Annotated in this window: 52 protein-coding genes (2 of these 52 running past the window's edge); 21 read left to right on the top strand and 31 right to left on the bottom strand. The window is 54.9% G+C overall.

Going from position 1 to position 57,214, the window contains the following annotated elements; all coding sequences use genetic code 11:
- Positions 1-529, bottom strand: partial view of a PLP-dependent aminotransferase family protein gene (locus Q0835_RS00785; protein WP_298957833.1) — the beginning only. The gene continues 866 nt to the left of window position 1, outside the view; the window shows 529 of its 1,395 coding nt (coding positions 1-529); it begins with the start codon at positions 527-529; its stop codon lies off the left edge, out of view.
- Between the two features lie 204 nt (positions 530-733).
- On the opposite strand from Q0835_RS00785, the gene Q0835_RS00780 reads away from it, so the two are divergent.
- Positions 734-1,342 carry a nucleoside deaminase gene (locus tag Q0835_RS00780; protein ID WP_298957831.1) on the top strand — a complete coding sequence of 203 codons (609 nt, stop codon included), beginning with the start codon at positions 734-736 and terminating at the stop codon, positions 1,340-1,342.
- A gap of 39 nt (positions 1,343-1,381) precedes the next feature.
- Here Q0835_RS00780 and Q0835_RS00775 read toward each other — a convergent pair whose 3' ends face one another.
- Complete coding sequence (locus tag Q0835_RS00775) at positions 1,382-2,542, bottom strand: sialidase family protein (RefSeq protein WP_298957829.1); 1,161 nt, start codon at positions 2,540-2,542, stop codon at positions 1,382-1,384.
- A gap of 205 nt (positions 2,543-2,747) precedes the next feature.
- Here Q0835_RS00775 and hdcA point away from each other — a divergent pair, with 205 nt between their 5' ends.
- Entirely contained in the window at positions 2,748-3,617 is an 870-nt protein-coding gene (gene hdcA, locus Q0835_RS00770) for a histidine decarboxylase, pyruvoyl type (RefSeq protein ID WP_298814368.1), read from the top strand.
- Positions 3,618-3,636: 19 nt separating this feature from the next.
- Here the strand turns inward: hdcA and Q0835_RS00765 are convergent, their stop codons facing one another.
- From Q0835_RS00765 to Q0835_RS00745, 5 genes are all read right to left on the bottom strand, one after another.
- Positions 3,637-4,308 carry an aspartate/glutamate racemase family protein gene (locus tag Q0835_RS00765; protein ID WP_298814364.1) on the bottom strand — a complete coding sequence of 224 codons (672 nt, stop codon included), beginning with the start codon at positions 4,306-4,308 and terminating at the stop codon, positions 3,637-3,639.
- Positions 4,309-4,315: 7 nt separating this feature from the next.
- The gene (locus Q0835_RS00760; protein ID WP_298957827.1) at positions 4,316-5,155 is read right to left on the bottom strand and encodes an ABC transporter permease; all 840 of its coding nucleotides are present in this window, start codon (positions 5,153-5,155) and stop codon (positions 4,316-4,318) included.
- Positions 5,156-5,159: 4 nt separating this feature from the next.
- On the bottom strand, positions 5,160-6,089 hold the full coding sequence (locus tag Q0835_RS00755) for an ABC transporter permease (RefSeq protein ID WP_298957825.1): 930 nt from the start codon (positions 6,087-6,089) through the stop codon (positions 5,160-5,162).
- Positions 6,090-6,157: 68 nt separating this feature from the next.
- Positions 6,158-7,450, bottom strand: a complete 1,293-nt coding sequence (locus tag Q0835_RS00750) for a substrate-binding domain-containing protein (RefSeq protein WP_298814356.1) — start codon at positions 7,448-7,450, stop codon at positions 6,158-6,160.
- Between the two features lie 67 nt (positions 7,451-7,517).
- Entirely contained in the window at positions 7,518-8,510 is a 993-nt protein-coding gene (locus tag Q0835_RS00745; RefSeq protein WP_298957823.1) for an ABC transporter ATP-binding protein, read from the bottom strand.
- A 267-nt stretch (positions 8,511-8,777) separates the two neighbouring features.
- Here Q0835_RS00745 and Q0835_RS00740 point away from each other — a divergent pair, with 267 nt between their 5' ends.
- Positions 8,778-9,503: a GntR family transcriptional regulator gene (locus Q0835_RS00740; RefSeq protein ID WP_298957821.1), complete on the top strand. Its 726-nt coding sequence runs from the start codon at positions 8,778-8,780 to the stop codon at positions 9,501-9,503.
- A gap of 154 nt (positions 9,504-9,657) precedes the next feature.
- On the opposite strand, the gene Q0835_RS00735 is transcribed toward Q0835_RS00740, so the two are convergent.
- On the bottom strand, positions 9,658-10,623 hold the full coding sequence (locus Q0835_RS00735; RefSeq protein ID WP_298957819.1) for a DUF808 domain-containing protein: 966 nt from the start codon (positions 10,621-10,623) through the stop codon (positions 9,658-9,660).
- 236 nt (positions 10,624-10,859) lie between these two features.
- On the opposite strand from Q0835_RS00735, the gene Q0835_RS00730 reads away from it, so the two are divergent.
- Positions 10,860-11,756: an amidohydrolase family protein gene (locus Q0835_RS00730; protein WP_298957817.1), complete on the top strand. Its 897-nt coding sequence runs from the start codon at positions 10,860-10,862 to the stop codon at positions 11,754-11,756.
- Between the two features lie 71 nt (positions 11,757-11,827).
- Here Q0835_RS00730 and Q0835_RS00725 read toward each other — a convergent pair whose 3' ends face one another.
- The 3 genes from Q0835_RS00725 to purM all read right to left on the bottom strand — a co-directional run bounded on the left by Q0835_RS00725 (position 11,828) and on the right by purM (position 14,694).
- Entirely contained in the window at positions 11,828-12,724 is an 897-nt protein-coding gene (locus tag Q0835_RS00725) for an SIR2 family protein (RefSeq protein WP_298957815.1), read from the bottom strand.
- A gap of 246 nt (positions 12,725-12,970) precedes the next feature.
- Positions 12,971-13,621, bottom strand: coding sequence for a phosphoribosylglycinamide formyltransferase (gene purN / locus Q0835_RS00720; RefSeq protein WP_298957813.1), 651 nt, complete (start codon positions 13,619-13,621; stop codon positions 12,971-12,973).
- Positions 13,618-14,694, bottom strand: a complete 1,077-nt coding sequence (gene purM, locus Q0835_RS00715; protein ID WP_298957812.1) for a phosphoribosylformylglycinamidine cyclo-ligase — start codon at positions 14,692-14,694, stop codon at positions 13,618-13,620. Before purM ends, purN begins: the two co-directional genes overlap by 4 nt.
- A gap of 231 nt (positions 14,695-14,925) precedes the next feature.
- Between purM and Q0835_RS00710 the strand changes: the two genes are divergently transcribed.
- The 4 genes from Q0835_RS00710 (at position 14,926) to Q0835_RS00695 (ending at position 20,585) form a co-directional block, all read left to right on the top strand.
- Complete coding sequence (locus Q0835_RS00710) at positions 14,926-16,023, top strand: AI-2E family transporter (RefSeq protein ID WP_298814332.1); 1,098 nt, start codon at positions 14,926-14,928, stop codon at positions 16,021-16,023.
- A 6-nt stretch (positions 16,024-16,029) separates the two neighbouring features.
- Positions 16,030-16,710, top strand: a complete 681-nt coding sequence (locus Q0835_RS00705; RefSeq protein ID WP_298814330.1) for a DnaA/Hda family protein — start codon at positions 16,030-16,032, stop codon at positions 16,708-16,710.
- Positions 16,711-16,831: 121 nt separating this feature from the next.
- Positions 16,832-19,054, top strand: coding sequence for an RNA degradosome polyphosphate kinase (locus tag Q0835_RS00700; RefSeq protein WP_298814328.1), 2,223 nt, complete (start codon positions 16,832-16,834; stop codon positions 19,052-19,054).
- Position 19,055: 1 nt separating this feature from the next.
- The gene (locus Q0835_RS00695) at positions 19,056-20,585 is read left to right on the top strand and encodes a Ppx/GppA phosphatase family protein (RefSeq protein ID WP_298957810.1); all 1,530 of its coding nucleotides are present in this window, start codon (positions 19,056-19,058) and stop codon (positions 20,583-20,585) included.
- Positions 20,586-20,789: 204 nt separating this feature from the next.
- On the opposite strand, the gene rnd is transcribed toward Q0835_RS00695, so the two are convergent.
- The gene (gene rnd, locus Q0835_RS00690; RefSeq protein WP_298814323.1) at positions 20,790-21,974 is read right to left on the bottom strand and encodes a ribonuclease D; all 1,185 of its coding nucleotides are present in this window, start codon (positions 21,972-21,974) and stop codon (positions 20,790-20,792) included.
- A gap of 143 nt (positions 21,975-22,117) precedes the next feature.
- On the opposite strand from rnd, the gene Q0835_RS00685 reads away from it, so the two are divergent.
- Complete coding sequence (locus Q0835_RS00685) at positions 22,118-22,744, top strand: ParA family protein (RefSeq protein ID WP_298814322.1); 627 nt, start codon at positions 22,118-22,120, stop codon at positions 22,742-22,744.
- A gap of 299 nt (positions 22,745-23,043) precedes the next feature.
- Here the strand turns inward: Q0835_RS00685 and Q0835_RS00680 are convergent, their stop codons facing one another.
- A complete protein-coding gene (locus Q0835_RS00680) occupies positions 23,044-24,156 on the bottom strand; it encodes an NADH:flavin oxidoreductase (RefSeq protein WP_298957808.1) in 1,113 nt (370 codons plus the stop codon).
- Between the two features lie 112 nt (positions 24,157-24,268).
- Here Q0835_RS00680 and Q0835_RS00675 point away from each other — a divergent pair, with 112 nt between their 5' ends.
- The 3 genes from Q0835_RS00675 to Q0835_RS00665 all read left to right on the top strand — a co-directional run bounded on the left by Q0835_RS00675 (position 24,269) and on the right by Q0835_RS00665 (position 28,476).
- Complete coding sequence (locus tag Q0835_RS00675) at positions 24,269-24,601, top strand: helix-turn-helix domain-containing protein (RefSeq protein ID WP_298814320.1); 333 nt, start codon at positions 24,269-24,271, stop codon at positions 24,599-24,601.
- 180 nt (positions 24,602-24,781) lie between these two features.
- Positions 24,782-26,563 (top strand): aspartate--tRNA ligase, encoded by a 1,782-nt coding sequence (gene aspS, locus Q0835_RS00670; RefSeq protein ID WP_298957806.1) that lies wholly within the window; start codon positions 24,782-24,784, stop codon positions 26,561-26,563.
- 107 nt (positions 26,564-26,670) lie between these two features.
- The gene (locus Q0835_RS00665; RefSeq protein WP_298957804.1) at positions 26,671-28,476 is read left to right on the top strand and encodes an ABC transporter ATP-binding protein; all 1,806 of its coding nucleotides are present in this window, start codon (positions 26,671-26,673) and stop codon (positions 28,474-28,476) included.
- Positions 28,477-28,552: 76 nt separating this feature from the next.
- Here the strand turns inward: Q0835_RS00665 and Q0835_RS00660 are convergent, their stop codons facing one another.
- Together Q0835_RS00660 and Q0835_RS00655 are read right to left on the bottom strand one after the other, a co-directional pair.
- Complete coding sequence (locus Q0835_RS00660) at positions 28,553-29,725, bottom strand: hypothetical protein (RefSeq protein WP_298957802.1); 1,173 nt, start codon at positions 29,723-29,725, stop codon at positions 28,553-28,555.
- Between the two features lie 115 nt (positions 29,726-29,840).
- Positions 29,841-30,740, bottom strand: coding sequence for a sugar kinase (locus Q0835_RS00655; RefSeq protein WP_298814312.1), 900 nt, complete (start codon positions 30,738-30,740; stop codon positions 29,841-29,843).
- Between the two features lie 75 nt (positions 30,741-30,815).
- Between Q0835_RS00655 and Q0835_RS00650 the strand changes: the two genes are divergently transcribed.
- From Q0835_RS00650 to Q0835_RS00635, 4 genes are all read left to right on the top strand, one after another.
- Entirely contained in the window at positions 30,816-32,540 is a 1,725-nt protein-coding gene (locus tag Q0835_RS00650; RefSeq protein ID WP_298814310.1) for an EAL domain-containing protein, read from the top strand.
- A gap of 149 nt (positions 32,541-32,689) precedes the next feature.
- On the top strand, positions 32,690-33,247 hold the full coding sequence (locus Q0835_RS00645) for a TetR/AcrR family transcriptional regulator (RefSeq protein WP_298957800.1): 558 nt from the start codon (positions 32,690-32,692) through the stop codon (positions 33,245-33,247).
- A 19-nt stretch (positions 33,248-33,266) separates the two neighbouring features.
- A complete protein-coding gene (locus Q0835_RS00640; protein WP_298957798.1) occupies positions 33,267-34,361 on the top strand; it encodes an efflux RND transporter periplasmic adaptor subunit in 1,095 nt (364 codons plus the stop codon).
- A gap of 31 nt (positions 34,362-34,392) precedes the next feature.
- On the top strand, positions 34,393-37,512 hold the full coding sequence (locus tag Q0835_RS00635; protein ID WP_298957796.1) for an efflux RND transporter permease subunit: 3,120 nt from the start codon (positions 34,393-34,395) through the stop codon (positions 37,510-37,512).
- Between the two features lie 526 nt (positions 37,513-38,038).
- Here Q0835_RS00635 and Q0835_RS00630 read toward each other — a convergent pair.
- Entirely contained in the window at positions 38,039-38,224 is a 186-nt protein-coding gene (locus Q0835_RS00630; protein WP_298957794.1) for a YdcH family protein, read from the bottom strand.
- A 125-nt stretch (positions 38,225-38,349) separates the two neighbouring features.
- Between Q0835_RS00630 and Q0835_RS00625 the strand changes: the two genes are divergently transcribed.
- The 3 genes from Q0835_RS00625 to Q0835_RS00615 all read left to right on the top strand — a co-directional run bounded on the left by Q0835_RS00625 (position 38,350) and on the right by Q0835_RS00615 (position 40,775).
- A complete protein-coding gene (locus tag Q0835_RS00625) occupies positions 38,350-39,285 on the top strand; it encodes a LysR substrate-binding domain-containing protein (protein WP_298814301.1) in 936 nt (311 codons plus the stop codon).
- Between the two features lie 70 nt (positions 39,286-39,355).
- Positions 39,356-39,676 carry an antibiotic biosynthesis monooxygenase gene (locus Q0835_RS00620; RefSeq protein ID WP_152502201.1) on the top strand — a complete coding sequence of 107 codons (321 nt, stop codon included), beginning with the start codon at positions 39,356-39,358 and terminating at the stop codon, positions 39,674-39,676.
- A gap of 247 nt (positions 39,677-39,923) precedes the next feature.
- The gene (locus Q0835_RS00615) at positions 39,924-40,775 is read left to right on the top strand and encodes a GNAT family N-acetyltransferase (protein WP_298957792.1); all 852 of its coding nucleotides are present in this window, start codon (positions 39,924-39,926) and stop codon (positions 40,773-40,775) included.
- A gap of 48 nt (positions 40,776-40,823) precedes the next feature.
- Here the strand turns inward: Q0835_RS00615 and Q0835_RS00610 are convergent, their stop codons facing one another.
- The 3 genes from Q0835_RS00610 to Q0835_RS00600 all read right to left on the bottom strand — a co-directional run bounded on the left by Q0835_RS00610 (position 40,824) and on the right by Q0835_RS00600 (position 43,504).
- Positions 40,824-42,137: a GNAT family N-acetyltransferase gene (locus Q0835_RS00610; protein WP_298957791.1), complete on the bottom strand. Its 1,314-nt coding sequence runs from the start codon at positions 42,135-42,137 to the stop codon at positions 40,824-40,826.
- A gap of 84 nt (positions 42,138-42,221) precedes the next feature.
- The gene (locus Q0835_RS00605; protein ID WP_298957789.1) at positions 42,222-42,995 is read right to left on the bottom strand and encodes a glycerophosphodiester phosphodiesterase family protein; all 774 of its coding nucleotides are present in this window, start codon (positions 42,993-42,995) and stop codon (positions 42,222-42,224) included.
- Positions 42,996-43,036: 41 nt separating this feature from the next.
- Positions 43,037-43,504, bottom strand: a complete 468-nt coding sequence (locus Q0835_RS00600; protein ID WP_298957787.1) for a RidA family protein — start codon at positions 43,502-43,504, stop codon at positions 43,037-43,039.
- Positions 43,505-43,789: 285 nt separating this feature from the next.
- On the opposite strand from Q0835_RS00600, the gene Q0835_RS00595 reads away from it, so the two are divergent.
- On the top strand, positions 43,790-44,650 hold the full coding sequence (locus tag Q0835_RS00595) for a cell envelope integrity EipB family protein (RefSeq protein WP_298814287.1): 861 nt from the start codon (positions 43,790-43,792) through the stop codon (positions 44,648-44,650).
- Between the two features lie 24 nt (positions 44,651-44,674).
- On the opposite strand, the gene Q0835_RS00590 is transcribed toward Q0835_RS00595, so the two are convergent.
- Genes Q0835_RS00590 through Q0835_RS00580 form a run of 3 tightly spaced genes read right to left on the bottom strand, consistent with a single transcriptional unit; the run spans position 44,675 to position 46,990 of the window.
- Positions 44,675-45,985, bottom strand: coding sequence for a DNA polymerase IV (locus Q0835_RS00590; protein WP_298957785.1), 1,311 nt, complete (start codon positions 45,983-45,985; stop codon positions 44,675-44,677).
- A 50-nt stretch (positions 45,986-46,035) separates the two neighbouring features.
- Positions 46,036-46,698, bottom strand: a complete 663-nt coding sequence (locus tag Q0835_RS00585; RefSeq protein WP_298957782.1) for a hypothetical protein — start codon at positions 46,696-46,698, stop codon at positions 46,036-46,038.
- A complete protein-coding gene (locus Q0835_RS00580) occupies positions 46,691-46,990 on the bottom strand; it encodes a DUF3572 domain-containing protein (protein WP_298814281.1) in 300 nt (99 codons plus the stop codon). The genes Q0835_RS00585 and Q0835_RS00580 overlap by 8 nt, the downstream gene beginning before the upstream one ends.
- A 137-nt stretch (positions 46,991-47,127) precedes the next feature.
- On the opposite strand from Q0835_RS00580, the gene Q0835_RS00575 reads away from it, so the two are divergent.
- The gene (locus tag Q0835_RS00575; RefSeq protein ID WP_298814279.1) at positions 47,128-47,499 is read left to right on the top strand and encodes a response regulator; all 372 of its coding nucleotides are present in this window, start codon (positions 47,128-47,130) and stop codon (positions 47,497-47,499) included.
- A 512-nt stretch (positions 47,500-48,011) separates the two neighbouring features.
- Here the strand turns inward: Q0835_RS00575 and rpmG are convergent.
- The 9 genes from rpmG to Q0835_RS00530 form a co-directional block, all read right to left on the bottom strand.
- Entirely contained in the window at positions 48,012-48,179 is a 168-nt protein-coding gene (rpmG, locus tag Q0835_RS00570; protein ID WP_055676652.1) for a 50S ribosomal protein L33, read from the bottom strand.
- 212 nt (positions 48,180-48,391) lie between these two features.
- The gene (locus Q0835_RS00565) at positions 48,392-48,793 is read right to left on the bottom strand and encodes a RidA family protein (protein ID WP_298814278.1); all 402 of its coding nucleotides are present in this window, start codon (positions 48,791-48,793) and stop codon (positions 48,392-48,394) included.
- Positions 48,794-48,870: 77 nt separating this feature from the next.
- Positions 48,871-49,617 (bottom strand): NUDIX hydrolase, encoded by a 747-nt coding sequence (locus Q0835_RS00560; protein ID WP_298814277.1) that lies wholly within the window; start codon positions 49,615-49,617, stop codon positions 48,871-48,873.
- Positions 49,614-50,090 carry a DUF983 domain-containing protein gene (locus Q0835_RS00555; RefSeq protein WP_298814276.1) on the bottom strand — a complete coding sequence of 159 codons (477 nt, stop codon included), beginning with the start codon at positions 50,088-50,090 and terminating at the stop codon, positions 49,614-49,616. The genes Q0835_RS00560 and Q0835_RS00555 overlap by 4 nt, the downstream gene beginning before the upstream one ends.
- Positions 50,087-52,339: a ribonuclease R gene (rnr, locus tag Q0835_RS00550; RefSeq protein ID WP_298958581.1), complete on the bottom strand. Its 2,253-nt coding sequence runs from the start codon at positions 52,337-52,339 to the stop codon at positions 50,087-50,089. The genes Q0835_RS00555 and rnr overlap by 4 nt, the downstream gene beginning before the upstream one ends.
- A 62-nt stretch (positions 52,340-52,401) precedes the next feature.
- The gene (gene topA, locus Q0835_RS00545) at positions 52,402-55,068 is read right to left on the bottom strand and encodes a type I DNA topoisomerase (protein WP_298957780.1); all 2,667 of its coding nucleotides are present in this window, start codon (positions 55,066-55,068) and stop codon (positions 52,402-52,404) included.
- A 188-nt stretch (positions 55,069-55,256) separates the two neighbouring features.
- Positions 55,257-56,390 carry a DNA-processing protein DprA gene (gene dprA / locus Q0835_RS00540; RefSeq protein ID WP_298957778.1) on the bottom strand — a complete coding sequence of 378 codons (1,134 nt, stop codon included), beginning with the start codon at positions 56,388-56,390 and terminating at the stop codon, positions 55,257-55,259.
- Entirely contained in the window at positions 56,387-57,052 is a 666-nt protein-coding gene (gene plsY, locus Q0835_RS00535) for a glycerol-3-phosphate 1-O-acyltransferase PlsY (protein ID WP_298957775.1), read from the bottom strand. Before plsY ends, dprA begins: the two co-directional genes overlap by 4 nt.
- 141 nt (positions 57,053-57,193) lie before the next feature.
- On the bottom strand, positions 57,194-57,214 hold the end of the coding sequence (locus tag Q0835_RS00530) for a DUF3108 domain-containing protein (protein ID WP_298957773.1). Its footprint extends 759 nt past the window's final position; 21 of the gene's 780 nt are visible here — the last part of the coding sequence; the start codon falls outside the window, past its right edge; the stop codon is at positions 57,194-57,196.

Here is a 57,214-nt window from a genome sequence, read left to right as displayed (position 1 = left end):
CTGCGAGCGCCGCCTGTGCACCGGATGCGAACTGAACTCGGTCCGCTGCCGGTCTCAGTCCGACACCTTTGAGCCAGCGCAACGCCATCTCCCGATCAGGACCGTCTGTGGGAAAGGTCTGGTAGCGCAACAAGGACAAAAGATCTTGTGATAAGGCTTCAGTGCCGGCGCGCATGCGGTCCATCAGGGCCTCATCATCGGGTTCCGGCGGCAGGTTCATTGAAAAGTCAGCCGGGCCGTTACGGCGCGTGTCCGACTTTACCTGCTTTGGATGCTCTTTACTTCCGGGATCCGTGACATAGGTGCCGCTTCCGACTTGAGAAGCCAGAAGACCACGCCGCTGTGCTTCTGCATATCCCCTGGCCACGGTGGTGAAATCAAGCCCAAGTTCACCTGCGAGCCGGCGCTGCGCCGGCAACCGGTCTCCCGGTGTCAGCCGGCCCGCGGCAAGATCGGCTGCAATAGCGTCTGCAATGGCCATGTAGCGTGGTGTGTTTGTCGTCGAAAGGTCTGGAATCCAGCTTGTCACGGTCGTGTACTTTTCAAATGACTGTATATTGACTGTATATACGATCCGATAAATGTAGTCATTCGGTAAATGGACTTTCCTCAGTGTTTTGCGCCTGGGCTTCGATCGGCAATCATGAATGTATTCCGAGCGCGCTCAACTTGATCACCTCAACCGGTGCGCCTAGGCTTGTAGCGTGAGGTATCGACAGGTGAGGAACTGACCATGATCTGTGGACGTAGACATGTATTGACCGCATCGCTGGCCGCCCTGTTTCTCAGGCCAAAAGACGTGTCAGCCTCAAGCCGGGAAATTAAAGTGACGTCGGCAGGCGACCTCACGACTGAGGCAAGGGATCGCCACGAGCATTACATGCAAATGGCTATAGACGCTCTGGGCGGCGGAGCGCCTTTCGGCGCTGTCATTGTCGATGAGGAAAGCGGTGAGGTGATGTGTCAGGGCGTAAACCGGGGTAGAGTCAACCGGATATATCACGGCGAAATGGACGCCATGATCAACTGCTCGAACCAGCATCCGGACATAGACTGGTCCAAGTTGGCGCTCTATACGACCGGTGAACCTTGCCCGATGTGCATGAGCGCAATCGTGTGGAACCGCATTCCCAAAGTGGTCTATGCGACATCGATCAGGAAACTGAAAAACATCGGCCTGAACCAGATTGGTCTAGAATCCCCGACGGTTGCCGGTGCAGCGCCGTTTTACAGCGGTGAAATCATCAGCGGTGTTCTGGAAGACCGCACCAACGCGATGTTCGAAAAATGGTGGGCAGCACGACAGGCGCGTTTTCAAAGTGAGCAGAAAACGGCCAATTGAAGAATTAAGGTTCGACACTTTCGATCCTTGGCGAAAGGATCAGGTACGGTCCATCACTTCGACGGACAAAACCGTCGGCAAATGCCTTGCGATTTCCTGCCAGCTCTCACCTTCATCAAGGCTAGCAAAGATCGAGCCTGTATTCGTGCCAAAATAGAGACCGGCCGGATCTCTGTCGTCAACTGCCATGGCTTGTCTGAGAACGGTGAAGAAGCATGCCTCTTGAGGCAATCCCTGACGCTTTGCTTGCCAGCTCTTGCCACCATCCATGGACTTCCAGACGGCAGCAGCCGCATCGGGTGGATAGCGGCCACCGGCGTCGCTATTGAGCGGCAATGTCCAGATTGTGTCGGGATCGCGTGGATGAACGCGGATCGGAAAGCCAAAGGTGGAGGGCAGACCTTCGTTGATATCGTCCCAGCTGCGCCCACCGTCGGATGTCCGCCACACGCCGTGGTGGTTTTGCTGATAAAGCACATCGCCGCTGCCAGGGGCCAGCATCATGTTATGCACGCAGTGTCCAGTTTCCCCGTCGCGCGGCGCGGCCGGGTGAGGGTGGTCCTCACAGTTGGCTGCGTTCGACAACCTGTTTCTGCGCTCCCAGGTCCTGCCGCCATTTTCGCTGGCAAAGACACCAGCAGCGGAAATCCCGATCCAGAGCTTTCGCGGATCCGCTGGATCGGAAACGATCGTGTGCAGTACAAGTCCAGCGGCACCGGGCGACCAGTCCTTCGCGGACGGGTGGTTCGATAGACCCTCGAGATGCTCAAAACTGTCGCCATCATCCGTACTTCTGAGGAGCCTTGCGGGCTTGGTTCCTGCATAGAGCACGCCATGTGCGAAACCCAGCGACCAGATCTGGGTAAAATCTTCTTCGAATGGGGCGCTTTGTGGTGTCCAGTTGAAGAACTGCGCCGTATCCGGGTCGTTTGCCGCCCACTCGTCTACCGTGCCCTTCGTCAGCTTGGTACAGGACCACGTTTCACCCCCGTCCTGTGACTTCCAAACACCAGCTCCGGTCCAGTCTCCTCCACCGCCTGCCCAGATAGTACCGGTATCCGCCCGGCCGACCACATGGTTGATGGGCCAGCCATCGCAATAGGGGCCTTTGACCGACCAGCCGGATCTGGCCGAGCCCCCGTTCAATAGAAACGCCCCCTTTGTTGTCCCAACCAGAACAGTCAATTCGTTCGTCGTCATCGCGCGACCTCCCTGGTTTATAGGCAATCTTACCACGCAAAGGACGTGAATTGGGCGCGTGGAGCGGAGAAGAAGACAGATATCTCAAAAGTGGTGAAGTGAAAAAGATAAACAATAAATTGCAGAAGAATGACCTCAAGTGTTAAATGGCCAGGCAAAACTGATTTCACCTCAAAGGTGCATCGGTGGTTTTTTGGAGGGGCAAATGCGCAAGACAGTTTCTATGATCGACCGGACCGCCATCAGTGGCTATCCGACATATTGTGACGGGTATGCCCGCCCGGGAAACAGCGGCAATGGGTATGTCTCGGTTGTAAAGGTCGCTACAGGCGTCGTTGAAAAAACAGACGATTTTCTTCTGGACGGGATCGTCGCTTATGATCGCGCCGAGGCCAATGATGCCTATATCGGCCAGATCAACATGGAAACTGCATCCTCGTTTTGCGGCATTGCGGGCAATGTCTGGGGGTATGACCTTGCATATAATTCAGCCATCGACACGCTTCAGCCGATGTTCAATGCGCAGCAATATGACGGATCTGACCTGCCGGTCTACAATGCCGGCCCTCTGATTGACGCTGGAATTGCACTCTTCGGCACCGAGCAATCAAGGCGCTTTCCACCAGCGCCAGGTGCGCATGTGATCTGTGCCAACAAAAGCACAACCAACCTTCGTCCGAGGGCCGGTGTGCCAGACCCGGCCAAAGGCGAAGCCTACGGCGTCTGGTGTTACATCGCGTTGTCGATTACGCGAGACAGAGAGAATTCCGCTGATCTTTTCATCGAAGACGCCGGAACTTGGACAGAAAATGACAATCCTCAGGATCTTCAAGCCTTTCTTGATCAGCACCAGAGGTCGGTCGCCTGGAGCATCGTAGCCTGCGGCAAGGACCAGTCAGTGCTCTATGATCGGACCTTCATGGCCTATGCCTACACAATCATGGAGCCAGGTTTTGTCGGCACGGCTCTGACGGTTGCTCCTTATGTGACACTTGCCCAGAGAGCTGTGCCTCAGGCGGGCTTTAACGCCCTCTACGACGTGACGCTTTCCGAGTGGGAGCGCTCTGTTGGCTGAAAAAGATGCAGACGTGGCATCAGCGGTTTCTCAGTGGCAGTGCCTGTGCAAGGCGCACAGCTGACGCAACACCGTCGATGACCGGTATCTGAAACTTTCTGGAGAGATCATCCGCCAGATCAGCCATGCCTGCGCATCCCAGGGCAACGGCGCCAATGCCGTCTTCCTGCAAAGCTGTTGCAATCTCATTTTCTATTTTGTGACGCGCGTTGCTTTTCGGATCCTCAAGCTCCAACACCGCTACGTCTGATGCTCGAACCTTGGCACAGCGCGCTGCAAGGCCATTCAGGATCAAATTGTGTTCCAGTACAGGCACAGAAACAGACAATGTCGTAACCACCGAAAATTTTGGCGCTGCGACCGACGCGATATGATAAGCGGCTTCGCCTATGCCAATCACCGGTACCGGTGATCTTTCCTTCAGCTCAAACAGGCCCGTATCGTCAAAGCAGGCGATGATGACCGCGTCGATGCTCGGATCGTTTTGAATGTGCTGATCAAACACTTTGAAAAGACCGGGCAGCGCCGCTGTGCCATCTTCGGGACCCTGGATGGCGGCAGGCCCGTCTTCAGGATTTACGGCCGTTATCCGGCTTGCGGCACCACCTGCCTGTCTTGCTGCTATCGCGATCTTCTCCGTCATGGAGGCTGTCGAATTTGGATTGATGACGAGAAAATGCGCGTCTGTCATATCCGCCTCAAACGAGACCCTGTCCGGCATCCGACCCATGTTTGGAGCGTCGCCGGTTCAGCGTGATGACGATTGCCAGAAACAGACCGATAATCAGAAAGGAAAATGCGGTTGTCAGGGTTCCAAGTGCGAAGATGACCGGCGTCGTGACATTCGTGGTCATGCCGTATATCTCAAGGGGCAGGGTGTTGTAGCTGCCGGACGTCAGAAGCGTGCGCGCGAATTCGTCATAGGACAAGGTGAAGCCGAAAAGGGCAACGCCGATCAGCATGGGTGCAATAATCGGCAAGACGACATATCGGATGGTCTGCCAGGCGCTCGCTCCCTGGTCGCGCGCGGCTTCTTCATAGGATTTATCGAAGCGGTTGAAGACGGCGAACATGATCAACAGGCCGAAGGGAAGAGTCCAGGTCAGCTGCGCACCAAAGCCTAACGTCGACCAGTGTACCGCAAGGCCCGATTGCGAAAATATCAGTCCGACACCAAGCGATATCAGGATCGATGGGATCACGAGTGACGTGATGATCAGGTAAAAGATCACACTTGAGCCGGGAAACCGTTTGCGGAACGCCAGACCGCCCATCACAGAAACGATGACAGTTGTGACCATCACCATCAGACCGAGCGTGAGCGAGCGGGCAAAACTCCCCCAAATGTCGCCGACAGCCTGTTGCCGGAAAAGATCCTCAAACCAATGCACCGAAACACCGCGCATCGGAAAGGTCAGCCCGCCCTGTGGCCCCTGGAAGGAGAGGATCGCTATCGTGATAGTCGGCCCATAGAGGAATACCAGAAAAAGCGCGAAGATGGTCGCAAGCACGTAAAAGGCTCGGGAGCGTTTTTCCATCTCTTCAAAGCTCCTTCCGAATGTCGACGAACCGCAAGAGAATTGCGATCACAAGTATCACCGTGACCAGCAGGATCACGGCTGTTGCTGCGGCTGAGGGATACTGAAGCAGCGCGATATCGTTCGATATCAAGCGCCCGACATTGGCTTTCTGACTGCCGGACATGAAGCGCACAGTTATGAAGTCACCCATGACAAGGGTGACCACGAAGATCGACCCGATCATGATGCCCGGTTTGGTCAGCGGGATGATCACATTGGTGAGTGTTTGAAATCCGCTTGCGCCATTGTCATAGGCTGCTTCGATCAAGGACTTGTCGATTCGCATCATCGTGTTGAAAATCGGCACCACCATGAAAAGCGTGTAAAGGTGCACGAAAGCCAGGATTACCGAGAAATCGGAAAACAACAGCCATTCAAGGGGTTCATCGATAACACCCATTGAAATCAGCGTGGAATTCGCAATGCCATTCCGGCCCAGAAACGGGATCCAGGAGATCATGCGAATAATGTTGGATGTCCAAAAAGGGATCGTGCAGAGCAGAAACAACACAATTTGCCATGTCAAAGAACGGACATGAAAGGCCAGGAAATAGGCTACCGTGAACCCCAAAACCAGTGTTATGGCCCAGGTGATCAGAGCGTATTTCACGGTGTTCAGGAAAACCTGATAGGTGACAGGCGAGGTCAGCAGAAACTCGTAATTGTCAAACAGGAAGGCCGGGTAGATTGAAAACTCGGTGGCACCCCAAAAACTGACAACCACGATCATCGCAATAGGCAGGACAAGGAAAAACAGAAGCACCAGCGCAAGCGGCAAGGACAACAGCCAGCCGGATACCGCGTCAGGCAGGCCCTTTTGCCGGCGGGTGCCCCTGGACAACTTCTTGTCGTTTTTTTCAACGGGAATGAAGAGATGCGTCTGGTCTGTCATTAAGCCCAGGTCCGATTGAGGGAGATTGCGCCGGGGCCGTGGCCCCGAGCGCATTTGCCGGTCGAAAGTCAAGCAGCGATGAATTCGTTCCACTTGCGAACCATGTACTGGTTCTCGTCCATGACAGCATTCCAGCAGGCAACCGCCCCCATACGCTCCAGGAAGGAACCGCCGTCGCGGGTTTCGCCGGCCTTTGCCAGGACATCGCCGAACGGATTGGTGATGTCGCCAGTGGCTTCCTTGCCCTCGAACCAGTAACCCCACTCGTTTTCGTCCATGTGGTTCTTGGACGTTTCCGGGACAGCGGAATAATAGCCTTGGCGCATGAGGAAGCCGCCAACCCAGCCATCAAGGTACCAGTTGATGTATTCATAGGCGGCTTCCAGCTCGAGGCCGGACAGGCTCTTCGACAATCCGATGCCACCGCCCCAGGAACGGTAGCCTTCTTTCAGCGGTTGGTAGACACACGGAATACCGCGAGATTTCACGGCTGTGATTGCAGGCGACCACATGGATTGAATGATCACTTCGCCAGACGCCATCAGGTTGACGCTCTCATCGAATGTTTTCCAGAAAGCGCGGAACTGACCGTTTTTCTTGGCTTCGGTGAAGATCGCCATGGTCTTGTCGATCTCTTCACGCGTCATGTTGCCCTTGTCACCATACTGGATTTCGCCCATGGCTTCGCAAACCATTGCAGCGTCCATTATGCCGATGGACGAGATGTCCAGGATCGACGCTTTACCCTTAAACTCCGGGTTGAGCAGTTCTGTCCAGCTACCGATTGGGCGTCCGATCAGATCGGGACGAATGCCAAGCGTATCGGCATTGTAGATCGTTGGAATGAGGGTCATCCAACCTGTTTCTTCGGTAGCAAAAGTGTTGCCGTCCGGACCATCGACAAAGCCAACCGTATGCGGCGCGGTGCCTTGTGCAATAGTCGATTCCGGTGTCAGTTTGCCACTTTTGAAGATACCGACAATCTTGTCGTAATTCTTGATCTTGGTGGTATCCATGGCCTGAAGGTTGCCGGTCGGCCACACCTTTTTACAGATCCAATATTCGATATCGGCAATATCGAAGCTGTCCGGCTGAGTAGCTGCGCGCTGTGTGACCGCGTCAGAATCGAGCGCCGTCATTTCCAGGGTGAAGCCGAGATCTTCCTTCACCTTCTGAGCAACCTCGTTGAGGTTGGAGACCCCGGTGCCGAACTGGCGCAGTGTCACGTCTTTGATGTTTTGTGCCCAGATGGTTGGAAAGCCCGTGATGGCTCCGGATCCAAGAGCTACACCGGTCGCGGCGGCACCACCTTTCAGAATGTTGCGCCGGCTAATACCTTTTTCAGTCAGTTTCTTAGTCATCAGTCCTACTCCTGTTCCCCTCTGGAGTTTTGTTCGGCTCCGACGAAAAGAGCCGTGATTGGTGGCTTTACGCCGCCAGCTCGTGAGCATCTTCCGGCTTCCAGGTCAGAAAGACGGTTGTGCCGATTTCGATTGGATCATTGAAAAATGCGTCGTCGGTCAGAGCCGCGGTCAGCTCACCGGCACCGCCTGCATCCAGAGCCAGATTTACGCTTGAACCGAGGTACTCGACATCCTTGACAATTGCGCTGAGAAGGGTGCTCTCGCTCTCTGCCGACTTGTTTACCAGCAACCTGTCAGCGCGCAGGGCAATCGGTTTGCCCTGCTGTTTCAGAACGTTGTGACCACCGATAAAGCGCGCGACAAACTCGGTCGCCGGTGTATTGAAAACGACCTGAGGCGGTCCGGCTTGTTCAATCTTGCCGCCGTTCATCACGATGATGTCGTCGGCAAGTGCCAATGCTTCATCCTGGCTGTGTGTCACATGAATGAACGAAATATTCAGTTCACGTTGAAGCCGTTTGAGTTCAAGGCGCATCCTGATGCGCAAGAATGGATCGAGCGCGGAGAGCGGTTCATCAAGCAGCAATACCGTCGGCTCGGTTATGAGGGCGCGGGCAAGTGCGACACGCTGCTGTTGCCCGCCTGATAGTTGCGAGGGCAGACGCTCCGCATAGGCGTCCATATCCACCAGCTCAAGCAATTCACGCGCCTTTTTGAGCCGCACCGGCTTGTCGACCCCTTTCATCTTCTGGGAAAAAGCAACGTTGTCGATGACGCTGAGATGCGGAAACAGCGCGTAGTTCTGAAACATCATCGCTGTGCCGCGGCGCGCCGGCGGCAAGTCGGTGATATTGCTGCCGGCCAAAAGAATGTCACCTGACGAGACACTTTCATGCCCGGCAATCATGCGCAGTGTGGAGGATTTGCCGCAGCCGGAAGGACCAAGCAGACAGGAATATGACCCAGCTACGAACTTGTGGTCGAGGGCGTCGACTGCAACCGTTTCCCCATACTGTTTGGTTGCTGCCACAAGTTCCAGATCAAGGGGTGTTGCCATGTCCGGGCTTCTCCGCGTGAATGTCGTGTTCGGACAGGAAGTCAGCAAGCGTCGTGCCAATCTCAAAGAGCGGCGGAATTCAGCCAAAAAAGAGGGGTAAGAGACAGGCACACTCACGAGTGATGAATTTGAGTGCACAACAAATTAGCAAATCGAATACATATTGCTCAAAAATTGTATACGATATTTCGTTGTGGTGAATGTGCATGAAGAGTAGGATCGGTTCATTGCTTGATCCTTCCTGCCAATCAAACAACGACAAAGATCATGACCAACGCCGCTCTCAGCGATAGCAGCCATTTGCACGAGGTGATCGCCCTGCCACCGGGGCGCGCGCTGGAAATTTGCCGCAGCCTGCATTCGGCAATCCTGGAGCACAAGTTGGTGCCGGGTTTGAAGTTGTCGGAAGACGAGGTTGGGGAGATCTATGGCGCCAGCCGTACTGTCGTAAGGGCGGCGCTTCAGGCGTTGGCCCATTCGGGTTTGGTCAGTATCGAAAAGAACCGGGGCGCCTTTGTGGCAAAACCCTCGGTCCAGGAGGCGCACGAAGTATTTCAGGCGCGTGCCCTGATCGAACCTGCGGTTGCCCGCTTGGCCGCAGACATGATCACTGATGCACAGATCAAGCGCCTTTACGCGCATCTGGAAGCAGAGCACCAAGCGCTTCATGACGGAGACATGGGAAAGGCTTTGTCACTTTCCGGCAGCTTTCATACAGAAATCGCGGATGTCGCCGATCACAGGGTTTTTGCCGGCATGGTCAGGTCCCTGATTTCACGTTCTTCGCTTGTGATTGCGCTCTACTGGAAACGATCTGACACTGCGTGTGAAAGTCACTCCCACCATGCGCTGATGGATGCTCTGGAAAAACGGGATGCGGGAGCCGCCGAAAGTATCCAGAAAAGTCACATCATCGACCTGCATTCGGGCCTGGATCTCAGGTCAAAGTCAGACCGGGGTCTATCGCTCAGTCAGGCGCTGCAAGACGACTAGCTCTTCACAGAGCCGCATTCCTGATCGAATGGACACCGAGCGCGCATCCCTGTCCATCTTTGCATCGATTGGCTAACAGGTGCTCTGGACCCAGTCCAGAACGGTCACCGGGTCACCGACGCAGTTTGCAACAGCATGAAATTCGTCAATGAGTTTAGACCTTTGCCGGTTTTTTGAAGAGCTTGAAAACAGGCAGAATGATCTTGTCTGTGACCGGGATCAGCGCCAGACCGAGCGCAAGGCCGAAAACGCCGTCTAGTGCAGCCGTAACCGCCCAGGTCACGAATCCTTGCGCAACCTGAACTGCATGGGCTGCGCCATGGCTGATATTGTGGATGATATGGTAAAGCCCTCCGACCCCGAGGACCTCGGTGCCATGCAGCACGATAGAACCTCCGACCCACAACATGGCGGCAGTGCCAACCACCATAAGTATTTTCATGAAGCCGGGCATGGCTTTGACAATGCCGAGACCAATGGCCCGGGTAAGGGCCAGGCTGCCTTCTTTGGACATGTGAAGCCCGACATCGTCAGCCTTTACGATCAGAGCGACGGAACCATAGACGAGCACTGTGATGCCGATGGCGACGACGGCAAGTGTCGCGGCTTCCATCCAGATATTGCTGTCCGGGATTTCTGACAGTGCAATCGTCATGATCTCAGCAGAAAGGATGAAATCTGTCTTGATTGCGCCTGACACCTTCTGTTCTTCCAGATGGACGGGATCAGGTACATATCCTTCCGGCTCATCTGCATCGTGGTGCTTGGGCTGGAACAGGTGATAGACCTTTTCCGCTCCCTCAAAACACAAATACGCTCCGCCAATCATCAAAAGGGGTGTGATGATCCATGGCAGGAAAGTGTTGAGCAGCAAGCCAACGGGCAGAAGAAAAATCAATTTGTTCTTCATCGATCCCTTGGCAATGCGCCAGACGATCGGGAGTTCGCGGGCCGGAGAAAACCCTGCCACATATTTCGGCGTAACCGCTGCGTCGTCAATGACCGCGCCTGCTGCCTTTGCTCCGGCCTTGGCTGCCTGGCCGACAACGTCATCAACCGATGCTGCGGCAACTTTGGCAATTCCGGCAACGTCATCCAGAAGGGCAAGCAATCCGCTCATGACAGCTCCAAATGTGCAATTAAAAAATGTTCGTACTAGATACCGTGTTTAGCAGCATTTAACCGCCAGCTTGAATTTTTTCCACAAGACCTGCGCTTCAAACAAGAAAAAGATGAAGCGCATCGTACGCACCTACTGGTCTTCGTCACATGATAGAAACTTCTGTAACGTGACCTTGGATGGTCTTTGTGTTTACGCTGGACCTCCCGTAGCACCGATGCACGAAAGTTGAGCTGATGTGTCTGAAACTGATCCGCAATATTCTCCCGGCTTTCGGCTTTCTTGCATTCATGTTCGCCCTTGGCCCGCTCGTGTGGGCCGATGAACCCATCGGGGATGCCGTCAAGGAACTCCCGCTCTTTGACGCGCACATGCATTACAAGGAACCTGCATGGGAGCGATATCCGGTTGAAAGCGTGATCGAATTGATGGACGAAAACGGTGTCGCAATGGCTCTGGTTTCTTCAACGCCTGACGAGGGCACGATCATGCTCTGGGAACATGCGCCTAACCGCATTGTGCCGGAGTTGAGGCCCTATCACGGCAGCGCCGGGTCCGGAAATTGGACCAAAATGCAAGGCATGGATACCTATCTTCAACGCCGGCTGGAACAGTACCCGCATGAAGGGATCGGCGAGTTTCACATCCATCGGCTGGATACCTCTGATGAAGCGCTCTTTCGGAAAGTCATCGAAATGGCGCGGGAGCGGGACATTTACCTGCATGTTCACTCAGGAGCCGAACCGGTGCGGTGGCTTTATTCGCTCGATCCGGATGTGAAGATTATCTGGGCACACGCGGGCCTTAGTACAGCAGCGCCCGATGTGCACAAGTTGATGTCGGACTTTCCGACATTGCTTGCAGACACATCCTTGCGTGAATGGGAAATTGCAGGTTCAGGCAGCAGTCTTGACCCTGAATGGGCGGAAATCGTTTTTGATTTTCAAGACCGTTTGATGATTGGAAGCGACACTTGGGTCAACGCCCAATGGGACAAATATTCCGACATCATGGCATCCAATCGACGCTGGCTTGCGATGCTCCCAAGGTCAGTTGCGGAAAAGATCGCCTATAAAAATGCCGAACGCATTTTCGGGCGGGAAGTGACACCCGATCTTGTCGGAACGCGTTGAGGGTTAGACTGGTCTCGCCCTGTCTTCATAGGATTTTGTTGAGCAGGGCCGCCCAGAGCAATCCTATTCGCTCAAGTGGATGAAGTGTTCCAGAAAGACGCGTCGTAAATGTCAGAATAGGTCGGCACGGTTACAAACTGCATGCCGAGGCGCTCAAAAAATGGACGCCGGTGCTTGTTGCTTGCATTTTCAACATCAATGAACCAGGCGGGCTGACGGAGACTTTCATCCATACGATGAAACCGGGCGCGTTCCAGAAAGAGCCACCTGAAGAAATTTTCGTCCTTGCCGAAGCCGAACCCAAATATGAGCAGCGGTGAATGAAATAGAATATCGAGCCAGGTGTCTGCACCGCGCCAAGTTGATGTTTGGTCTTTGGCACTGCGCCGTAATCCGTTCCCAGAATAGACCCAATGGCGCGCACGTTGAACCGCGCCCATGTAGTGTGTCAGACCGAGGCGAATGCTTCGGCGATACCGCATCATCCCGTGAGCATGCCAAATCGCGAAACTGTTTCGGGGGGTGTCGATTGCCTGGTCCGAGAAATAGGAACTCCAGGGATAGTAGTCGGTGAAACCCGCATTCGACCGAATGAATTTGGCGTCGACCGACCTGGATAGGTTTTCATCGAAATTGACGGTAATGATGGGTGCACGTTTGGCTTTCGCCCAGGCCACAATCTTTGCATGATGCGCGCTAGGTCGCCAATCCGTCATCAGGTCACAAAACGTCTTTTGCAACGACACCTTTTCTTCAAGCGGTCTGCTAAGGTCCAGGATGTCGAAAAACTCGGTGTTTGACATCTCCCTCATCTCGTCTTCAGTCAGGGAAAGTCCCTGTTGACCGGAGAGTTTCTTCAACAGGCCTTCCCAGCTTGCGTCTTGCGATCCGCCATATCGGTTTATACCGTTGCCGATCAACAAAGCCGGTTTCAAGTCGTTCACAAGTGCGTCTTCAAGCAATGGCAATGTCCGCCTCCCGTGGTTAAAGGCCTAGCGCTCAATTCAAAGACCACCGGTCTTTCGAAACCAGTTCGCTTTCAAACGTATGTCGATCAACCGATGTCTTGAAAGACAGGAAACGCAAAACTTTAGAATGTGAAGAGCAGAAGATCAGCCGACCTTTGAACCGGACAGGGAAATCCGGCCAAAACGCTGTTGAGGTTCACCGAACCAAAGACACATAAAGGCAACGAGAAATGGCCGGGAAAGCGTTTATGGCCAGACCAGCTTGTCGGTCTGCGAACCGTTCGTGCTTCCAGTCGTGACGCGGGCGCCTGCGACCTTCGCTTTTCCGGAAGCCACGAGTTCCAGTGCTTTCGGATAAATCCGGTGCTCGACTTCCAGAACACGTGCGGCAAGCGCATCAGGAGTGTCGTCATCGAGGACTGGGACGGCGCCTTGTGCAATGATTGGCCCGTCATCCATTTCTGCCGAAACATAGTGCACCGTTGCGCCGTGAAGTTTGACGCCTTCCTCCAATGCACGTTCGTGGGTTGCAAGTCCTTTGAAGGACGGTAGAAGCGCTGGATGTATGTTGATCATGCGGTTCGACCAGGCATTGACCAGAAAGGGAGTGAGGATCCGCATGAAGCCTGCCAGAGCGACGAGCTCAATCTTGTGATCCTTCAAAACCGCATCGATGTCTCTTTCAAAGGCTTCCCGGTCTCCTGAAAAGTCCTTGTGATCGACTACCGCTGTCGCAATACCTAGTTCGCTTGCGTGCTGCAGCCCTTTGGCTTCGGGGCGATTGGACAAGACCAGTGCGATTTCCGCCGGATAGTCCGGCGCCATTGCCGCCGAAATCAAGGCGCTCATGTTGCTGCCACGACCGGAAATCAAAACGGCTGTCTTTTTGCGGGTCATGCAGAAAAGCCCAGGCTGCCTTCGAATTCGACCGGTGCGCTGCCTGCCGCTTCTATGCCGCCGATCCGCACAACCTGTTCACCTTCGCTCTGCAGAACGCGCGTAATCTCGTCCGCTTCGTTTTCGGCCACAACAACAACCATGCCTATCCCGCAATTGAACGTGCGCAGCATTTCCTTTTCGGCCACACCACCGGTGTCGGCCAACCATTTGAAAACGGCAGGGGCGTTGATGGCTGAAAGATCGATGCGCGCCGAAGAATTGTCAGGCAGTACGCGCGGAAGGTTCTCTGGCAATCCACCACCTGTAATATGAGCCAGAGCCTTTATGCCAGTCGTGGCTTTTAAGGCTGACAGCAGCGGTTTGACGTAGATCTTTGTGGGTTCCATCAGCGTTTCGCCAAGGGTATTGCCTGCAGCAAATGGGGCAGCGTCTGACCAGGTAAGACCAGCGAGTTCGATGATTTTTCGCACCATGCTGAACCCGTTGGAGTGGACACCGGAGGAGGTCAATCCAAGAAGAACATCTCCTGTGGCAACATCCTTGCGTGGGAGGATCGCGCCTCGTTCAACTGCTCCGACCGAAAAACCCGCAAGGTCATAGTCGCCTTCGACATACATGCCGGGCATTTCCGCCGTCTCACCGCCGATCAAAGCGGCACCGGCCAGCTTGCAGCCGTCCGCGATGCCGGCAACGACATCACTTGCCGTTTCAACATCAAGTGCACCTGTTGCGAAATAGTCGAGAAAGAAAAGCGGTTCGGCACCCTGCACAACAAGATCGTTGACGCACATGGCAACCAGGTCGATGCCGACTGTGCGATGTTGCCCGGTTTCAATGGCGATCTTGAGTTTCGTGCCGACACCGTCATTGGCCGCAACCAGGATCGGATCTGTAAATCCAGCGCCTTTCAGGTCAAACAGGCCGCCGAAGCCACCAATGTCGCTGTCCGCGCCTGGTCGGGAAGTCGCTTTGACCAAGGGCTTGATGCGGTTCACCAGTTCGTTTCCGGCGTCGATATCGACCCCGGCATCGGCATAGGTCAGACCGTTGGACCCAGAGGATTGGCTCATAAGGCGCTCCAAGACATTTCAGGCAGGTGGCTATGCCAACGCGGCTTACCCTCTGGCGCTGCGGAACACAAGAGGTGAGGGGGCATTGCTCCACGCTTTGCCCCAATGCTTGGGTTCGATTACGCGAACGGAGCGTCTGGTCTCGCCACTGGACTTGACCGTTGCCGGCGTATAATCCCATCTGAGTTGGCTTTGATCCGTTTCTAGTGTGCCGTTTGAGGAGCGCCATTCATGACCCTTCGCCGTCAGGTTCAGTTCTGGTTGATATCCCTCGCTGTATTCTGCCTGTTTCTCTATGTCTTTTCAGGTGTGTTGCTGCCGTTCGTGGCAGGAATGGCGGTAGCCTACTTGCTGGATCCGGTGTGCGACCGGCTTGAGAAGCTGGGCATGGCCAGGATGTGGGCCACCTTGACGATCTTGTTCGCGTTCGTCTTCCTTCTGGTGCTTTTCTTCATTTTGATCTTGCCCTTGCTCGGCAATCAGCTCGCACTTTTTCTGGAACGGTTTCCTGATCTTGTGCGCAAATTGCAGACATTGCTGTCGGAGTATTTTCCAGCTGATTTGGCAACCGTGGCCGGAATCAATCCGGAAGATTTGCAGTCTTCCATGTCGGATCTCATCGGGCAGGGCGCGAGTTTTGTCGGCAAATTGGCACAATCCCTGTGGAGCGGTGGTCAGGCTTTGCTGTCGATCCTTTCGCTTTTTGTCATCACGCCTGTGGTCGCGTTTTATCTTCTTCTCGACTGGGACCGAATGGTGGAGCGCATTGATGGGTGGATACCGCGAGATCATCTGGATGAAATCCGCGGTCTTGCGGCAGAAATGGATGGCGCGGTTGCCGGGTTCGTCAGGGGTCAGGTGTCGGTCTGCCTTATCCTCGGCGCTTTTTATGCGATCGCTCTTGCCGTTGTCGGCCTGAACTTCGGCCTCTTGATTGGCATGGCCGCAGGTCTCGTGAGCTTCATCCCTTTTGTCGGGGCGGGCCTGGGTCTTGTGCTTTCCATCGGTGTTGCGCTGGTTCAGTTCTGGCCGGACTGGCCATGGATCATCGCAGTTGCCGCAATCTTCGGGGTCGGACAGTTTCTGGAAGGCAATATCTTGCAACCGAAGTTGGTGGGCGACAGCACTGGATTGCATCCTGTCACGCTGATGTTTGCGCTTTTTGCCTTTGGATATCTCTTTGGATTTGTGGGGATGCTGGTTGCAGTTCCTGCAGCAGCAATGATCGGTGTGCTTGCGCGCTTCGGATTGAAGCAGTATCTCGCTAGCCCGGTGTACAAGGGCATCGGCCGGGCAACGCCGGTTGGTGACGACAAGGTATCAGAGTAACCGAACATGGCGGAACCTCCGCGCCAGCTGCCGCTGGACCTGCCGCATGAAGCAGCCTTGAGCCGCGACGACTATCTGGTCGGCGGCTCAAACAGAGCTGCGTTCGAGCTTTTGGAGCGCTGGCCCGACTGGCCATCGCCTGTTGTCGTTTTGGCTGGCCCGGTCGGTGCTGGCAAAACCCACCTGGTCAATGCCTTTCGGGATGAGACGGGCGCTGCTGTCATTCAGGCGCTTGATCTGAAGGAAGACGATGTGGAATGGCTTGCGTCCGCGCCTGCAGCGGTCGTTGAAGATGCACATCTGGGTGTCGACAACACCGCACTTTTTCATCTTCTCAATGCAGCCAGACAGGCGGAGAACTCTGTTCTGATCACCAGTCGGACATGGCCAGCGAGCTGGAAAATCGGGTTGCCTGATCTCCTTTCCCGTCTGCGTGCTGCAACACCCGTTGAAATTCAGGAACCTGATGATGACTTGCTTCGCAGGGTCCTCGTGAAATTGTTTGCCGACCGTCAGATCGCGGTGGAAATCAGCGTGATCGACTATCTGGTTGTCCGAATGGAGCGGTCGCTTGAAGTGGCCTTGCGCGCTGTTGAGGCTATTGATCGGGAAGCGTTGGCGGGACGGGTGAAGATCACCAAGCCGCTCGCGGGCAGGGTTTTGGAAAATGTGCATAAAGGCCATTAATCTGCGGGCAGCACAAAGAACTGTCATTTGCGAGCGGAGCAGTCCATGTTAGTCACGGCTACGAGAGGCAAGCACCCCGTGTTGGATGTGGGTGTCGCAATGCCTTACGATGGAAAGTGACATGAACGAAGCCACGGATCTTTCGGACATTTTGCCTTCGTCTCAAGTCGTTCCCGATCCGCGTATTAAGTCGGACGGTGCAGGCAGCGGACAAGATCTCGCGCTTTCTCCAAAAAGGTTTATGAACCGCGAGTTATCCTGGTTGCAGTTCAACCTGAGGGTTCTTGAAGAAGCCATGAACCCCAATCACCCGTTGCTTGAACGGGTTCGGTTTCTGTCGATTTCAGCCAATAATCTCGATGAATTTTTCATGGTTCGTGTCGCCGGTCTGCGTGGACAGCAAAGGGCGGAAGTTACCAACCTGTCCGATGACGGCCTGACACCGACCGAACAACTGGAAAAAATTAGCGAAGCCGTTCGCGAACTCCAGGCATCGCAGCAAAAGATCTGGGGTGAACTGGGCCGGGAGATTGCCGAAAAAGGGATCGAAATTATTCAGCGTGATACGCTCGGTGAAAGCGAGCGGGTTTGGCTGCAGGACTATTTCCTGAAATTTGTGTTTCCGGTTCTCACACCTCTGGCCATCGACCCGGCGCACCCGTTTCCATTCATTCCCAATCTCGGCTTCTCCATCGTCTTCGAACTGGTTCCTGTGTCCGGTGGCCGGGGCATGATCGCGCTTCTCAGAATTCCCAACCAGGTGGACAGGTTTGTCAAACTGCCAGGAGGCGAGGACGGCGCCGCCCGGTTTATCGCTATCGAAAAAGTGGTCAGCCTTTTCATTGGAAGGCTTTTTCCAGGCTATGAAATCCGCGGCAAGGGGGCCTTCCGCGTCATTCGTGACAGTGACCTTGAGATTGAGGAAGAAGCGGAAGATCTGGTGCGGCTTTTCGAAAGCGCCCTGAAGCGGCGCCGCCGTGGATCTGTGATCCGGCTTGAGATCCAGGAGACAACCCCGCCGGCTTTGCGCGAGTTTGTAGCCGATGCCCTTGATGTCGGTAAAAGCGAAATCTTTCTTGCCAATGGTTTGCTCGCACTGAACAACCTGTCACAGATCGTCGACCTGGAACGCTCTGACCTTAAATTTCAGCCTTATACGGCGCGTTTTCCTGAACGTATCCGGGAACATGGCGGTGATTGTCTTGCTGCCATTCATCAGAAGGACATCATCGTTCACCACCCCTATGAGTCCTTTGACGTGGTTGTGCAATATTTGCGTCAGGCCGCGCGGGACCCGGATGTGGTCGCCATCAAGCAGACGCTTTACCGAACTTCCAACAATTCGCCGATTGTCAAAGCTCTGGCCGAGGCGGCCGAGGCCGGAAAGTCCGTCACAGCGCTGGTGGAACTGAAGGCGCGTTTTGACGAAGCGGCCAACATCAAATGGGCGCGGGACCTGGAACGGGCAGGCGTGCAGGTCGTGTTCGGCTTTATCGAGCTGAAGACACACTCGAAGCTCTCAATGGTCATCAAGCGGGAACACGGACAGCTCAAGACCTACTGCCATATCGGGACCGGCAATTATCATCCGATCACCGCGCGGATATATGAGGATTTGTCGTTCTTCACTGACGATCCCGGCATTGCCGAGGACGCGGCAAGAGTTTTCAATTTCATTACAGGCTATGCTCAGCCGGCCGAATTGAACCATCTGATGGTATCGCCCGTGAATTTACGCCAGCGCATGCTGGAAATGACCGAGGCGGAAATTGAACACGCCAAAGCTGGTCGTCCTGCGCAGATCTGGATGAAGATGAATTCTCTGGTAGATCCGGAAATCATCGATGCCCTCTACCGGGCAAGCCAGGCGGGTGTTCAAATCGACCTGATCATCCGGGGTATCTGCTGCCTGCGGCCGGGCATTGAGGGCCTGTCTGAAAATATCCGGGTCAAGTCTATCGTCGGGCGCTTTTTGGAGCATTCGCGGATTTTCTGCTTCGGCAACGGACAGGGACTGCCTTCGCCGGAAGCACATGTCTATATCGGTTCAGCTGATCTCATGCCGCGCAATATCGACCGTCGTGTCGAAGTGCTGACGCCTTTGTTGACGGCAACCGTTCATGAACAGGTGCTTGACCAGATCATGGTCGCCAATCTGAAAGACAACCAGCAGAGCTGGCGAATTCTTTCGAACGGACGGCACGAGCGCATCGTACCGGGCGCAAATGAAGACCCGTTCAATGCCCATCAGTATTTCATGACGAATCCGTCCCTGTCTGGGCGCGGCAAGTCGTTGAAGAGCGATCGTCCAAAGCCGTTCAATGAACGGCAAAAACGAGGATAGTATGAACGCCCAGTTTCAGCCGGCACGAGGTCGGCTCAACGGGTCCGGACCGATCGCGGTTGTGGACATCGGCTCAAATTCCGTGCGTCTCGTGATTTACGAACGCAAGGCCCGCACTCCCACCATGCTTTTCAACGAAAAGCTGCTTGCCGGGTTGGGGCGAGGGGTTGCTGCAACAGGGCGCTTGGCGGACGATTCCGTGAACCTGGCCTTGAACGAACTGGCCCGCTTCAAAGCATTGATCGAGCACACTGGGTGTCAGGAGACCTACGTCGTTGCAACTGCCGCGGCGCGGGATGCGGCCAATGGCGCTGAGTTTGTGAGCGAAGTTGAAGCCTTCCTGAAATCGCCGGTCCGTATTCTTGACGGAAATGAAGAGGCCTACTACTCGGCCCTCGGCGTGATCGCCGGCTTCTGGCAGCCTCGGGGACTTGTCGGCGATATGGGTGGCGGCAGCCTGGAACTCGTTGAGATCGACAAGAACCTGCCGGGGAAAGGGTCCACTTTCCCGCTTGGCGGATTGCGTCTTTCCGAAGAAGCGGATGGCAAGATACCCAAAGCAGTGAAGATTGCCGAAGCAGCATTGAGCGATTACGACTGGCCGGATCTTGCCCCCGGTGAACGCACCTTTTACGCGGTTGGTGGAACTTGGCGATCTTTGGGGCGGCTGCATTTGATGCAGAATGACTATCCCTTGCACGTTATGCACAATTACGAAATTGCTGCGGAAGAGGCGATCGAGTTCTGCCGCAAGGTTGCAGTGCCTAATCTGGACGGCGTCGACAAAGGGGAAATCATCTCTAAACAGCGCCGACCGCTTGTGCCGATCGGTGCAGTGGTACTGGAACAGGTGTTGACGGCCATGAAGGCCGAGCGGGTGATTTTCTCGGCCACCGGAGTGCGCGAAGGTCTCCTGCACGAAACCTTGCCTGCAGACATGCAGTCCCAGGATCCTGTCATCGAGGCAGCACGTGAACTTTGTGTCTTGCGTGCCCGATCGCCAGAGCATGCAGAGGAGTTGATTGCCTGGACAGACAAGCTGTTCAAGGTTCTGGAGATCGAGGAAACCGCCAACGAGACACGCTTGCGTCACGCCGCCTGCCTTTTGTCCGACATCGGCTGGCGCGCACATCCGGACTATCGTGGCGAGCAGAGTTTGAACATTATTTCCAACGCCTCGTTTGTCGGGCTGGATCATGCGAGCCGGGCGTATCTGGCGGCGGCTGTCTTTTACCGGCACCAGGGCTTGAGAGAAGGAGCTCTGTCTTCCGTGATCCGGCAGCTGTTCACGGACCGACTGCGTATTCGAGCCAAGGTACTGGGTGCAACGCTGCGTGTTGCATCGCTCCTGAGCGCCTCCATGGCTGGCACGCTACCGCAAGTGGGTATCTCATCCATCGCGGGAGGCATTTCGCTCGACCTTGGCAAGAAACTAGCGGATCTAGAGGGCGAACGCCTGCGAAAGCGTGCAGCTCAACTTGGCAAGGCAATCAGCGCCACAGTTGAGATTGATACCGGCCTAAACAAATAGGAACGCACTCTCATGTCGCGGCCTCAGGTAGTTTTTCAGGTCCACCGGACTGCGTCACGCCGCTTGATCGGCCAACCAGGCCGATCTGCGCGCCACTCCTTGCCGGCGAACCCGAAAATCCATCGAATAGGTTCTATTTTGCTGAGGTTGGTATAGGCCGTCTAGGTCTTGTGCCGTTCGTAGGACGGCACAGCGTTCGGCGGCTTATTCCGCCGCTTGCCTTTTGGGCTCAGCCGGAGCTGGTTGATCGAGAGCGACAATCTGACGGTTCTGGAACGCAAGGGCGACTTCGCCGCGCTTAAGTTTCAAAGCGGTTTCTCCGAAGAGCTCCCGGCGCCATCCTTTCATGGCGGCAACGTCCGCAGCATCGTCCGCCGCGATCTTCTCAAGATCATCGACTGTTGCGATCACCTTGGCGGCAACGCCATTGGCCTCGCTGACAAGCTTTAAAAGGACTTTCAAAAGGTCGACCGCCGCCGCAGATCCGTCAGGCGCTTGGCGACCCTTGGGCAATGTTGGCAATTTTTCTTTTGGAAGAGCAAGCGCTTTGCGAACGGACTTCAGGATCTCGTCGGCCGATTTGGAACGCTCAAAACCTCGGGGAATGGTTCTCAAACGGCCGAGCGCTTCAGTGTCCTGTGGCTGCTGTGCAGCAAGCTCGTAGATTGCATCGTCCTTCACAACCCGGCTGCGCGGCACATTTCGGGACTGGGCTTCCCGTTCACGCCAGGCTGCAACTTCCATCATAACGGCCAATTCGATGGGCTTGCGCACCCGAAGCTTCAGCCGTTTCCATGCCTGTTCTGGAACGGTTCTGTAGGTGGTGACAGACGTCAGCACCTCCATTTCGTCCTGAACCCAGTGACTGCGGTTTTGTTCGGCCAGGTTCGCCTTCAGGAACTGATAGGCGTCCCGTAGATGGGTGACGTCGGCAAGTGCATAGTCAAGCTGCTTGTTTGTAAGAGGACGCCGGGCCCAGTCAGTGAAACGGGAGGACTTGTCAATCCGGGCACCGGTAACCTTGTAGATAAGTTGATCGTATGAAATTGAGTCGCCAAAGCCACACACCATCGCTGCGACCTGAGTGTCGAACAGAGGGGCCGGGATGAGTTCGCCCAGGTGGTAGATGATTTCAATATCTTGACGCGCTGCGTGGAACACCTTGGTCACGCTTGCATCACGCATGAGCTCGAAAAAGGGTTCCAGATCAAGCCCTTCGGAAAGCGCATCGACTATGAAGGCCATATCTGGTCCAGCCATCTGAATAACGCAGAGCTTGGGCCAGAAAGTGGTTTCACGGAGAAATTCCGTGTCTACCGTAACGTAGTCATTTGCTGCAAGGCGCTGGCAGGCAGCGGCGAGGTCTTTTGTTTTTGTAATCACATGCATGGTGACGTTCAGCTATACCTGAGTTCTGCCGCTTTGTCGCCACGAAATGGCATTTTTGGACAGCACTCTACTTGAAAAGGCGCAAAATGTGCGCCTATGTTGACATGAGCTGAAGCAAAACCTGTCGGGACTGGGAAGTGTATATGCGCAAGATACTTGTGGTGAATTCCAAAGGGGGCTGCGGGAAGACAACCGTCGCCACGAATCTCGCCGTTGCACTCGCCGCCCGCGGCGAAGATGTAGCGCTCGCCGATGCGGATCGTCAGAAATCCGCATTGGCTTGGGTGAAACGCCGTCCCAAACATCTCAACAAGATTGAAGCTTTGAATTGGACAAAAGAAAGCGCGATTGGAGAAAAGGACAAGAACCTGGATGCGATTGTGATCGACGGGCCGGGAGGCCTGAGATCTGAACTTGCCAAGAACCTGATTGCCGAAGCAACCGACATTGTGGTCCCGGTTCTGGCAAGCGCGTTTGACTGGAATGCAACACTGAAATTCCTCGACGGAATTTCGGATATCAAACGTGTTCGGAAAGGCAAAGCTGAGATTCTCGTGGTGGCCAATCGAATCAACAGGCGGTCAACACAGGTCGCCGACCTTGAACAGACCCTCTCAAAGAAGGGCTACCCGCTGTTGGCCAGAATTTCCGATCGTGTTCTTTATGCGCGTCACGCAGCCGCGGGGACAGGTGTCTTTGATGTGATGGACAACAAGTCCCATGAAATCCGTGGCCAATGGCATCCACTTCTTCAGGCGGTGGATACGTAGGGCTTTCTGGTTTTGCCGCGTAATCATCTGACCGCTGAGTCGCGGAAAGCGATTTCGATTGTATCTGAAATGCCTTGGTGCTCATCGCAATCCCGGTAGGAGCGGCGATGAATTTAACAGAGCTGCGAGCCTATCGGTCTGGAGCTTTCCAAGCTGAACGTGTCGTCTTCCTTTTGTGATAGCCGCCGTGTTTTTCGCATGGATGTAAGGCATGACAGCATTGCCCCGGAAAAATCCGGGGCAAGTGTGATCCTGGGCGACAAACCGCAAAACGTGTGTGAACAAGTTTGCGGATTGCGTCATGCGTGCTGTTCAGCCTCCCATTTGAGCTGTGCATTGACCGAGACTCCGTACTTGAACATGTCGAACGTGAAATCGCGAAGTGGCGCACCTGATGCAATCTTTTTCGGAAGGTCTGGGTTAAGCATGGCCGACTTGCCGATGGACACAAAGTCCGCGAGCTGGTCTTCAATGATTTGGTTCGCCAAACCAATGTCCTGAAGCCCGCCATTGGCAATGACAGGCAGGCCCGTCAAGCTGCGTGCAAAGGCCGTGAGGTTCTCACCTGTCTTTGCTGTACTGTGATAGGTGTATCCGCCTTTTTCGCTTGCAAGGTGAATGTAGTCCGCTCCAGCTTCAGCAACCTCGCTGAATATCACGCGGGCATCTTCGAGGCCGTTCGGCCAGAAATAGTCCTGAACGGTTGCCTTGGCCTGGGACAAGCGCACACCGACGATAAAGTCCGGTGAGGCTCTTTGTTGAGCCATCGATAAAATGTCGGTTGTCAGTCGCAGTCGATTTTCAAGCTTCCCGCCATAAGTATCGCTGCGAAGATTTGTTTCCGGTGTGAGGAACTGATCAAGGAGGTATCCGTTCGCGCAGTGGATCTCCACGCCATCGAAGCCTGCGGCTTCTGCCCGCATGGTTGCCTCAACGAAGGCGGAACCTATTGAAAGAATGTCATTCACCGACAGCTCACGGGGCACATCATAGTGTCCTTGTCGGGGCCCATACCCTTGCAGCATTTGACCCCTGGGGCGCACAGGCGAAGGCGCAAAGGTCGTCTCTACGGATTGCGACACCGCACCGGCATGAATGAGCTGCAGTATGATCTTGCCATTTTCCCGTTTGACAGCTTCGACAACGGTCTGCCAGCCAGCCTCATGACTGTTGGTTACAAGGCCGGGCTGATTGCCGTAACACTGCGAACAGATGTCGTCCACGAAAGCTCCTTCAGCGATCAGTAAACCAAACCCACCGCGCGAAAAGTCAGCGTAGTAGTTGGCCATTTCACGCGTTGGAGTACCATCCGGTTTAGCGGATGCGCGTGACATGGGAGCAAGCACCAGTCGGTTTGAAAATGATTTTGACCCGATAGTTGCCGGACTCAGGAGTGCAGATTGGTCGGACATGATTTTTCCGTCTGTTGAACGTGATGCTCAAGAGGTAGAAAGCGCATGATTTTCTGACAAGTACGCAATATTTTGGCATATACATACAAAAGGGTAACTATTGGGACTTGTTATGGGAACGCTGACCGATCCGATGTTTTGCCCGACCGAAACTGCACTAGGCGTTATCGGCGGGAAGTGGAAGGGCATGATCCTCTGGTGCATTTGCCGGAAAACCATTCGTTTCAACGAGTTGCACAGGATGATTCCATCGATTTCACAACGCATGCTCACCAAGCAGCTGCGGGAACTCGAAGAGAGCGGTATCATCGAACGGAAAGTCTATGCTCAGGTTCCGCCCAAGGTGGAATACAGCTTGAGTTCACATGGCAGAAGGCTGAAGCCAATTCTGGACCTGTTGGAAGACTGGTCCCGTGAATACCTGGAACAGCGTCAGCAAGAGTGAGAAGACGGGAATAGACTTAGCAGCGAGAAAGCTGTGAGGTAAACGATCAGGAACTCCCGGGGGCCACGGCCGTGTCTCCCTTGACTTTCGCTCCGCAACATGGCTTGTGCAGCCCGACACGGCCTGCCTCTGGCGGGCCGTAATGATTTTCTATGCCAAGAAGAATGTTGAGGAACAAGAATGCACCCCTACCGTAGTCACACGTGCGGTGATCTCCGTCTGACCGACGAAGGCCAGACCATCCGTCTTTCCGGCTGGGTCCACCGGGTCCGAGATCATGGCGGGGTGCTGTTCATCGATTTGCGCGATCATTACGGCATGACACAGTGCGTCGTTGACCCTGATTCGGACGCCTTTGGACTTGCCGAGACGGTTCGCTCCGAATGGTGCATCCGCATCGACGGCAATGTTAAGAAGCGGACAGACGAAACCATCAATTCCGAGCTGCCGACAGGTGAAATCGAAGTCTTCATCCGCGAAATGGAAGTACTCGGTTCGGCCAAGGAACTGCCGCTGCCCGTTTTTGGTGAGCTGGACTACCCGGAAGAAGTTCGTCTGAAGTACCGGTTCCTCGATTTGCGCCGCGAAAAGCTGCACGACAACATGATCCTGCGGTCGAACGTGGTGCGTGATCTTCGGGATCGCATGTGGGATATCGGCTTCAACGAATTCCAGACACCGATTATCACGGCTTCTTCGCCGGAAGGTGCGCGTGACTTTCTGGTGCCGTCTCGTCTGCATCCGGGAAAGTTCTACGCGCTCCCGCAAGCTCCTCAGCAGTTCAAGCAGCTGCTGATGGTTTCCGGCTTTGACAAATACTTCCAGATTGCCCCGTGTTTCCGGGACGAGGACCCGCGTGCTGATCGGTCGCCGACCGATTTTTATCAGCTCGACATGGAAATGTCGTTCGTTACCCAGCAGGAAGTCTTCGACACAATCGAGCCGGTGATTGCAGGATGTTTCGAGCGTTTCGGAAAGGGACGACCGGTCAACCGCAACTGGCCGCAGATTTCCTACAAGGATTCCGCACTCTGGTACGGCACAGACAAGCCGGACCTCAGAAACCCGATCAAGATGCAGATTGTATCTGAGCATTTCGCCGGATCGGGCTTTGCAATCTTTGCAAATCTCCTGGAGCAGCCGGGAACCGAGATTCGTGCCATTCCGGCACCGAAAGGCGGCAGCCGCAAGTTCTGCGACCGCATGAACAAGTTCGCGCAGGGCGAAGGCCTTCCTGGCATGGGATACATCTTCTGGCGCAAGGCCGAAGACGGATCCATGGAGGCCGCTGGTCCGCTTGCCAAGAACATTGGTCCGGAGCGCACGGAAGCCATTCGTGTTCAGCTGGGTCTTGAGGTCGGCGACGCGGCCTTTTTCCTGGGCGGCAAGCCGAAGCAGTTCACCGCCGTTGCCGCGAAAGCGCGTGTCATCATCGGTGAGGAACTCGGTCATACCGACAAGGAGCGATTTGAGTTTGCCTGGATTGTCGACTTCCCAATCTATGAACGGGATGAGGAAACCGGCGAGATCGACTTTGAGCACAACCCTTTCTCCATGCCGCAAGGCGGCATGGAAGCGCTGGCAGGCGACCCGCTGGAAGTTCTTGGCTGGCAATACGATCTGTCCTGCAACGGTCACGAACTCGTTTCCGGTGCCATCCGGAACCACAAGCCGGAAATCATGTACAAAGCGTTCGAGATTGCTGGATATCCTGCTGAGGAAGTCAACAACCGGTTCGGTGGCATGGTCAACGCGTTCCAGTATGGTGCTCCGCCGCACGGAGGTTGCGCAGCCGGTATCGACCGCATGGTGATGCTGCTTGCGGATGAAGCCAATATCCGCGAAGTCATGCTCTTCCCGATGAACCAGAAAGCGGAAGATCTGATGATGAGTGCGCCAAGCGACGCGACGCCTGCGCAGCTCCGAGATTTGCATTTGCGCCTTAATTTGCCAGAAGCTTAGGCAAAGGGGCGACTTGCAGGAAACCGCACTTTAAGAGTACCCCTCTAGCAACGAGAGGGACTGCGGGGCCGGTAGGGACGGCCCCGCTTCAGTCGGGCTAAAGCCCCATGAAAAGGCAAAGCGGCGTGCGAAACCCGTTTAAATCGAAGACCTGGACGGACCCGAACGGCACGGTTCAGCTGATCAAGCGGCTGTTCAGCGAGAATTTCAGAACCTATATCCCGAAATATCTCGTTGCCTTCGTTTTCATGGCCATGATCGCGGCGACAACGGCGGCAAGCGCCTGGATCATGCGTGACGTCGTCAACGAAGTCTTTGTCAACAAAGACTCCACCATGGTCTATGTCATCGCTCTGGCTGTCCTTCTCATATTCACGCTCAAAGGTGCCTCGACATTCGGTCAGATGGTCGTCCTGGCGCGTGTCGGGAACGCCATCGTCGCAGACCTTCAAAGGCGGATGTTCGACCATCTGGTGCGCCAGGATCAGACCTATTTCGACAAGATGTCGCTCGCGGAAATCGGTGTGCGGGTCGCTCAGGGTGTCGGTGCCGCCAGAACCACGCTCGATCTGATTATCGTTACGCTTGGCAGGGATATTCTGACCTTGATCGGACTGGTGTTCGTGATGATCGTGCAGAACCCGCTGCTCAGCGTTTTCGCTCTTGTCATCATGCCACCAGCCGTCGTCGGCGTTGCTGTGCTGGTGAGGCGGGTCAAGCTCTATGTCAAGCGTCAGGTTGTCTCAAGCGCGAAGATCCAGGCCACCTTGCAGGAAACGGTTCTTGGCGTGCGTATCGTCAAGGCCTTTGGCATGGAACCTGCGATGCGTAAGCGCATGGAAGTCGGCGTCCTTGAAGTCCAAAGACAATCGAACAAGATCGCATCGCTGACCGCAAGAACGTCGCCGCTGATGGATACACTCGGCGGTTTTGCGATAGCTTTGGTGATCTTCTACGGCGGTTATTCAGTTATTGAGCTCGATCAGGATCCAGGCGCGCTGTTCTCTTTCATCACGGCACTTCTGCTCGCCTATGATCCGGCTCGGCGTCTTGCCAGGTTGAATGTCAACCTGGGCAAGCAGATCGTCGGACTTCGGCTCATGTATGAGCTCGTTGACCGCGAACCCGCAATGAAAGACACCGAAGCGTCCCGGGACCTTGAGGTAAGCGGCGGCCGGATCGAATTGAAGGATGTTGTCTTCACCTATGGTGAAAGTGCCGCGCTTTCCGGAACAAGCTTTGTTGCCGAGCCGGGCAAAATGACGGCTCTTGTTGGCGCTTCAGGTGCCGGCAAGTCGACCGTTTTTGCGCTGATCGAACGTTTTTACGATCCGGCGTCTGGTGCCATTCATGTTGATGGCGTTGATATCAGATCCTTCAAGATTGCCTCTTTGCGCTCTCAGATTGCCTATGTCGGTCAAGATTCCTTCCTGTTTAATATCAGCGTTCGCGAGAACATTGCTGTCGGCAAAGCCGGGGCAACGGAGGAGGAAATTGAGGCGGCAGCACGTTCAGCGAACGCGCATGAATTCATAACGCGATTGCCGGAAGGGTATGAAACGCGGTGCGGCGAAGGAGGCAGCAATCTGTCGGGTGGTCAGCGCCAGCGTATTGCAATCGCACGAGCCATGCTTCGTGACGCGCCTATCTTGCTGCTTGATGAAGCAACTTCAGCACTCGATGCGGAATCTGAGGCAAAAATTCAAGCGGCTCTTGAAACTCTGATGCAGGGCCGGACCACCCTGGTCATTGCCCATCGCCTCAGCACGGTGCGTCATGCCTACAAGATCCATGTCATGGACCAGGGTAAAGTCATCGAAAGCGGTACACACGATGAGCTTTATGAGCACGATGGTACCTATCGGCGACTTTGCGAGTTACAGTTCCAGAGCCGAAACCAGGCAGCTGAATAAATCGGAGCTTCCCTGATACAACAATGGCCGGAAATTTGTCCGGCCATTGTTGTTCTTGTTCATCCGATTACCGGCTTCACTGATTGGCGGTGATGCCGACCGAAAGGATCTGCGGGATCATTTGCGGTGCCAGCATCGCGGTTCCCATGATCTGTGATACCGGTACAGGGGCGCCAGGCGTCGCGGTGACTTCGAGCGAACCAGGTGTCGTCAGGTATTCAGTAACGGCCTCGGTAACCTGTGCTTCAAGTTCCTTGTTCTGAAGCATCCCGAGCATGAGCGGCAATGTACCGGTCAGGCCGGCAACGTATTGCGGGGTCTCGACACCGGCCTTCTGTGCTTCCTGATTGAGAATGCGTCCGGTCAGCGAGGCATCGTCCAGACGGACCTTGGCATTTTCTATTGTCACATTCTGCAGAAGCGCCATTGCTTCTTCCGGCTTGTCAGATGTTTCATCCAGCTGATTGACGACATCTCGTGTGACACCGCCAAGAGACAGGGAAAGCGAGAGGCTTGCCGCATCCTTGGCGTCGATCTTGAGTTCAGGGATCACGAGTGTTGCCGCGTCCGGATCCCACTTACCCTGGCCAGAGATATCCATGGAAAGTGTCTCATAGCCGAGATCAGCCAGTGCCTTGGTTTCCTTGGCTTCCAGCTGTTTGACGTCGATTGTCGCTCCCGTGACCGCGAAACTGCCGCTTGTGGGAAGGTCTCCGTCCATTCCGTCAATGGATGACGCAATTTTGGTTATGTCGGCGATCTTTCCGTCTTCATCGCGTATCTCAATCGTGTTGGCTTCGAAGGTCTTGTAGCCTGGGCCAACAGGCGGTGTACCGGCTTTGACTTCATCAGGAGACGGCAAAAGAAGGTCTGTAACGGTAAGTGAGCTCAGGGACATGCCACCGTCATCAGCCGTGAGTTCCAGATTTTCCAGATCAAGACCTGACAGCTTCAGCCGTCCGTCTCCCTGAACGGTGCCACCGGCAAGCGTTGTTGCGCCGATGGTCGCCTTTGCGTTTTCATCCGCGTCATTGGAAACGACTATGTCTTTGATCACGACCGTATCGCCTGAAACGTCAACAGAACCGTAGCTTTCAACGGTTCCTTCTTCTGAATCAATCAGTGTCAGAAAGGCGTCGGCAACGTCGTTGCCGGTTGGATCGAATGCGAGTGCAGGAGCAGCCTGCAGGGCAATAAGGCTAACCGCTGTCGACAGACCGACAGCCAAACGGTTTGAACGCGAAAACATCTTTTTATACTCCACCAAACTAGGGCGGCCTCACTCTGCTCCAAGTTCCGTCATGAAACAAGGCGTAAGCAGATCTGACGATGGTTCACATTTGCCCGTAAAGACTTGTTTGCCTTCAGGCGGCAGCCTTTTCCTGAAAAGTTCCGTTGGCGCGTTCGATATCTTCAATTGTCGGCAGGCTGGCTTCATTGCCAAGATGTTGGATGGCGTGTGTCGATGCGCCGCGTGCAAACCTGAAATGCTGGTCCCAGCTGTTTTCCGGCCAACGCAGATAGGAGGCGATGTAGGCACCGTGGAAAACATCGCCGGCACCATTGGAATCAACCACTTTGTCCAGAGGTACAGCTAGGGCAGGCAGGACCTTGTCCGGGCCACCCGCTTCATACCAGACCGTGCCATGTTCGCCGAGAGTGACTGCGCCAACGGGACAGTTCTTGGATCTCAGGTATTGCAGTGTCTCGCCGGTCGTCTTTCCGAGTTGCTGGCAGAAACGCTCTGAAACGACAGGCACATCGATATACTCCAGCAGCTCATCGGTGTTCTCTCGAACAGCGCCTCCATCAAGAGATGTCAGTATGCCGAGGCCTTTGCAGGTCTTGGCATAGTGCAAGGCGGCATCAGGCATGTGGCCGTCCAGATGAAGAGCCTTCATCCCAGTGAGTGTCAGTGGCGGGAAGGGGTGCAGAAATTCATTGTCGCGACAGCGAACAATCGCACGCTTTCCACCGTGGGGCATGATGAAGGAAAGGGAGGACTCGCGCACTTTCCGACCGTGAATGGAGATCCCGTAGGCCGCTGCCATATCCAGAAACATCCGTGCCAGCCAATCGTCGGCCTGAGAACACAGCACATCCGGTTTTCCACCCAACTTCGCGCAACAAAATGCTGCCGTCACCGCATTGCCGCCAAAACTGATGGCATAATCTTCGGCGATTGCTTTTTCGTCGCCGGTCGGCAGACAGTCGGTCAGAAAAGTGACGTCGATATAGGCCTGTCCAATAAACAACGCCTGCATGCAAACCTCCATTCATCAGGTTCCGCGTTCAAACCGCACCTAAACACAACAGCCTGGCGGACAGCTTTGATCTGGATGAAATTCCATCACATTCAGTCCTTGTTTACCCAGATCAGCGATTGTCAGAAAGAGTTTATTCGCGAACGGGTTCCAGCGTTGTCCTTCCGGTATATGGGTTTTGCAAAGACGGTGATGATCGCCCTCGCGTTGGCGACCGCTCCGCTGTTTGCAGGCAACATCATACTGGATCAATACGCCGAACGCCGCGCCATCACCGAAATGGAGGCGATGGGCAAAGCTTCGATCCAGCGGGCAGAAGAAGTCATCAGTGCCACCGTCGCCGTGTTGCAGAGGCTTGACCGGGACAAGATCGAGACTTGCAGCGCTGAAGACCGTGTCATCTTTGAAAAGCAGATTGTCGAGCACGGCATGATTGATGCCATCGGTCTGGTAGATGCCATCGGTCAGCGCATGTGCATCATTCCGGACCGGGATCTGGCGGGCAAAGTCGTTCTCCCGCCGCTGCGGGTGGATGGCCCGCTGGTCGGCATCGGCATGCTGGATCGCGCCTATCTCGGCGCGCGCGCTGCTGTGATCAGCTGGGACCTGAAAAACCAGACACGACTATTTGCTGAAGTGACGCCGGCCGTTATCGCGCTCGACCCGGGACCCGAATACCTGCGGTCCTATCGGCGAACGGAGCTGCGTTTGGGCGATAATCTGCTCTGGTATGACGTCGGCGGCTATAATTCCGAAGCAACAACCCCGGAAGAACAGCTCAATGTCGAGGTGGCATCCGAGTTGTATCCGCTTGTTGCGACTGTGACTGCACCAGTGTCGGCTGCTGCATTTGTGGTTCAGGATCTTAAAGTTATTGCGGCCGCGGCATGTGCAGGCATTGCAGTGCTTTTTGTCGCGATTGGTGTCTGGCTGTCTTGGCGGCCCGAGAGTGAAGCCAACGATGAGTTTGTTGCGGCAATTCGCAATGGTGAGTTCATTCCGTATTACCAGCCGGTCATGGACATCGAGAGTGGCCGTCTGCGTGGCTGTGAGATCCTGATGCGTTGGCGCCGTCCGAACGGCAATATCGTCTCGCCGGGCCAGTTCATGGCCTATGCCGAGAACAACGGACATATCTTCGACATGACGCGTCAGATGATGCGCATCTCATCTGAAGAAGTTGGCGACCTTTACGGCGAGAACCCGGATCTGAAAATGTCCGTCAACCTGTTTGCCGGCCACTTCCTTGATCGTGAGATCATTTCAGACATTCGGTCAATCTTTGAAAATTCCAAGATTTCCTATCAGCAGATTGTTGTTGAAGTGACCGAGCGCCACCCGCTTGAGGACATGGAACTGGCTCGCAAGATCATGGCCGAACTGCAGGCTCTTGGCGTACGCGTGGCACTGGACGATGTTGGAACGGGCCATGGCGGCATGGCTTATCTGCAAAAGCTCGGTGTTGATATTATCAAGATCGACAAGATGTTCATCGACACGATCGGCTCCGATGACAATTCAACGACGATTGTCGACTCCATGGTCGAACTTGCCGACAATCTTGGCATGGGCATCATTGCGGAAGGCGTTGAGCAGGAAGAGCAGATCGAGCGTCTTCTCGAACTTGGAGTGACAGCAGCACAGGGCTATTTCTTTGCGCAGCCCATGTCGGCCGAAGACTTTATTGCCTTCGCGGAAAAGACCGAGGAAGAAGCCCGCGAGCGCGCACGCCTGGCTGCTGAAGCAGCTGCGGCGGAGCAAGCCGCATCGGAAGCGGCGATGACCGCATCTGCTGCCTAAAATTTCCCCAATGGAAATTACTGTTGTTTCCCCAAGCCTTTAGTTGCTGAGGTTCGGGGTTGCCTGCGCGTGCTTAGTTGAAATCTCTTGTCTGTACCGACTGGACGGTTTATATGCGCCATTCAACTGTACTGACTGGACGGTATAAAATGGCGGCGCGCGCTATAGGGCATGCACAGGACTCAAAGTCCGAAATTCTGCAGGCGGCACTTGATCTCATTCGGCAATCTGGCGCAGCCAGCCTGACGATTGATGCTGTCGCGGAAAGGAGCGGTTTCTCCAAGGGAGGAGTGCTCTATAATTTTCCAACCAAAGACGCTTTGATCATAGGGATGGTCGAGTTCCTGGCGGGCCAATTCGAGACAGAGGTCAGTACTGCACGGACTTCGCACAAAACCTCGAAAGCACCGACTTTGTACGCCATGATCGACGTGACTGAAGGCTGGCTACTCGCCAACCGCGACGTCGCACGCGCCATGCTGGCAACCAAGGCCGACAGGCCGGAACTCGCCGAGCCCTTCATGGTCGTAAAAAAGCGCCTGAAAAATGCAATCACACAGGAAACGGATGAGCTCGCAAAAGCCTGGGCAATCTGGGCGAGTCTGGAGGGCCTTCACTTTTCAGAGGCTCACGGCGTGTCGATCCTCTCTGATGATGAGCGGGCTGCGGTCCTTGCCGAGCTTCGCCGGCGCCTGGATGAAAACTAAGATTTGGAGCGAACAAAAAATGTTGGTGTTTCCAAAATTCTCACAACTTCGTTGGGCAGGCATTTTGATGCTGGCCGGCATTGTTTCTGCTTGCCAGGACGATGCAATGGATCCTATCGCGCAGGCCGAAGCGGAACTGCATGCCGCGCCAAGACCTGCAAAGATCTTCACGGTCACCGATCAGATAGGTTTGCTTGAGCGTCGGTTTGCCGGTCGGGTTGCAGCGGTCCAGACGGTCGATTTGTCTTTCCAGGTTCGCGGCAAATTGCTCGAATTGCCGGTGCTTGAAAGCCAGCAGGTCAAGAAGGGGGACTTGATCGCCAGGCTTGATACCGCCGACTACGACAGGGCTGTCCGTGAGGCGACCATCAATGCTGAGCAGGAAAAACGAGAGCTGGATCGCCTGAAGACGCTGTTGGACCGATCGGTCATTTCTCAGTCAGCATTGGACGAACAGCAAAACACCTATGATTTAGCTGTCGAACGCTTGAAAGAGGCAAAACAGAACCTCGAATACACGTCGCTCGAAGCACCGTTTGATGGTGTTGTCTCTGTCAGACTGGTCGACAACTTCACGACGGTCAATGTCGGCACACCCGTCGTGCGTATGCACGACGTTTCAGAGGTTCAGGTCGATATCAATGTTGCAGAGGCGCTGTTTGGACGGGTCACCGAATCTGAAGTCGCTTCCATCGAAGCGAAATTTCCCGCATATAGCGACAAGGTCTTCCCGCTGACCTACCGTGAACACTCCAGTCAGGTTGATGATGTTGCGCAAACCTACCGGATAACGCTTGCGATGCCGAGGGAAGGGGCCGAACAGCTTTTCCCAGGCATGACGGCTTCGGTCATCGTCAAGTTTCTGCCTCAGGGACTAGAGCTGGGCGAACAATTTCTGGTGCCGACCGGAGCAGTCGCCGTTGACGGTGATGGCAACTCCTTTGTCTGGAAATTCGATGACGGCACAGAGGCAGTATCAAAACAGATGATCGAAGTGGGTACCGTCATGGGCGACTTCATGCCTGTCAGCCAAGGTCTTGCGGCAGGAGACGAAATTGTGTCTGCGGGCGTTGCCTACTTGAGTGACGGACAGGTCGTGCGCCGGTTGCGCTGATCCGAACGGGTGCAGGAAAAGGATCAGACACTTGGATATCGCACGCTATTCCATACAAAAGCCGGTCAACACCTGGATGATCGTCATCATGGCTTTCCTGGGTGGATTGTGGGGCCTTTCCACCGTCGGCAGGCTGGAGGACCCGGCCTTCACAATCAAGGAAGCGCAGGTGATTACGGGCTATCCCGGGGCAACTGCGGCCGAAGTTGAAAACGAGGTTACGGAAATCCTGGAAACGGCGATCCAGCAGATGCCTCAGCTGGATTTGATCAAGTCGGTCTCAGAGCCCGGGTTGTCGCGCATCGGCGTTGAAATCAAACCAACATATGACGGCAGCGAGTTGCCACAGGTTTGGGACGAATTGAGACGCAAGGTTTCTGACGAAGTCCGAAACTTGCCGGCTGGGGCCGGAACGCCGCTTGTCTATGACGATTTTGGAGACGTCTACGGACTTTTCTATGCCTTCACAGCGGACGGTTACACCAATCGCGACATTCGCGACACGGTGAAACGCATTCGGCGGGAGCTGTTGACTGTGCCCGGTGTCGGCAAGGTAGAGGTCGCGGGAGAGCCCGAGGACGTCATTTATCTGAATGTCGACCAGGACAAGATGGCAGGTCTGGGCATATCCATGACCGATATCATAGGTGTTCTGGATGCGGAAAACCGAATTCAGTCCAATGGGTCCGGTGTGTCGGGTCAAAAGCGCATCCGATTGATGACGGCATCCGCCTTCGATGACTTCAGAGGCATTCAGGATCTGGTGATAGGCCGGCCGGGTTCAACGGCCATGATCCGCTTGTCCGATATTGCGACGCTGGAACTGGGAGACCCTGAACGCCCTGATCGCCTGATCCGCCATGACGGTCATGAGGCGGTGACAATCGGGGTTTCTCAGGTCGACGGCACCAACATTGTTGAAGTTGGCACAGGCGTCATTGAGAAACTGGCGCAGATCGAAAAGCAACTGCCTGTCGGTATGCAAATCCACCCGATCTACGAACAGAATGTGGTCGTCGATGATTCCGTCAACGGCTTCATTTTGAACCTCGCTGCCTCTGTGGTGATCGTGATTGGCGTCCTGGCTCTGTTCATGGGCTGGCGCGCAGCCCTCGTAGTCGGGACGGTTTTGCTGCTCACGGTCATGGCAACCGTTCTGTTCATGCGTATTTTTACGATCGAGATGGAGCGTATATCCCTCGGTGCGTTGATCATCGCGATGGGCATGCTGGTGGACAATGCCATCGTTGTCGCCGAAGGCATGATGATCAATATGCAGCGCGGCCAAAAAGCGATTGATGCTGCCAGCAAGGTTGTCAGGCAGACCATGTGGCCGCTGCTTGGTGCGACCGTGATCGGCATCATGGCGTTTTCAGGCATCGGTCTGTCGCCGGACGCAACTGGTGAGTTCCTGTTCTCGCTGTTTGCCGTGATCGGTATTTCCCTGATCCTTTCCTGGGTATTCGCGATTACGGTCACACCGCTCTTCGGCAAATACTTCTTTCGGACAGCAAGCGGAAATCTGGACGATCATGATCCTTACAAGGGTTTGATCTATACAATCTATCGTCGCTTCCTTGTTGGCACGCTGCATTTTCGTTTGCTGACCGTGGCCGCTCTTTTGGGAATTACAGTGGCCTGCGTCATGGCCTTCGGAAATGTGAAACAGGCCTTCTTCCCGGACAGCAACACTCCCATTTTCTATGTCCATTATTGGGCTCCGCAAGGCACCGATATCCGGGCAACGGAAGCGGACCTGACCGAGATGGAAAAGGTTGTTCTGGAAGACGAAAGGGTTGAAGCCGTTACGAGCTTTGCCGGCGGTGGTGCGACACGGTTCATGCTCACCTATTCTCCGGAGGATGCAAATCCGGCCTATGGGCACATGATTGTCCGCACCACGGACCGGGAAGTCATCGACGAGCTGGCTTTGGATCTGCGGCGACAGTTTGCCGAGAGCTTTCCGGCAGCCCAGGTGATTACCAAACGGCTCGTGTTCGGTCCGGGAGGCGGAGCAAAGATCGAGGCCCGGTTTACCGGCCCGGATGCAAACGTGCTCAAGCGCCTTGGAGATGAGGCGCAGACCATTTTCAATCTGCCGGACAACGGGCTGGCTGACGTTAATACGGATTGGCGCCAGCGGGAGCTCGTGGTCAGACCGATTTTCGACGAAGACCGCGCTCGGATTTCCGGTGCGACCCGTGAAGAGCTATCGCTTTCTCTGCAATTCGCGACGGAAGGTGTTCGGGTGGGCGCTTACCGGGACGTTGATGAATCAATACCGATCGTCGCGCGAAAAGCCGGCCCCGATGGTATTTCGGTCAATGAAAGCGTTTCGGATTCGCTGATCTGGAGCAGCAGTCAACGCCGCTATATCCCCATTGATCAGGTGGTTCAGGAGTTCCTGATGGAACCACAGGACACGGTGATCCACCGCCGCGACAGAGTTCGCACGCTCACGGTCAAAGCGGAAACGACTGCCGGTGAAACAGCCTCGGCAGCACTGGCCCGAGTTCGCCCCCAGATCGAGGCCATGGCCTTGCCTCCCGGCTACAGTCTGGAGTGGGGCGGCGAATATGAGAGCACCAACGATGCCCAGGCGTCTTTGGGTGCTCAACTGCCGCTCGGCTTTCTGGTCATGCTTATCATCTCGATCCTTCTCTTCGGATCGGTCCGTCAGCCTCTGATCATCTGGTTGATGGTGCCAATGTCGATCAATGGCGTTGCCATCGCGCTTTTGGCGACAGATACGCCCTTTGGCTTCATGTCGCTGCTTGGATGCCTGTCCCTGTCGGGCATGCTGATCAAGAACGCAATCGTGTTGCTGGAAGAGATCGATCTTTTGATCCGCGAGGGCAAGGAGAAATACACGGCAATCGTTGAGGCCAGTGTCTCCCGTATGCGCCCGGTCATGCTGGCGGCCATCACAACCATTCTGGGAATGGCTCCGTTGTTGTCGGACGCCTTTTTCAGGGGCATGGCGGTTACGATCATGGGGGGGCTGGCATTTGCAACGATCCTGACCCTTATCGCTGCTCCAGTTCTTTATGCACTGTTCTTCCGTATAAAGCCGACAAGGGAAGCGCCGAAAGGAGCTTTGCCAGTCAAGGATACGGTTCACGCGACGATAGACGCACAGCCTGCAGAATAGCATGAAACGCATCTTTACTAAGGCGGAGAAATTCGCCTTAGTATATATCTTTCAATGATTTGTGCCGAAAAACAGACTCAATTTCTCAACGAAATGCGGTCGGAAAAATCGTCGCTTTTTGAAAAAAAAGAAGCTCTGGTTTGAGTCGAAGATTGGCGGTTGAGCTGAATGATTTTGGTTCAGCTTGCGTGCGGATCAGCAAATAAAAACCCGCCCGCGAGGCCGGTGCGGGCGGGTTGGTCCAGCTGTTGGGGCGCTCTTTCCGGACCGCGGAAGTCCGGAGGGGCTTTAGGTGCGTGAGGCCATCTCGCGCTGGACTTCAGACCGTGCGGTCTTGATGTTGTCGAGCACCTGGGGGCATGAGGTGCCCGACGCCTGCTTTTCCGAAAGGAAGGACGTCATCCGAGCGTTGAGGTCCTGCAACCGACTCTGTCTGGAGAGAGGCGGTTGCGTTGCAGGTAAAGTCATGAACGGCCAGAACGGGTTCATCGTCGTATTTCCTTGAAAGTGATGCAGCTACTGCAAACTAGTAAACGAGGCGGCTTGCGCTGAGAGCGCCCTCGATACGGCTAATCTCGTCACGCAGGCGAAGCTTGAATTTCTTCAATGATCGAATGTGCTGAGTGTCCGGATAGGGGTGCAACTCTTCGCGGCGGATCAGGGAATCAAGAGTGTTGTGCTGGCTGCGCAAGGATTTCAACCGGTTGTACATCGCCTATCTCTCCATTTCGCTTCGGTTGCTTCGTTGACAACAATGATATGGTGACAAGGCGAAATAGAAGAAATACATTGTTTGTATTAAATCGATAGAAAAAAACTATAGAATGCGAGGGCCAGATGAGCTTCCGCCCATCACCGCGTCAATTGGAGTATTTCATCGCGCTTGCAGAGACGATGCATTTCGGCAAAGCGGCAGAGAAGTGCAATGTCTCTCAGCCGACTTTATCGTCACAATTCAAGCTCTTGGAGGATCAGCTTGGGGCAATCTTGCTGGAACGGGGAGGAGGCAATATCAGCCTAACGGCTGCGGGAGAGAACCTCCTGCCTCTTGCCCGGCAGGCCTTGGAGAACCTAGACGAAATTGTGACGGCGGCACAGGCCGGACGGTCCAACCTTGGTGGATTGATCCGCTTGGGAGTGTCTCCCACTTTCGGTCCTTACTTCATGCCCCACTTCCTGCCGATTCTAAAACGCGACTACCCGGGGCTTGAACTCTATATTCGCGAGGACAGACCCAACCTGTTGGAAGAGGGGATCGCCTCTGGTGCACTTGATTGCGTCATCACGCCGGACATATCGCCCAGCAATCAGCTTGTGGAACGGGTCCTTTGTCACGAGGACGTTTCGCTCGCGGTTCCAAAATCGCATCCACTGGCCGGTCTTGATGTTGTTCCGACTGCAATGCTGCGTGATGAAAAGCTGCTGTCTCTCAGCCAAGGGTTCCGTCTCCATGACGATGTTCAGGCGCTTGCACGTGCTGCCGGGGCGGATTTTCGGCAAGAATACGAGGGAACGAGCCTCGATGCCTTGAGGCAAATGACGTCAATGGGGATGGGCCTGGCGCTGTTTCCGGCAGCCTACATTGCTTCGGAATTCGGTAAGGAGCCCGATTTGCTTCTGAAGAAAGTCGAGGATCTTCCCATGCTCAGGCACATGTATCTCGTCTGGCGGCGCGGCAGCTCGAGAACGGCTCATTTCGAAACTCTGCTGGAGCTTGCGCTTATGGCGGTTGAGGCAATGAATGTGAAAGGGGTGGAGGTGCCGGGCAAATAACGTTCTCCTTGTTGCCGGGCCATCCAAAACATGCCAGCCTTTTCGGCGACGCGAATACGGGAGAAGAACGATGCCAGAGATTTCAAGTGGCAAGGACTGCCAGACCGTGATCACCACGTTTGAAATGACGCCGGGAACTTGTTTCGATCTTCTGGACGAGTTGAAGGAAGCCTACGAGAATTTCATCCGTCACCAACCGGGCTTCATCGGCGCCGGTCTTCATGTCAATGATGCTCAAACACGTATTGCCAACTACTCCCAATGGCGCAAACGAGAAGACTTTCTCGCCATGCTGCGCACGCAGGAAATGCGGGAGCGCAACCGTAGAATAAGCGCACTTTGCAAGAGCTTTGAGCCGGTCATGTATGACGTTGCAGAAAGCTTCGACTAGGACAAGAAGCGACCCGAATTGCCTTCTGCGTAAGCGGAAAACCAATGCCTTAATCAACGCAAACAGCGCTGTGACTGGATTCAAGGATCAATTCAGTCAATTGGAACGGCTCTTTGAGAACAAAGTGCATTTGCCTTGCGCGCGCGAGTTGTAGGGTTCGAAGGGGCCGGATATCTCGTATCATTGCCACGTCGTCGAACTGAATTCCGCAATCATGGACCGCTTTTAGGGGCACCAGTCACACAAAATGTCACTTGAAATTTCCAACTGCGCCGACATTGAGCCGATCCTGCTTTGCGAGGCCATGAACATGGCGTTTTCCGACTATGTCGTCCCGCTTCATCTGAGTGTTGAAAAGTTCACAGATTTTCAAAAACAACGCGGGTTTTCATCCAGACACTCTTTTATCGCAAGGACGAATGATGAAATCGCAGCGTTCTGGTTTTCATCCGCCCCGAACCCGGATTTGGGAGGTGGCACCTATACGCTATCCGTTGGAACACAGCCACAATATCGGCGCAAAGGTCTGTTCGCACAGCTTCTAAAAGTGGTTTCCGGTCAGCTTGCCGCGGAGGGTGCGTCCGGTATGCAGCTTGAAGTAATCAGCACCAACGACAAGGCGGTCGCAGCCTATGAAAACGCGGGTTTTCAAACCGGAAGAAGACTTCGTGTTTGCAAGTTTTCAACAGCAGGGATTGAGGTTTCATCTGCTGGCTGGGACTTGCGGCCGATTGAGATCACTGCGCTTCCCTCCGAGGAAACCGCCTTTTTCGATTGGCAGCCGACACCACAAAACAGCAAGAAAGCCCTGAGTGCGTTGGCCGGAAAGAGCAAGGCAATTTCCGCCCGTGCCAACGGAGAGGTCTTGGGTTGGGTCGCTTTTTATCGTGACGGCTCGGTTGCGCAGCTCGTTGTCAGGAAAGACCAGCGCAGAAAAGGTGTCGGTGGGGCCTTGCTCGCAGCTGCTGCCGAAGCTGTCGACAATGAACAGCTTGTGTTCGTCAATGTAGACAGGTCGGACATGGCAACAAATGCCCTGCTGGACAGGGCCGGTGCTGAAGACCTTCTGGAACAGCTGGAAATGCGCCTGACATTCTGATGGGGGACTGAGCCGTTGCTTCTTTCTCTTCAGGTCACTTCGCGGTTCTTAAACGGGGCGGTTCTTAAACGGGGCATGGTCAGCAAGCGCTTCGTTTTCCCGTTCGACAGCACGGCGTTCATGTTCCAGGAAATCTGCGACCGCATCATGAAGACCTTCATGCGCGATCCAGTGCGCCGAATAGGTCGTTGCCGGAAGATAGCCGCGCGCGAGCTTGTGCGCGCCTTGCGCCCCGGCCTCGACCCGTTTCAGGCCCTTGGCGATGGCGAAGTCGATGGCCTGATAGTAGCAGAGTTCGAAATGCAGGAAGGGATGATGCTCCGTGCATCCCCAGTGTCTTCCAAACAAGGTTTCAGAGCCGATGAAATTCAGTGCACCTGCAACATATCGACCGTGCCGCTTTGCAAGAACCAGCAGCGTGCGCTCTGCCAGCCGTTCGTTGATCAGTGAAAAAAAGTCTCGGTTGAGGTAGGGCCGGCCCCATTTCCGAGACCCGGTATCCAGGTAGAATTCGTAAAATGCGTCCCAATGGGCTTCGGTGAGGTCCGACCCTGTGACCCATTCCACTTCAATGCCATCAGCGCAAAGGGCTTCCTTACGCTCCTTTTTGATCGCCTTGCGTTTGCGCGATGCCAGGTCCGCAAGGAAGCTTTCAAAGCCTTCGTATCCGTGATTTTCCCAGTGAAACTGCTGGTCGGTGCGACGAAGATATCCAAGGTCACCCAAAGTGTCCCATTCTCCCTTCGAGAGGAAGGTCGCATGAACGGACGATGCGCCGGTTTTCTGGCAAACCTGAACCAGACCTGCTGCCAGGGCCTGAAGCCCGGCTTCCCGGTTGACACCCGGTCCGGTCAAAAACCGTCTTCCTGTTGCTGGAGTGAAGGGAACGGAAATCTGGAGCTTGGGATAGTAGTCGCCACCGGCCCGGTAAAAAGCATCCGCCCAACCGTGGTCGAACACATATTCACCTTGTGAATGGCTCTTCAGATAAGCCGGCACTGCGCCAAGCACAGTCTCGTTTTCATCTTGAAGCAACATGTGCCGGGGCATCCAGCCGGTCGCATTTGTGGCACATCCTGAACTTTCAAGCGCTTCAAGAAAATCGTAAGAAAGAAAAGGATTAAACGACGTTTCTTCAGAAGTTGGTTCAAACTCCCTGGCCAACACGCCGGACAGGTCCTTGAGTGATTTGCAGTCGTCGTCTGTCGTCAGGGACCCGCGCCCTGAAAGCTTCCAGCCTGGATTTGCAACCCGGTCCCAAGACTCTCGAGAAACATCCTTCAAAGAAGACAAGATGCGCAAGGTAATGGCTTGTCCGGCATCTGCAGGACTGTCGCCGCCTTGGGTGGAAGTGGAGCTCATACGTTAAAAAAAACCACAGTTTGAAACCTTGATCAAAATGTAGCGCTGCCTTTTTGCGGTGCAAGAGCTTAAGTCAGTTTGAAGTCAAATCCCGAGGCTTTTATCGGGGTCGAACCCCTCGAAGACAACTTGATCTGCATAGCGCGCTGCGATCTCGCGTTGTTCGCGTGTGCGCACGGTCCAGCACATGAGCGGAAGTTTGAAAACAGACCGCAATAGGCTGGGGCCCGCTTTCGGAAGGTCTTTGACACCATAGGATATGAAATCCGGGCGTGTGCGCGGCGCGTGAAGAAGATGACGCAGAATAAACCGGTCAACACGGCTGTAGCTCACATAAGTGCGTCCCGGTTCCGCACCGTCGGCGACAATGCCACGTAGAACCTGCCGATTGTGGTTGCGTGCTATCGAAAGCATGTCCGGGTCGAAGGTTTTTATGCAAACCGGCCCATTGTAGGCCGCAACCTGATCGACAACGTGGCGCACAAAATCGCCCTGAGCATCACGGCGCATCAGCGATTTGATTTCGACAACAATCGGAACTTTGCCTTCGACGAGCGAAAAAAGATCCTGAAGCAGCCAAAGCTTGTCGGTCCCCGTTTTCATATGGATCTTTTCGAGTGCCTTCGAACTGAAGTCGACGACTTTTCCAGATCCTTCGGCCAGCCGATCCAGTGTGTAGTCGTGAAAAACCAGCGCTTCGCCGTCAGCGGTCTCCTGAATATCGACTTCGATGCCGAAGGACCTGTCCATTGCCTCCCGCACCGCAGAGGGTGAGTTTTCCATAATGCCGTTATCCACATCGTGAAAGCCACGATGGGCGATTGGACGGGCGAAAATAGCCTCAAGATCGGGAGACATGAATTGAAATACCGCTTCGGCGTTTGGGCGTAAACTGAGACTTAGTCGACAATCTCGAAGATGGCTTCGATCTCGACGGCAGCGCCAAAGGGCAGGGAGGCGGCACTAACCGCGGAGCGGGCGTGGCGGCCCTTGTCACCCATGGCTTCCACGAGGAAATCCGAAGCACCGTTGATGACCTGTGGCTGGTCTGCAAACTCGCCGGTCGAATTGACGAACCCGACGATCTTGACAAGACGGACGACCTTCTCAAGATCACCGGTGGCCGCTTTTGCCTGAGCAAGCAAATTGATGGCGCAAAGTTTTGCAGCATGCTTGCCTTCGTCAACACCCAGTCCGTCTCCCAGCTTGCCGGTGACTTCGATATTGCCTGCACTCATCGGCAACTGCCCGGACACAAACAGCTGATTGCCCGTTTTTACGAAAGGCACATAGTTGGCGGCAGGCGCAGCTGCTTCTGGAAGTGTTACGCCAAGGTCCGCGAGCCGTGTTTCAATGGTGCTGCTCATGAAATGTCTCCGCAGGATTTCGATCCGGTTGTTTGTCGCGGTGTCTTCGCTCAATTTGGCGACCGGCACAAGATCAAAATTCCACGATGTGAATGGTGGCAAATTGCAAGGAAACAAACTGCAATTGCAGAGCCGCAACGGACCGAAACGCTAAGAACCGAATGTGCAGCACACAAGTTTCGTGCAGATTTGTGCATTCACTATAGCGAAATGCACCGTTTCCCGAATATGATGGAGCAAACGCACTGGCGGCCAGCGAACCGTCGGTGAAACATGAGGTTCTTGATGCAGACTGTCGTGAATTTTTCGTCCAGAGCCGCCACTTTGCTGCTCCTTTCCGGGATCCTTGGTGCGACACCTGTAGCTGCTGCCGGTGCGGCGCCAGTCGGGACAAAACTGGTCCCTCACAGGGCCGTCTACGACATGAAACTTGGAGACACGGAAGAGCAGTCTGGTATCGCCGGGCTCTCGGGCCGCATGGTTTATGACTTTTCAGGAAATGCCTGTGAAGGCTATAGCGTCAATTTCCGGTTTGTGACCGAGTTTCAAGACACCAGCGGCGGATCTCAGATCACCGATCTGCAAACCACCTCCTTTGAAGAACCGGAAGCGGAGAGCTACCAGTTTCTGTCCAAGACATATGTCGACCAGAAACTTGTCGAGGAAACGCGGGGCACCGCACATGCCGGAGCGGATGCGAAAAAGGTTGAGCTGAAACAACCTTCCGAAAAGTCCCTAGAAATAAGCAACGAAGTACTGTTCCCGACCGAGCACCTCCTGTCGGTCATGAAGTCTGCGAAGGACGGCATCCGTTTCGTCGCTGCCGATATTTATGATGGCGCGGAAACAGGCGAAAAGGTCTATGCCACGACGTCTGTGATCGGCACAAAAGCGGTCAACTCGGTCAAATCGAATTCCAGTAGTGCCGATGCTCCGCTGTCCGGTATGAATTATTGGCCGGTGACAGTTGCCTATTTCGACCCTAGTACGGACGATGCATCCGGCGAACTTCTTCCGGTCTACCAGCTTTCCTTCTGGCTTTATGAGAACGGTATCAGTGGCCATCTGAAACTGGACTACGGCGACTTCACAATTCAGGGCACGATGACGTCCCTGGAACTCTATGACGAGACGGAGTGCCAATAGGCGCGCGAGGTCGCAGTCCTCAGGCTATTTGCCTTCCTTGGAAGCCTTGGCCGCGTGCGTCAGTCCGAGTTCAACAGCCGAATTGCCGAATTTGTCCCTGAGCCGGTCGACGGCACGTTCAGCGCTTTTGCGCCGTTCGGCCGACTCGTCCAGCAGGTCCTGAGGGTCAGCCCTGTCGGCTGTTTCCAGATCGCTGACACCAATGCCGATCAGGCGGAAACGCCTGCCGTCCGTCTCGTTTTCGAGCAATGAAACACCGGCAGAGAAGATCCTGTCTGCCAGCTGGGTCGGGTCTGTCAGATGGCGGGCCCTGGTGATCGTCTTGAAGTCCGCCGTCTTGAGCTTCAAAGTTATGCCTCGCCCGGATAAATCCGATTTCTTGAGACGTGCCGAGACCTTTTCAGAAAGATCGCGCAAAATCGGGCGAAGGGTCTCGAAGCTGGAAATGTCCGTTCTGAAAGTGGTTTCGGTCGATACGCTTTTGGCTCCCCGCTGGGGCTTCACCAATCTGCTGTCGTCGCCCTGAGACAAATGAGCCAGACGTAATCCTATGGAGCCGTACTTACGCGCGAGATCGGCAGAATCCATCGTTTGCAGTTGACCGATTGTCCGAATGCCATCCTTTTCAAGTTTCTTTTGAAAAACTTTGCCGACACCCCAAATCCGGCCCACTGGCATGTCTGACAGCACGGATTTGGCCTCCACCGCGCCGATCACCGAAAATCCGCGCGGTTTCTCGAGGTCCGAGGCAAGTTTCGCCAGAAACTTGTTCGGTGCCAGGCCTACTGAGGCACTGATACCGATATCTTCTTCAATTTCCCGAATGAACTTGGCGAGCGTTTCTGCAGGTGTTGCCCGATGCAAGCGCTCCGTTCCGGTAAGGTCGAGAAAGGCTTCATCGATGGACAGCGGCTCGACCAACGGGGTGAGGGCACGCATGCGCTCTCGCATTTCCTTTCCGATCTTGGAGTACTTTTCCATATTCGGTTTTATGACGACTGCATCCGGACAGGCTTCCAGGGCCTTGAACATCGGCATGGCTGAACGCACACCGTATATCCGCGCAATGTAACAACAGGTCGAAACAACACCGCGTTGACCGCCGCCCACGATCACCGGCTTGTCAAGAAGTTCCGGGTTATCACGCTTTTCGATGGAAGCATAAAAGGCATCACAATCAATATGAGCAATGGACAGCAGGTCAAGCTCGCAATGCTTGACGAGCCTCGGACTTCCACAAGTCGGGCACCGGTTCACATCCGCAGACGGACGGGTGCCGCAGTCTCTGCAAAGAGCGGGAGCCTCGGTGGTTGATCGCGTGACGTCCGTCGACATGGATATCTCTGGTGCGGAAGCTGTGGGCCAAGCTATCTGGTTTTCGCCGGCTACAGAATACTGCTGATAAAGCTTTCCGTCTCCTGCCAATCCCCTGTCAGCAGATCAACATGCTCTTCGCGTGTCATTGAGGTCAGGAACCTCGGGTCGGCGATAAACTGGATCTGAATGGACGAGGGCAGGGAGGCGTTCACGGAACTATGGTTGGTTGGGCTGTCGTCGATGAAGACAATGGGAGAAGGTCGGCCCGCGGCGAGGGCCGCGACCGCGCCGCCCTTGGGTCCTGAGTTCGTTAACACCGGATAAGTAAGTCCCTTGGCGGCCAGCAGGTTCTCTCTAACCGGCTTGTTGTGCGCGCCTGGAAGATTTGTCAGTAACACAACGTCCCAATCGTTGGACAGTTTCTGGAGCGCCATGTCAGCGCCCGGTACCATGTCCTGATGTGGGCTGATTTCGTCGAAAAATCTCAACAGCAGTTGCTTGACCTCTGCCGCACTCAGTGATGTGCCGGTTTTCTTGTCGCCGATGTTTCCGGTCAGTCGGTATTCGTACTTCAAGAACATCAGACCGTTGGAATGAAGATAGTCCTCCAAATGGGTCGTCAGATGCAAAATGACTTCATCGACATCACAGACAATCAGCGGTCTACCAGACGCTGGCAAAGCGCGGATCTGACCCAAAACTTCGGGTAAAACCGGTGTCGGTTCAGGCATGGTCTTCCACACCTCCGCTCAAGGCATACCGGGCGGCGGCGATCATGGTCGGTCGGATGCTGGCATTTTCACAAAAGGCAAGCAAAAGAGCTTCGTCCATCATGTAGAACTCCAGAACGCCAGCAAGAAATCCTGGCTCTCCTGCTGCTTCCCGAATCATTTCTGGGCCAATACCTGAAAAAGCCAGAAAACGACCTATCTGTTCTGGCTCCCGGCTCAACTGCAGCAGTGCTTCAGTGGCAATTCCTTGTGCTTCTTCAACGGATAATGACTTTCCGTGTATATTTTTCATTGTGTTTTTTTGCCTTTCTGAAACGATTCCGGGTTAGAAGAAACCTAATGCGGACCGGGGAAGGGTTCCATAGCGGATCAGAATTGCCGCAAATTGAAAGATGGGACCGGCTCCGAGCCGGGTGAAGGGCCGGACTTATGGCAAAATCGGTGTTGATCGTCGAAGACAACGAGCTGAACATGAAATTATTTCATGATCTGCTTGAGGCGCACGGTTACGACACCTTGCAGACCCGGACCGGAATTGAAGCTCTCAAGCTTGCGCGGGAACATCACCCGGACCTTATCCTGATGGACATCCAGCTCCCGGAAGTTTCCGGGCTAGAGGTCACAAAGTGGATCAAGGAAGACGAGGACATTTCGTCTATTCCCGTAATTGCAGTGACAGCATTCGCCATGAAGGGTGATGAAGAGCGCATTCGGCAAGGTGGATGCGAGGCCTATATCTCGAAGCCCATTTCAGTCGCCAAGTTTCTGGAGACGGTGCGCGCCTATCTCGGCGAAGCTTGACCGGCGTGCCGGAAAATACTGCGCCAGTGAAAGATTTCGCAAAGACTTCGAGCAATCACGAGTTGTCGTAACTCGTTCATGAGCTGCGACTCTGGTCAATGAAAACGAATTTCAAGCTCACATTAAGGTTACGAATTTACTAAAACCGCATTGTTTCTGTGTATATTTCGCGGAATTTATTGCAATCAGGCAACAATAAGGTACTGTGGCCGAAGATTAGGGTTTTCCCTGATGGCCTTGTTGACGCGGTTGTGATTGCCGCGACGTTAATCTGGTATTTAGTTTCCCCTCGGAGTGCTCAGGTCCGCCGCATCTCCTGGGTCCGTGGGGCAGGTCGGTTGGGAACCGGCCGATGAGTGGCCTCCTCGAATGCCGTGTTCCCGCCGACCACAAATTCTCTCTGAACATCACACTTTTGACTTCTCGCGTCTAAAGCCAAGCGCGAGGTCACGTCAAAAAAACAAAACCCGCCGAAATGGCGGGTTCCGATCGTTGCTTCATTCAAAACCAGATTACTTGATCTTGGCTTCCTTGAACTCGACGTGCTTTTTGGCAACCGGGTCGTATTTCTTTTTGACCATTTTTTCGGTCATCGTGCGGGAGTTCTTCTTGGTGACATAGAAGAAGCCGGTGTCCGCCGTGGAGAGGAGCTTGATTTTGATTGTTGTCGCCTTGGCCATGGCCTTGGATCCTGTTCTCTTGTGTCGGGCAAAGAATTCTCGCGGCCAGATTGGCTGGCGGTGACTCTACCCCAATGTCTGAAATCAGCGCGCAAAGTACTCATCAGGTTGTCAAAGTCAAGCGTTGCGTGCGGTCCTGGACGATTTTTAACGGGTATCGGCAATGCGCGCGAACCAGCGTGTAGGGGAGTGAGCGGCCAAGACTGGCAAACCTACTCGGATTTCGGTACGCGGTTGGCAACCGCCTTGATTTCGATCACAGCCCCGTCCCGCACAAATCCGGCCACTTCAACGGCAGTCCAGGCGGGATAGGGTTCCTCGACAAACTCTGCGCGTATCTTCTTGAAAAGCTCAAGATGGTCTTTCAGGCCAATGTGATAGGTCGTCATTTCCACAAGAGCATTATAGCTCAGGCCCGCTTTGGCAAGCACCAGCCCCACCTTTCGGAAGGCCATGCGAATCTGTGTTTCAGGATCACCGGACAGGTTTCCGTCTGCGTCAGCACCGGTAAATCCTGAAAAGAACAGGAAATCTCCGCAAGCCAGTCCTGGCGACATTTTCCAGTCGCTGTAATACCCCTCCAACTCGTCAGGAATGATAGCGCGGTCTTTCATGGAACAAGGCTCCATCTGTTGCAGCTGTTCAACTATAGCATCGCAGCAGGCGATACGGTGCGCTGAATTCCGAACAGCTACAAAAAGTCCCGCACAAACGCACCGTTGCGAAAATAATAGTAAGGAACGGCAGTGCCTGGAGACAGGTCCGGGTCCGTTTCCAGTCGGCTTTCCAGGTCGGCCAATATCTTTGTCGTGATCAACGGCAGCTCTTTTTCTCGCGCCTCTTCAAGCGTGAGCCAGGCACAGTCTTCCAATTCCCCGGAAGGACCTTTCCCATCCGGCAGCCTATCGGCGATCGCATCGGCCCAGACCGAAAAGAAACGGGTGTCGAAGCGGCGAGGGCGTTTCGTCGGGGTAACCGCCCTGGCGATCATGCGCAGGCCGCCAAGGTCCGGCTGAATGCCGCGTTCCACGAAAGCCTCGAAGCCTGTGCCGAGCCGTTGAGGGGTTCCGCTGTCCTTCTTGCCGATGAAAAGCCCGGCTTCTTCATAGGTCTCTCGGATTGCGGCAAGTGCGAAAGCACGGACACGTGCTTCGGTCTTGACCTTTTTCAATCCCTTTGAAAGACGCGCCTGAACGTCCGGGTGATAGGGAAGCACATTTGCTACTCTGGAGTCTGCCGGATCGACCCGTCCGCCGGGGAAAACGAATTTTCCGGGCATAAACGTGTGGCGCATGTGCCGACGGCCCATCAGCAATCTGACGTCACCCGATCCGTCCCTGTCGAGGATGAGCAGCGTAGCAGCGTCCTTCGGCCGGATATAGGGGTAGTCGCCGGCCTTTTCGTCTTTTGCCAACTGCTTTTCGAATGAACCGGTCATGGGGTGCCTTCGTGCCCCGCCGACATGTCGATAACGGGCATGTCGTCTTCGGCTTCGGGATCGAAACCGTGCATATAGAGGGCCCATTGCAGACCGACCAATGCCCCCTTTACGGGCCGCATGAGAGCGAGTGCCAGGAAAACGGTGAGTGGCAGCCAGATCGACATGTGGATCCAGATTGCCGGGCGCCACATGACCTCGACAACCAGAAGGGCTGGAATGATGATGTGGCCGACAATGGTGATCGTGAAATAGGGCGGTGCATCGTCCGCGCGATGATGATGAAACTCTTCACCGCAATTCGAACAGGCATGGCGTGTTTTCAGAAAGCCGTCAAAGACCTTTCCTTCGCCGCAGGCCATGCAGCGATTGAATGCGCCCCGCAACATTGCCGGCATGACTGCTCGGCGCGGTTTGGCTGCTTTCTCGGGCGGCGCAGCAAGGTTTTCATTCAACTCATAGCGAACCGTCACGAGGCCCTCCTTCGGCTTTGTTTCCGTGTGGAGGTCTTGTTGCGTCCGCCTTTGGGCGGACCGCGCCGCGCCTTGGGAGTTGCTTTGCGAATACGTTTCCCTGCCATCCGTCCATGGCTGAGAATCTCGAATTTGAGAGCTCCGGCAAATGGCGCAGCTTCAACAAGCCTGACTTCCACCTGGTCACCAAGTTGATAAGTCTCGCCGGTTTTGTCACCTATCAAGGCATGCGACCCTTCGTCGTAGCGATAGTAGTCGACACCAATCGTCGATGCGGGAACGAAGCCATCAGCACCGGTGTCTTCAAGGCGCACGAAAAGTCCAGACTTTACGACACCGGCAATTCGTCCCTGAAACGTCGCGCCGATCTGGTCGCTCATCCAAAGCGCGATCAGGCGGTCGATGGTATCGCGCTCCGCCAGCATCGCCCGGCGTTCGGCAGAAGATATTTCTGCGCCGATAGCTTCGAGTTTGGCCTCAATTCCGTCTTGCAGACCATCATTGCCAAGGCCCAGGGCCGATATGAGGCCGCGATGGACAATCAAATCCGCGTATCGGCGGATGGGTGATGTGAAATGAGCATACCGCCGCAGGTTCAGTCCGAAGTGGCCGATATTTTGCGGCGTGTATTCTGCTTGTGCCTGACTGCGCAGGATCACCTCGTTGACCAGATGCGCCTGCGGCGTGTCTTTGACCTTGGCCAATATTCCGTTGAACACCGCGGGCCTCAATCCACCGGATGATGGAAGCTTCATGGACAATGTTGACAGAAACTCCTTGAGGCTTTCAAGTTTTTCTGGGGTAGATGCATCGTGAACCCGGTAGAGCAGGGGCGACTTCTTTTTTTCCAGTGTTTCCGCTGCTGCGACATTCGCCTGGATCATGAACTCTTCGATGAGTTTGTGTGCATCGAGGCGCTCAGGAACGTAGACATGATCAACAGTGCCGTCGGGCTTCAATTTGATCTTTCGTTCAGGCAGGTCAAGCTCCAGAGGTTCCCTGGCCGAGCGCCCCTTCTTCAAGACCTCGTAAGCTGCCCACAGTGGCTTCAGAACGCCCTCAAGGAGCGTTTCTGTCCTTTCGTCGGTTACACCGTCTATGGCTTTTTGAGCTTGCAGGTAGGACAGCTTGGCGGCCGAGCGCATCAGAACCCGGTGAAAGGTGTGATTGACCTTGCGTCCGGTCTTGTCAAAGACCATGCGCGCACCCATCGCAGGCTTGTCTTCTTTTTCCCTCAAGGAGCAGAGCTGGTTTGAAATGCGCTCCGGCAACATGGGAATGACGCGATCCGGGAAATAGACCGAGTTTCCCCGCAAGTGTGCTTCCCGATCCATCGGCGATCCGGGCGTGACATAATGGGCCACATCGGCGATCGCGACATATATGACATATCCGCCTTCATTTTGCGGATCGTTGTCCGGTTCCGCATAGACGGCGTCGTCGTGATCCTTGGCATCGGGTGGGTCGATGGTGATCAGCGGAACCTGACGCCAGTCTTCGCGCTTACCCAGTTTTTCAACGGGTTTGGCGCTGTCAGCCTGCTGCACAACTGCGGACGGAAAGACATGCGGAATGCCAAGCGACTGAAGTGCAATCTCCGAAACAGCCTTTTCCGAGTTCATGGAGCCGAACCGCTCCACGATGGATGCGCGCGGGTGGCCATATCGACCGGATCTCGTCACCTGGACACTGACGAGGTCGCCGTCGTCAGCTTCCTTCATCTCTGCCGGGTCAACATCCAGTTCCCGTTGCTTTCGGTCTATCGGCTCCAGATAAGCCGGTCGGTTTCCGTCGCGTTTGCGAAGGATGCCGAGGATAGCGCCTTGCCGTTTTTCTAGAACTCTGATGACACGGCCGACATGTTCCGCTTCCGGGCCGGTCTCTGCTTCAGTCAGGCGGATGAGCGCTCTGTCTCCGACCCCGGCCTGGGTATTCTTGGTCTTGCCGGTAAGAACTAGAATTTTTGGTGGTGCACCTGCTTCCTCGTCCCAATCGACCGGAGTTCCCAGGAGCTCGCCATCCCTGTCGCGGGCGTTCAAGCTGACGATAAAGACGGACGGCAAGTCGCTTGGCCGGATCATGCGCTTGTTGCGCTTTTCAATCAGACCGTCATCTGCCAGGTCCTTGAGCATTTTCTTGAGATGAATGCGCGCGCCGCCGATGATCCCGAAGTGGCGTGCGATTTCCCGCTTGCCCGCACGCCCGGGATTGTCAGCGACAAATGCGAGAATATCCTCACGGGAGGGCATTTCGCCGGGTACCTTGGCGTGTTTTCGGTTTGTATGTTTGCGCGTGTTAATGCGTTTTGCGCTCAAGAGGCGTCATCCCAGGGTACCTCGTCCGACGAAGCATCCACTTTGGCCTTGGTGGAAGTCTTTTTTGTGGTGGCCTTCTTGGTCGTTGTCTTTTTCGCCGTGCTTTTCTTGGCAGTTGCCTTTTTCTTTCCGCCGCCCTTGGCGGCCTTTGCGGCGATCAATTCAAGCGCTTGTTCCAACGTGACTGCCTTTGGATCCGAATCCTTTGGCAGAGTGGCGTTGATTTTGCCGTGTTTGACATAAGGCCCATAGCGACCTTCATAGACATTGATGGGACCGCCCTCGTCGGGGTGGTCGCCGAGTTCCTTCAACGGTGTGGCCGCAGCACCGCGCCGACCACCGCCTTTGGCACGCTTTTCGGCAAGCGCGTCGACGGCACGATTGATGCCGACGGAGAAGACCTCATCCGGCGTGGACAGATTGGCGTAGGTGCCTTCATGAAGAACGAAAGGTCCATAGCGGCCAATACCGGCGCTTATCATCTTGCCGTCTTCAGGGTGAGGTCCGACCTCGCGAGGCAAAGATAGAAGCTGAAGAGCCTTGTCCAGGTCCATATCAGGCGCGGACCACCCCTTGGGCAGAGAGGCGCGTTTTGGCTTGGCTTCTGCGCCAAGCTGAACATATGGACCGAAACGACCGGTTCTTAGCGATACTTCCTGTCCGGTTTCCGGGTCGACACCGAGCACCTTGGGGCCTTCATCCGCGTCGCCATCTTCGCCGCTCGGTTTGCCCAGTTGGCGGGTGAACCCGCATTCGGGATAGTTGGAACAGCCGATAAAGGCGCCCCAGCGGCTGACTTTCAGTGAAAGTTGTCCAGTGTCGCATGACGGACATTTGCGCGGTTCGGTACCGTCTTCCTTGGGCGGGAAGATATGCGGACCAAGCAGCTCGTTCAGCGCGTCAATTACTTGTGCAACGCGCAGATCCTTGATTTCATCGACCGCACCGGAGAAACCGGTCCAGAAGTCCCGCAGAACGTCGAGCCAGGAAAGCTCGCCAGCTGAAATCTTGTCGAGTTTCTCTTCAAGACTCGCTGTGAAATCGAACTCAACATAGCGCTGAAAGAAGCTTTCAAGGAACGCAATAACAATTCGGCCCTTGTCCTGCGGTACCAGTTGCTTCTTGTCGAGCTCGACATAGTCGCGGTCGCGAAGCGTTTGTAGCGTCGATGCGTAGGTTGACGGACGGCCGATGCCGAGTTCTTCCATCTTCTTGACGAGACTAGCCTCGGTGTAACGGGGCGGAGGTGTCGTAAAGTGCTGGCTTGATTCAATCGCTTCCGTCGATCCGTCGACGGAAGTCGCGCTCAATGAAGCGCCCTGATCGACCAGAGGCAGACGCTTTGAGTTTTCGTCGTCGTCGTCGTCGCGGCCTTCCTGGTAAAGAGCCAGGAAACCATCGAAGCGCACGACGGACCCTGTTGCGCGCAAGTTGGCACGCTTGCCCGAGCCATCGGCGACAATTTCGATAGTCGTACGCTCCAGCACAGCCGATTCCATCTGCGACGCCATGGTGCGCTTCCATACCAGCTCGTAAAGTCTGGCCTGGTCCGGATCGAGGAACTGGGCAACATCCTTGGGACGGCGGGAAAGGTCGGTCGGTCGGATCGCCTCGTGTGCCTCCTGGGCATTCTTTGCCTTCGAGGAATATACACGCGGTTTTTCAGGTACGTATTTGTCGCCGAAGTCCTTGCCGATCACCGAGCGGGCCGCAGCAATTGCTTCACCGGCAATTTGCACGCCGTCTGTACGCATGTAGGTGATCAGACCGGATGTCTCACCACCTATGGAAATGCCTTCATAAAGCTTCTGCGCAACTTGCATGGTACGGGACGCGGCAAACCCGAGTTTGCGAGAGGCTTCCTGTTGCAGGGTGGAAGTTGTGAATGGCGCAGCCGGATTGCGTTTGGCGGGCTTGGAAGCAACGCTGTCTACGCTGAAACTGGCGCTTTCCAGCATGGTCTTGATAGTGGTGGCTTCCGTCTCGTTCTTGATGTCGAGACGGCCGATTTTCTTGCCGTCGAATCCGGTCACTCCTGCCTGAAACATATCGCCGGCAGGCGTCTTCATATTGGCGAAGATCGACCAGTATTCCTGAGATTCAAAGGTTTCAATCTCCATTTCCCGGTCGCAAATCAGTCTCAGGGCAACGGACTGAACACGCCCGGCCGAGCGCGCGCCCGGCAGTTTGCGCCACAAGACCGGAGAGAGGGTGAAGCCAACCAGATAATCGAGCGCGCGGCGGGCAAGATAGGCATCGACAAGCGGGGCATCCAACTCGCGTGGATTGTCCATCGCTTCCAGGATTGCCTTCTTGGTGATCGCATTAAAGACCACACGTTCCACCTGCTTGTCCTTCAGGACACGCTTTTTCTGCAACACTTCAAGCACATGCCATGAGATGGCTTCGCCTTCACGGTCGGGGTCGGTTGCCAGAATGAGACGGTCGGCTTCCTTGACTGCATTTGCAATCTCGGTCAGACGCTTTTGGGACTTGGAGTCCACTTGCCAGCTCATGGAAAAATTGTCGTCCGGCAGCACCGAGCCGTCTTTCGCCGGCAAGTCGCGCACGTGGCCATAGGAAGCCAGAACAGTGTAATCGGAGCCTAGATATTTGTTGATCGTCTTGGCTTTCGCCGGCGATTCCACAATGACGACGTTCATTCTTACCCAAATAATTTTTGCCGGAAACGGGGCTGCCGACCGGTGGAGAAGGAGATCTTTCAGATACTGCGTTGGCGCAGACGATCAAGGATCGCGCGCCGCCTGTCAAATGGACCTTTGAGACACATCGGTCAAGTTATTCGCTGCTGATACGGGTTATCCACTGAGATTCAAGAGATTTCTTCCTATCACATCAAGAGTGAGATTTTGTTGCCCGGATGCCGTTCAAGACGTCCGCCAAGCTCCAACTCGAGAAGCAGGACGTGAAGTGTGCGGGCATCGACTTCGGCAAAGCGGATGAGTTCGTCTACATCGACTGGTGTTGGACCGAGTGCCGAAAGAAGCTTGTCCCTAAGCTTTCCACTTGGCTCTTCCCGGGCTGGGGACGGTCTGCCGGGTTCCAGCAGTTTTGGCTGAAGCGGCAGGACGGGCTCAAGTCGTCCCGACAAGCCCTCCAGGATGTCCTCAACACAAGTAATAAGAGCTGCACCTTGCCGGATCAATCCGTTCGTTCCGGCTGATCGCGGGTCGAGAGGGGAGCCGGGAACGGCGAAAATGTCACGGTTCTGTTCCAGAGCGTAGCGCGCCGTATGAAGCGAGCCGGAGGCTTTGGCCGCTTCGATCACGATGACACCCAGGGAAACCCCTGAAATTAGTCTGTTTCGCCTCGGAAAATCGCGCCCGCGCGGTTTCCAGCCCAAAGGCATTTCACTGATCGCGGTTCCGCCAGCATCCAATATGCCGGCAAGCAAACGGTCATGTTCGGGTGGATAGAGAATGTCGATACCACCTGCAAAGGCGGCAATCGTGCCGGACCGGGTCGCAGCTTCGTGGGCTGCTGCGTCAATGCCTCTGGCGAGCCCCGAAGCGATGACAAATCCTTCTTCACCAAGTTCCTTTGCAAACCTTGCTGCCAGCTTGCGGCCCGAAAGCGAAGCGTTTCGAGCGCCGACTATTGCAAGCATGCGAGATTGACCGAGTGCGTTTCCACCTTTCACAGACAAAACTGGGGGAGGAGCGTCAATATGCATCAAATGCTGCGGATAGTCCTGTTCGCCATAAGCGACAAGCCGGGCACCTTTGGAGCGGTGGGAAGAAATTTCGGCTTCAGCTTCTGCGAGTGAACAGATCTTGATCGCCTTCTTGCCGCCGCGACGGGACAGTGCCGGTAGCATCTCCAAGGCATTTACGGCAGATCCTGCATGATCCATCAGATCGTGGAACGTTGCCGGACCGATGTTCTCAGATCGTATTAGCCGAAGCCATGCAAGTTTCTCGGCCTCTGCGAGGCTCTTGCTTTTATATTGAGCTGAGCTGCTCACGAGCCTCCGTTGTCCGGCTCGGGTGCCGTTTCTACTGCTGGTTTGGAAGTCGAGCCGATCTTGCTCTCTTGTCCTTTGAGAAGACGGCCAATGTTTTCATTGTGTTTTAGCCAGAGCAGGACCGAAAGCAGCAGGAAGAGTTCCGCAAACTGCGCTTGCTGGAAAGCCACAAAGAGCAGGATTGGCGTCAAAAGGGTCATGGTCAAAGCTGACAGGGACGAATAGCGGAAAACGACAGCCATCGCGACCCAGATTGCGGCAGCCAAAAGAAACATCGGCCAATAAAGACCAAGCAGAATGCCCAGATAAGTGGCGACGCCTTTTCCACCTTTGAATTTCAGCCAGACAGGGAAAAGGTGTCCGAGAAACGCGCCCAAGCCGGCAACAACCGCCATATCCTGACCATAGAACGAACCCGCGACCAGCACCGCGACAGTTCCCTTCAGCCCATCACCCAGCAGTGTGGCCGCTGCAACGGCCTTGTTGCCCGTACGCAGAACGTTGGTTGTCCCGATGTTGCCGGAGCCGATCTTGCGAATGTCTCCAAGGCCCGCCATGCGCGTGAAGATCAGGCCAAACGGTATCGAACCGAGCAGATAGCCGAAGACAAGCGCAGCAACAAAATATGGCCAGGCGAATTCCCAGCTTATCGGATCAGGCACGCTCTTTTCCTTCAGGTAGTGCACGAGGCAATTTGCACCGGCACTGTAACGGTATCGCTTATCGGATCAAGGAGATCGTCGTCAAAACGGCTTGCCTGGTGGAATAGGGTGTTGATCACCAACAGAAATCAGGCACCACATTTAATCTGACAGTTTGTACTT

The organism is uncultured Roseibium sp. (assembly GCF_947499295.1).
Taxonomy (GTDB): domain Bacteria; phylum Pseudomonadota; class Alphaproteobacteria; order Rhizobiales; family Stappiaceae; genus Roseibium.
Note: the sequence above shows the minus strand (reverse complement) of the source record. Positions and strands in the feature narration are given on the sequence as shown.

Excerpts from the sequence above, each read along its gene's own strand:
- Q0835_RS00680 (WP_298957808.1), bottom strand. The coding sequence starts at position 24,156 with ATGTCCGACCAATCTGCACTCCTGAGTCCGGCAACTATCGGGTCAAAA.
- Q0835_RS00625 (WP_298814301.1), top strand. The coding sequence starts at position 38,350 with ATGAGCTTCCGCCCATCACCGCGTCAATTGGAGTATTTCATCGCGCTT.
- Q0835_RS00750 (WP_298814356.1), bottom strand. The coding sequence starts at position 7,450 with ATGACTAAGAAACTGACTGAAAAAGGTATTAGCCGGCGCAACATTCTG.
- aspS (WP_298957806.1), top strand. The coding sequence starts at position 24,782 with ATGCACCCCTACCGTAGTCACACGTGCGGTGATCTCCGTCTGACCGAC.
- rnr (WP_298958581.1), bottom strand. The coding sequence starts at position 52,339 with ATGCCCTCCCGTGAGGATATTCTCGCATTTGTCGCTGACAATCCCGGG.
- Q0835_RS00705 (WP_298814330.1), top strand. The coding sequence starts at position 16,030 with ATGGCGGAACCTCCGCGCCAGCTGCCGCTGGACCTGCCGCATGAAGCA.
- Q0835_RS00775 (WP_298957829.1), bottom strand. The coding sequence starts at position 2,542 with ATGACGACGAACGAATTGACTGTTCTGGTTGGGACAACAAAGGGGGCG.
- Q0835_RS00695 (WP_298957810.1), top strand. The coding sequence starts at position 19,056 with ATGAACGCCCAGTTTCAGCCGGCACGAGGTCGGCTCAACGGGTCCGGA.
- Q0835_RS00765 (WP_298814364.1), bottom strand. The coding sequence starts at position 4,308 with ATGACAGACGCGCATTTTCTCGTCATCAATCCAAATTCGACAGCCTCC.
- Q0835_RS00740 (WP_298957821.1), top strand. The coding sequence starts at position 8,778 with ATGACCAACGCCGCTCTCAGCGATAGCAGCCATTTGCACGAGGTGATC.
- Q0835_RS00685 (WP_298814322.1), top strand. The coding sequence starts at position 22,118 with ATGCGCAAGATACTTGTGGTGAATTCCAAAGGGGGCTGCGGGAAGACA.
- Q0835_RS00575 (WP_298814279.1), top strand. The coding sequence starts at position 47,128 with ATGGCAAAATCGGTGTTGATCGTCGAAGACAACGAGCTGAACATGAAA.
- Q0835_RS00755 (WP_298957825.1), bottom strand. The coding sequence starts at position 6,089 with ATGACAGACCAGACGCATCTCTTCATTCCCGTTGAAAAAAACGACAAG.
- Q0835_RS00660 (WP_298957802.1), bottom strand. The coding sequence starts at position 29,725 with ATGTTTTCGCGTTCAAACCGTTTGGCTGTCGGTCTGTCGACAGCGGTT.
- Q0835_RS00745 (WP_298957823.1), bottom strand. The coding sequence starts at position 8,510 with ATGGCAACACCCCTTGATCTGGAACTTGTGGCAGCAACCAAACAGTAT.
- Q0835_RS00780 (WP_298957831.1), top strand. The coding sequence starts at position 734 with ATGATCTGTGGACGTAGACATGTATTGACCGCATCGCTGGCCGCCCTG.
- Q0835_RS00580 (WP_298814281.1), bottom strand. The coding sequence starts at position 46,990 with ATGAAAAATATACACGGAAAGTCATTATCCGTTGAAGAAGCACAAGGA.
- Q0835_RS00675 (WP_298814320.1), top strand. The coding sequence starts at position 24,269 with ATGGGAACGCTGACCGATCCGATGTTTTGCCCGACCGAAACTGCACTA.
- Q0835_RS00645 (WP_298957800.1), top strand. The coding sequence starts at position 32,690 with ATGGCGGCGCGCGCTATAGGGCATGCACAGGACTCAAAGTCCGAAATT.
- Q0835_RS00560 (WP_298814277.1), bottom strand. The coding sequence starts at position 49,617 with ATGACCGGTTCATTCGAAAAGCAGTTGGCAAAAGACGAAAAGGCCGGC.
- Q0835_RS00650 (WP_298814310.1), top strand. The coding sequence starts at position 30,816 with ATGAAATTCCATCACATTCAGTCCTTGTTTACCCAGATCAGCGATTGT.
- purM (WP_298957812.1), bottom strand. The coding sequence starts at position 14,694 with ATGAGCCAATCCTCTGGGTCCAACGGTCTGACCTATGCCGATGCCGGG.
- Q0835_RS00630 (WP_298957794.1), bottom strand. The coding sequence starts at position 38,224 with ATGTACAACCGGTTGAAATCCTTGCGCAGCCAGCACAACACTCTTGAT.
- rpmG (WP_055676652.1), bottom strand. The coding sequence starts at position 48,179 with ATGGCCAAGGCGACAACAATCAAAATCAAGCTCCTCTCCACGGCGGAC.
- Q0835_RS00655 (WP_298814312.1), bottom strand. The coding sequence starts at position 30,740 with ATGCAGGCGTTGTTTATTGGACAGGCCTATATCGACGTCACTTTTCTG.
- hdcA (WP_298814368.1), top strand. The coding sequence starts at position 2,748 with ATGCGCAAGACAGTTTCTATGATCGACCGGACCGCCATCAGTGGCTAT.
- Q0835_RS00605 (WP_298957789.1), bottom strand. The coding sequence starts at position 42,995 with ATGTCTCCCGATCTTGAGGCTATTTTCGCCCGTCCAATCGCCCATCGT.
- Q0835_RS00600 (WP_298957787.1), bottom strand. The coding sequence starts at position 43,504 with ATGAGCAGCACCATTGAAACACGGCTCGCGGACCTTGGCGTAACACTT.
- Q0835_RS00610 (WP_298957791.1), bottom strand. The coding sequence starts at position 42,137 with ATGAGCTCCACTTCCACCCAAGGCGGCGACAGTCCTGCAGATGCCGGA.
- Q0835_RS00590 (WP_298957785.1), bottom strand. The coding sequence starts at position 45,985 with ATGTCGACGGACGTCACGCGATCAACCACCGAGGCTCCCGCTCTTTGC.
- Q0835_RS00710 (WP_298814332.1), top strand. The coding sequence starts at position 14,926 with ATGACCCTTCGCCGTCAGGTTCAGTTCTGGTTGATATCCCTCGCTGTA.
- topA (WP_298957780.1), bottom strand. The coding sequence starts at position 55,068 with ATGAACGTCGTCATTGTGGAATCGCCGGCGAAAGCCAAGACGATCAAC.
- Q0835_RS00640 (WP_298957798.1), top strand. The coding sequence starts at position 33,267 with ATGTTGGTGTTTCCAAAATTCTCACAACTTCGTTGGGCAGGCATTTTG.
- Q0835_RS00585 (WP_298957782.1), bottom strand. The coding sequence starts at position 46,698 with ATGCCTGAACCGACACCGGTTTTACCCGAAGTTTTGGGTCAGATCCGC.
- Q0835_RS00595 (WP_298814287.1), top strand. The coding sequence starts at position 43,790 with ATGCAGACTGTCGTGAATTTTTCGTCCAGAGCCGCCACTTTGCTGCTC.
- Q0835_RS00700 (WP_298814328.1), top strand. The coding sequence starts at position 16,832 with ATGAACGAAGCCACGGATCTTTCGGACATTTTGCCTTCGTCTCAAGTC.
- rnd (WP_298814323.1), bottom strand. The coding sequence starts at position 21,974 with ATGCATGTGATTACAAAAACAAAAGACCTCGCCGCTGCCTGCCAGCGC.
- Q0835_RS00730 (WP_298957817.1), top strand. The coding sequence starts at position 10,860 with ATGTGTCTGAAACTGATCCGCAATATTCTCCCGGCTTTCGGCTTTCTT.
- Q0835_RS00735 (WP_298957819.1), bottom strand. The coding sequence starts at position 10,623 with ATGAGCGGATTGCTTGCCCTTCTGGATGACGTTGCCGGAATTGCCAAA.
- purN (WP_298957813.1), bottom strand. The coding sequence starts at position 13,621 with ATGACCCGCAAAAAGACAGCCGTTTTGATTTCCGGTCGTGGCAGCAAC.
- Q0835_RS00565 (WP_298814278.1), bottom strand. The coding sequence starts at position 48,793 with ATGAAAGACCGCGCTATCATTCCTGACGAGTTGGAGGGGTATTACAGC.
- Q0835_RS00620 (WP_152502201.1), top strand. The coding sequence starts at position 39,356 with ATGCCAGAGATTTCAAGTGGCAAGGACTGCCAGACCGTGATCACCACG.
- Q0835_RS00665 (WP_298957804.1), top strand. The coding sequence starts at position 26,671 with ATGAAAAGGCAAAGCGGCGTGCGAAACCCGTTTAAATCGAAGACCTGG.
- Q0835_RS00615 (WP_298957792.1), top strand. The coding sequence starts at position 39,924 with ATGTCACTTGAAATTTCCAACTGCGCCGACATTGAGCCGATCCTGCTT.
- Q0835_RS00760 (WP_298957827.1), bottom strand. The coding sequence starts at position 5,155 with ATGGAAAAACGCTCCCGAGCCTTTTACGTGCTTGCGACCATCTTCGCG.